Genomic DNA, 57,671 nt, shown 5'->3' with positions numbered 1-57,671 from the left:
AACTAGCTGGGTGGAAGCCGATCCTGCCATTTCGCTCGACGAACTGTTCGAACTGCTGCTGAAAGCGGAAATCGCCCAGGCCTTCGACCTTGCCGCGTCCCTGAAGGCGGCGCGCAAGGCGGAGCAATTGGACGCCTTGCGCGAGCAGCATGGGGAAAGTCAACCGTTCTCCGCGTGGCATCCGGCTAGCACCGACATACTGTACCGCATCGGCCTGCAAGCGCTGTGCGACCGCCTGCGCCTGATTTATTTTGGCAACTATCACCAGGACTGGTCGGAATTCGTGCTGTCCGACCTCGGCGTGTACCAATACGAAAAGGTGGAATTCTCGCCGCAGTCGCGCGGTTTTCGCACGCGCCAGGATATCGAGCACTATGAAGTGCTGCACCAGTGCCGCGAACGCTACAACGACAGCGCGCCGGCCGACGAAGTGCTGCAGGAACTGGCTGCGCTGCCATTGCCCGAGGACAATACCTGGCTGGCCAGCCGGCGCGACAAGCTGCGCTTCCAGATCGCCCAACACCTGGAGAAATGCCAGGACTGGCCGGCCGCCTACCGCGCCTACGCCGATTGCCGCTATCCGGGCGCGCGTGGCCGCGCCATCCGCGTGCTGGAGAAGGATGAACAGCCGCAGGCGGCCTACGAGCGCCTGACGATCGCCCTCGCGGCGCCGGAAAGCGAAGCGGAACAGCAATTGCTGCTGCGCATGGCGCCCCGTTTGCGGCGCAAGCTGGGCCATGCGAAGCAGGCGGCCAATGCAGCCGCCGCCGTGGAGCGCATCGACCTGCTGCTGCCCTGCCCGGAACAGGCGTGCTACGTGGAAGCGGTGGTGCAGCAACACCTGATGCAGGACGACGCACCCGTGTATTACGTGGAAAACACCCTGATCAACTCGCTGTTCGGCCTGCTGTGCTGGCCCGCCATCTTCAAGGCCATGCCCGGCGCCTTCTTCCACCCGTTCCACCGTGGCCCGGCCGACTTGCACAGCGCCGATTTTTACCAGCGCCGCAGCGGCGACTTCGCCGCTTGCCTGGCGCAACTGGACGACGGCCGCTACCACGCCGCCATCCGCGCCACGCTTGCCGCCAAACACGGTATCGTCTCGCCCTTCGTCAGTTGGGACGTACTGGACGACGGCTTGCTGGACCTGGCGCTGGCCTGCATCCCGGCCGCGCACCTGAAGAAGGCGTTCGAGCGCATCTTGCTCGACATCAAAAGCAACCGCAGCGGCTTTCCCGACCTGATCCAGTTCTGGCCTGCGGATCGGCGCTACCGCATGATCGAAGTCAAGGGTCCGGGCGACCGCCTGCAAGACAACCAGCTGCGCTGGATCGCGTATTGCGCCGAGCACGCCATGCCCGTCAGCGTGTGCTACCTGCAATGGCAGGCGGCAGCATGAGCCGCAACACTTACACCATCGCCGTGCGCGCCCTGTGCGAATTCACGGCCAAGGTGGGCGACCTGGACTTGCGTTTCACACCGTCCCCCACGGCGCAGGAAGGCATGGCCGGGCACGCCACCGTGACGAGCCGGCGCGATGACGACTACGAGCGCGAAATCAGCCTGTGCGGCGACTTCGGCCCCCTGCACGTGCGGGGCCGTGCCGATGGCTACGACCCGGCGCGGCGCCAGCTGGAAGAGATCAAGACCTACCGGGGCGAGCTGGACACCATGCCCGCCAACCACCGCCAGCTGCACTGGGCGCAGGCGCGCATCTATGGCCATTTGCTGTGTCAGCAGCTGAACTTGCCCATGCTGCGCGTAGCGCTCGTGTATTTCGATATCGTGAGCCAGAAGGAAACCGTCATGCACGAGGAATGCACGGCCGAGGCGCTGCGTCTGTTCTTCGAACAGCATTGCGCCCTCTTCCTCGACTGGGCCGAGCAGGAAATGGCGCACCGCGCCAGCCGCGACGCGCAGCTCACGGCCATGGCCTTTCCCCACGCGGACTTTCGTCCGGGCCAGCGCCAGCTGGCCGAAGCCATGTACAAGGCCAGCAGCCGTGGCTGCGGCTTGCTGGCGCAGGCGCCAACGGGGATCGGCAAGACGGTGGGCAGCCTGTTTCCCATGTTGAAAGCCACGGCCGCGCATGGTCTCGATAAACTGTTTTTCCTGGCCGCCAAGGTGCCGGGGCGGCAAATGGCGCTCGACGCCTGCGCCATCCTCAAGGACAGTGCCCCGCTGCTGCCGTTGCGCGTGCTGGAACTGAGCGCCAAGAGCAGCGCCTGCGAACATCCTGACAAAGCCTGTCACGGCGAATCGTGTCCGCTGGCCAAGGGTTTTTACGACCGCTTGCCGCTGGCGCGCGAGGTGGCGCTGGCCAGCGGTTTGATTTTGGACAAGGAAGCCGTGCGCGCCATCGCCTTGCAGCAGGGTATTTGCCCGTATTACCTGGGCATGGAGCTGGCGCGCTGGAGCGACGTCGTCATCGGCGACTACAATTATTATTTCGACCTCAGCGCCATGCTGTACGGCATGACCCTGGCACACGACTGGAAAGTCAATGTGCTGGTCGACGAAGCGCACAATATGGTGTCGCGCGCGCGCAGCATGTATTCGGCCGAGCTGGCACAGATCGACCTGAAAATGCTGCGCAAGTTCGCGCCCGACGCCTTGAAAAAGCCGCTCGACCGCCTCTCGCGCCAGTGGACGGCTTTGCTGAAAGAACAGGATGGCGATTACCACGTGCATCCCGCCTTGCCCGACAAATTCTTTGGCGCCCTGCAAGGGGTGGCCACGGCCATCGGCGACTACATGGCCGAACACGCGACCACGCTCGATGACGACTTGCAGCGCTTCTATTTCGATGTGCTGCTGATCAACCGCCTGGCGGAAAGCTTCGGCGCGCATTCGCTGTTCGACGTCAGCAAAACGGAGACGGGTTCCACCGTCTGCATCCGCAACATCGTCCCGGCACCGTTTCTCAAGGAACGCTTCGCGGCCAGCCACAGCACGGCCCTGTTTTCCGCCACCCTGAGCCCGTGGAATTACTACAGCGACACCCTGGGCATGCCAGCCGACACGGCCTGGGTCGATGTGGAATCGCCGTTCCAGGCGGAACAATTGTCCGTGCGCGTGGCCGACACCATTTCCACGCGCTACCAGCACCGCGCGGCCTCGCTGCTGCCCATCGCCCAGCTGATGGCGAAGCAATACGCGGAAACGCCGGGCAACTATCTGGCCTTCTTCAGCAGCTTCGATTACATGGAAAAGACGGCCCACTTATTTGCCCAGCATTACCCTGACGTGCCCATCTGGCAGCAGCCGCGCCGCATGGACGACACTTCCCGCGCGCAATTTTTGGGCCGCTTCGGCCTGGACACGCGCGGCATCGGCTTTGCCGTGCTCGGTGGCGCCTTCGGCGAAGGCATCGACTTGCCCGGCGCGCGCCTGATCGGCGCCTTCATCGCCACCCTCGGTTTGCCACAGATCAACCCCGTCAACGAGCAGATCCGCCAGCGCATGGGCGATATCTTCGGCGCCGGCTACGACTACACCTATTTATATCCGGGCATGCAAAAGGTGGTGCAGGCGGCCGGCAGGGTCATCCGCACGCAGTCGGACAAGGGTGTCGTCTACCTGATCGACGACCGCTTTTCGCGCCCTGAAATCCGTCAGCTGCTACCCACGTGGTGGGATGTGCAGCTAGCCAACTAATATCTTAAGCTTCTGGTAGCCCGCCTTGCTGACGGGTATCCTCGTGTCATCGCGCAGGATGGCCACGTGGCTGTCTTTCGTCGCCGCCTCGATGCGGCGGATACCGTCGATATTGAGCAGATACGACCTGTGCACGCGCAGGAACTTGGCGGGGTCGAGCTGGGTCTCCAGTTCCGCCAAGGTCTGGCTTTTCAGGTAGGACTTGCCCTCGGAACGGATGCTGATGTAGTCATCTTGCGCCTCGATGTAGTCGATGCGCGCGCTGGCGATCACGTGGACCTTGGCGCCGTCGCGTATCAGCACGCGGTCCAGCGGCGCGCTGCGCGTGGCCGCCTCGCGTGCCAGCGTCAGCACAGTCTCGGGCGTGCTGCGGCTGGCGCGCGCATGGGCCAGCGCCTGGTCGAAGCGCTGTTCGCTGAACGGTTTCAGCAGATAGTCCAGGGCATGGCATTCGAACGCCTTCAAGGCGTACTGGTCGTAGGCCGTGACAAAGATCAAACGCGTCTTGGCGCCGATCAGCTCCGCCACTTCAAAACCATCGAGGCGCGGCATCTGGATGTCGAGAAACACCAGTTCCGGTTCCAGATCCGCGATGGCCTTGACGGCTTCGAAGCCGTTGGCGCACTCGGCCACGATGTCGATATCGTCATGGCGCGCCAGGTATTCACGCAACACGCTGCGCGCCAGCAATTCGTCATCGACGATGGCGACCCGCATTCTTGCCTGCATCATGCATCCTCCGTGTCGCCGGTCTGCGCCGGCATGGAAATCATCACTTCGAAATGGCCGTCGCGCCGGCCCCAGTGCACGCTGGCCTCGTGGCCATACGCGCCGGCCAGGCGCTGGCGCACGTTCTCCAGACCGACGCCATTGCCGCGCTGTGGCCCTTGATCCGCATCAACCGGGTTGCGCACGGAGATCTGCAGCAGGCTGCCCACGCGCCGGGCCTCGATGGCGATCAGGCCGCCCTCCGTCAAGCCGCAAATACCATGCTTGACGGCATTTTCCACCAGCGGCTGTATCAGCATGGGTGGCAGCAGACACGCCAGCGCGGCGGCGTCGATGGTTTCCGCCACTTGCAGGCGTTCGCCGAAACGCACTTGCTCGATGGCGAGAAAGTGGCGGATCAGCACCAGTTCCTGCTCCACGGTAATGTGCTTGTGCGCCTCCAGGCTCAGGCTCTGACGAAAGAAGCTGGCCAGCTGCACCGTCATCTGGCGCGCACCCGCCGCATTGATAGACGTCAAGGCGCTGATGGAGTTCAGGCTGTTGAACAGGAAATGCGGATCAATTTGCGTGCGCAGCATGCGCAATTGCGCTTCCTGCGCCGCCAGCTGCGCTTCCAGCCCCCGCTGCTCGGCCATCCTGGCGCGCACGAATTCCAGCAACAGATAATGCACGGCGGCAGCCAGGCAATACAGCAGCGCACCCAGGCCGAAGAACAGGGCCAGCAGCGATTGCGTCAGGTTCACGCCCAGCCAGCGCAGCTCCAGCAACAGGCTGACGCTGTTCAAAAATTGCAGCAGGGTGGCCCACAGCAAGCCCGCGAACAGGGCCGCCACGCCCATCACGCCGGCGATGGCGAGCGGATGGCGGACGTGCAAGGGGTAGGCGCGGCACAGGTAAAACGCGGAAAAGCCGGAACCGATCGCATACACGAGCGTGGCGGGCACCACCAGCACGACGGCATTGAGCCAGGGTGCGTGCGCCACCCTGGCCAGGATAAAGGCCAGGGCCAGGCCCAGCGCGATGCAGACCAGGAACACCACCACGGCGCTGCGCCGCTTCGACAAGGGCCCCGACATGCGCGCCTAGTTGCGGATTTCCAGGCCGCCCATGATGGCGTAGCCCGTCACGTACAGGCGCTTGGCCTGGTTCGGCGGCACGATGGTCTTTTCCTCGAAGCCGCCGAGGATGGGCGTGCCCTGCAGCACGACGCTCCAGTCGGGCGGAATCTTGATGGTGACGCCGCCGCACAGGGCAAATACGTTGAGCACGGCTTCGCCTTCGATCGACGCCTGGCGCAAGTCGATTTCGCAGCCGGCCATGATGACATTGATATCGCCGCCCTTGAAGCGCTGCGACGACACGCGCCGCACGTAACCGCCGAGGATGGCCGTCACTTCGATGATGCTGTCATCGTCCGCCCGCCCGCTGGCGCCGGGCGCTGCCGTGGCAGCGGCGGCATCCTTGTCGAGCGACACGGCGCCATTCCTGGCCTGGCCGAACGAGTCAGGCGCTGCCGTGCCATCCTGCTGTGCGCCAAAGCGACGGCGACGCTGGCGCTGCTGCGCGCCGGGCAGGGATTTCGACACCACGGCCACGCCCAGGCCGATGATCAGCAAGGGCCACAGCAAGTCCCAGTTCATGTAGAAGATGCCCATGTGCTTGAGGGTCCAGGCCACGCCCAGCAGCACCAGCATGCCGCCCAATAAATAACCGTTCGCGCTGCGGCTTTGCGACAGTTTCAGCAGACCGAACACGATCAGCGCCGTGGGCCAGAAGCGGAAGGTATAGCGCACATCGATGAAACCGAGGTTATCGAGCAGGAACAGCAGTCCCAGGCCGATGACGATGACGCCCAGCACGATCTGCGATGGCGAGTGCAGCGGCGGTTTATTTTTCATGCTCGGACTCCCGGTAGGCAATAAAATGTTTGTTCAGCAGCGGTTCCAGCACCAAACCCACGCCCCAGGCGATCAGCAAGGCGGGCCAGCTATTGTAGAAATGCAAGTTCCACAGTTCTTCATACGATGCATACCACCAGGCGGCGAAAAAGATCAGCCACAGGCCGCTCAGTACCTGCTTGGCGGACACGGGCGTGAGCAGCTTGTTCAGGCCGAAAACGACCAGTATCACCGGCCAATAATGCCATAGTGAATAGTAATCGTGGAGATAGATCACATCGAGCCGGTCCAGCAGGACGATGGCGCCGATGGCGATCAGCAGCACGCCCCACAGCAGCTGGGTACGGCGGCAATAGGCTGGTTCAGGTTTCACGGTCACCCCTTGAAGTTGGTTGATCGTAAAGATACGCGGATTTCGGGAAGGAGAAAACAACGCTTCGGCGAATGGCGGAAAGACAGCGGTGAATGGCGCAACGGCGGAAATGAAGGGCAAAAAACAGGCAAAAAAAAAGACCGGCTAGGCCGGCCTTGAAGGGGTTCGCAGTCCACACCGCGACCTGGAGTTGCAGTGCACAGCCGCGTGGCGCAGGGCGCAAACGCGAACAGAAATCTGGTGCCGATCCTTGAGGCGACCGGCTGACCTGCTGGAAGATCGAACATGCCGCCAACTTCACGGCAGTGCGTCTCAACCAAGCAAAGCCATCATACTCCCGATCGCCATACAGCACCGTTCGCTAGCGCACACTGATGGGGTTTTGCTGAGCTGCATCAAACGGCGACGGCATGCGGCGGGTTGAGCATGTCATTCTTGATCCATGTCAGCACGGACGGCCCCTGCGGCTGCCAGCCCAGCAGCTTGCGCGCCCGTTCGCCGCGCACGCGGCTGTTGGAGCCAAGGCCATACGACGCCATCTCATAACCCCATTCGGCAATCGCCTCGGGCAGCGGCCAGTCCTGCGCGGGGCCCAGGTCCAGTGCGGTGGCGATGGCGGCCGTCATGTCGCGGAAAGCCGCTTCGCCCGACTCGACAAAGTAAAAGGTGCCGGCCGGCGACTTTTCCAGCGCCAGCAAATACAGGCTGACGACGTCGTCGATATGCACGTTGGACCAGATATTGCGGCCCGGCCCCACGTGGCGCACGATGCCGCTCTTGCGCGCCTGTTTCAGCAGGCGTGGCAACTGCACGCTGTCGCGCGGCAAGGCGCCATGACCGTAGATCAGCGTATTGCACAACACGCTCGCGCGCACGCCCTGGCTTGCGCTGGCCAGGACCAGGTCGTCGATGGCCACGCGGGCCGCCTTGTCGGCCGTAGGCGCCGGCAACTTGTCTTCGTAATAGATCTGTTCCGTGCCCTCGCCGCCCGAGGCGTCGCCCACGATGGACGAGCCGCTCGTATGCAGGAACGGCTTGTTCGTGCCGGCCAGCGCTTCGATGATGGCTTCGACGGCGCCCCGGTGGTCGCTGCTGGCCGCATTGATGACGGCATCGGCCGCCTTCGCCTGCTCGATGAGCAATTCGCGGTCGTTCAAGGTGCCGACGATACCATGTACGCCGATGGTGGCCAGCTCGGCCACCTGTTCCGGTTTGCGCACGAGGCCCGTCACCTGGTGGCCGGCACGCACGAGGCCCGCCGCGATGGAACTGCCGATGAAACCTGCCGCGCCTGTCAAGAAAATCTTCATGCTTCACTCCTGTCTGGTTAGATTGCTGTCAATCACACCAGTCCAGTATGCCCGCTTTCGTCTTTCGCAAAAAGCAGCCACACAGCAAAAGATCTATGACTTGGACGCAACAGTCTTCTGTTTGAGCTGCAGGGCGGCGATGTAGCGGCTCCGGTAGGCGGGGTCTTGCGGCGTCAGCAAGGTGAGCCTGTCGCGCGCGCGGGTGGCGGCCACATAGAAACGGTTTTCTTCTTCCAGCGGGTCCGTCTTACTGCGAGGGAATTCATCGACGGACAGGTAGGGCAAGATGACGTGGTTGTATTCAAGGCCCTTGATCTGGTCGATGCAGGCGATGACCAGCCTGGCCTTGCCGGTCGAGACCGTCACAGCTTCCTCCATCTCGCCCAGCCAGCCGGCAAAGCCGCCCAGCGCCACGCCCGCCTCGCGGCACACGGCGATAAAACCATGCAGGGAACGGGCGACAACCCGCGCCTGGGCCGGGTCGACATAGATGCGGCGCGCCGTCTGTTCCAGCTGCATCAGGCCAAAGATGTGCTGCAGCGCGTCGCCCGCCGGGGCGTCAGGAGGCAGCGCGCGCAGGTAATCGACGGCGGCCAGGGTCAGCGCCGCCTTGTCCTGGTTGTGCGACTTGGCCAGCTGGTTCGTCAAGAAGCCTTCCAGCAAGTCGGGATAGTTGGCCACGTCGGCCTTGGCTTGCTGCAACTCCGTGCGCGTAAAAGGGATTTCCGCGAACGCCACCAGCGCTTCGAGGATTTCGCCGCGGCGCGGGCCGCTCTTGATCGCATGTAAATCCTTGCGGGCGATGGCGACCATGCCGCGCAGCATCAGCACTTCCAGGCTCAGCAGATAACTGTTCATGTCCACCAGGCCATACGCGATGCCGCTCTGGAACAGTGCCGTTTCCACGCGGATGGCCTGGTCGCGGTCGCGCAGCAAGATTGCCGTCGTGCCCGCATGCGCATGTTCGAGCGCCGCGATCAGCTGGGCGCTGCATGCCTGCGGTTGCGCATGGTCATACTCCAGCAGCTCGATGTGGGTGGCGCGCGACAGGGCCGACACGCTGGCCTTGTTTTTCAGCACGCCGACAGCCTGCGCCAGCTGCGGACCGTAGCGGTAGGAAGCCGTCAGCGGCAAGCGCTGCAAGGCGGGGAATTCCTGCTCGAAGCGCTGGCGCAGGAAGCGGTGGTCGGCGCCCGACCACGTGTAGATGACTTGATCCTTGTCGCCGGCGCCGCAGAAAAACGCGTTGCCGCGGCGTATCAGCATGGTCAGCAGGCGGAACGACGCTTCGTTCAAATCGTGCAATTCATCGGCGACGATGATCTGGAAGGCTGGCAATTGCTGGCGCAGCGGCTCGTCGCCGTCGAGCATGCGCACGAGGTCGTAGGTGGCGTCGAACGGTGCGCGGAACTGGATGTCGCCCGTGTCGGAGCCGCGCAAGCCTTCGTATTCGCGCAGCCACAGATAATGCGTGCGCGACATGCCCAGCAGCTCCAGGTTATCGTCCAGGGAATTGCTCTCGAAGTCAGGATTTTGAAAGTCCAGGCGCGCCTTGGTGCGCAACTGCAATTTCAAGAATTCGGCAATCGCCCCGTTGGTCGTATTAATTTCCAGCGGGTAACGGTGCGCGTATTTCTCCGATACGACTTCCAGCGCTTCCCAGGCTACCGGGCGCAGCTCTTCATCGCTGCGCATGGATGCCACCTGCATATTTTCCAGCTGCAACAGCACCTTGGCGGCAAAGGCGTCGAAGGTATCGACCGTGAGGCGCTTGACGACACCGAGCGGCACGCCCACTTCCAGCAGGCGCTGGCGCAGGGCCACGCGCGCCGCTTCCGTGAAGACCAGGGCCAGCATGCGCTCGGGCGCGCGGCCCCGGTGCAGCGCCTCGGCCAGGCGCAGGGCCAGGGTCGTCGTCTTGGCGGCGCCGGCATTGGCGTCGATCAAGACCACTTTCTTTTGCGCCGTCTGGATGGCGACCTGCTCCGGCGTGGGCGTGATGCGTTTGGGAATGAACTGCGGGGCGTTATCTGTACTCAAGGGTATCCTGAAATAATGTCTGTTCTCGGCGCGCTACCAGGCGCAAGTGCGCAGGCCGGCAAAGATGTCACCCCGTTCGGGCGCATGGAAGGCGCGCATGCGGGCCGAATGCAGGCGCGGCGGCGTGGCGAAGGCGGCGCCGCGCAGCACCTGGTGCTGCATGAAATATGGCGCGGAATATTCGCGCCAGGCATCCACCGCAAAGCCCGGATACGGTTCGAACGGCGTCGCCGTCCACTCCCACACCTGGCCCCAGTGAAAGCGCGGATGGCCGGACAGCGCAGCATACTCCCATTCCGCCTCGGTCGCCAGGCGGCGCCCCACCCAGGCGCAGTACGCCTGCGCTTCATACAGGTTGATGTGACGCACGGCTTCGTTCGGCGGCAAGGTCGTGCGCTGGCCGAAACGCATGGTGCGCCACTGTGTTGCTTCGCGCAGCCAGTACAGGGGCGACGAGCGCTCCTGCTGCATCAGCCAGGCGCTGCCTGCCGCGCTCCAGAACTGGCGGTTCTGGTAGCCGCCGTCGGCGACAAAATCGGCAAACTGGGCGTTTGATACGGCGCAAGCATCGATGGAAAACGGCGGCACATAAACGGCATGGGGCTGTGATTCATTGTCGAAGGCAAACCCGGCCCCGCGCGGCGAGCCCAGTTCGATGCTGCCCCCAGGAAAAGCGATCTCGCCCGCGCCTGGCGGCAGGGCCGGGCTGGCTGCCAGGGATTCCGGCGCTTCCAGGCCCAGCCATTGCAAGCCTGCCAGCATTTCTTCGCCACACAAGTCTTCATGTGCCAAGGCCAGCCGGTATGGCGCCAGGGCGCTGTCGACATTGGCTTCGCGCGAGAGTTTATCGAGCACCCGGTCGAGTACTTCGCGGCAATACGTTTTCACGGCGCCCGGACTGGGCAGTTCCAGCTTCCAGCGCGCGCGGTGCTCGACCATGTTGGCGTCGAACAAGTCGTCGCCGCGCGTCAGCAGGGAGTTATAAATGGCGTCGGCCGGATGGCTGGTAGCGGCTTCGCGCAGGATGAACCACTCGGCAAACCAGGCGATCTGCGCGAGTTGCCACAAGGGCGGAACGAGGCGCGGATGGCGGGGCAAGCCGGCCACCACGTCCAGGCCGGCGCTGACATAACAGTCGAACAGGGAAAGCGTATCCTGGCGCGCGGCCTGCAGCGACTGGGCCAGTTGCTGCGCGCCGGCGTGGCGAAAAGAGGCGTTGATTAAAGTCATGGCCTGATTGTAACGACTTATGCCAACCTTGCACTAGTCGCACAGGAAACATTGGGGGGCCATGCCCCCCAGCCTACTTGACCAGCAGCTCGCCCTGTAGCGGCGTGACGACGGATTTTGGCATGCTGACAATAAAGCTGCTGCCCTTGTCGGCCACGGACTGGATGGCTAGGGTGCCGCCGTGGCGCAGCAGCACGTGCTTGACGATGGCCAGGCCCAGGCCCGTGCCCTGGGTTTCACGCGAACGGCTCTTGTCGACGCGGTAAAAACGTTCCGTCAGGCGCGAAATATGTTCCTGGCTGATGCCGATGCCCGTATCTTGCGCGATGAATTGCGGTCCGGCCGGGCCATCCTGCCAGCGCAAAGTGATGGTGCCGCCGGCCGGCGTGTAGCGCACGGCGTTCGATGCCAGGTTGCCAAACGCGCTATACAGCTCGTCGTAGCTGCCCAATACGTCGGGACCGTTGCATTCCATGGTCACTTCATGCTTGCCGGCCGACAGCCCCTTGGCATCGCGCAAGACTTGCTGCATGAGCTTTTTGGTATCCACGGGCTCGGGACGCAGCGGATAGTCGACCGATTCCAGGCGCGACAGGGTCAGCATGTCCTCGATCAGATGCTGCATGCGGTGGCCCTGCTCCGTCATCAGCTTGAGGTGGGCGGCGCGCGTGGCGGCGTCCAGGTCCAGCTCGGCGGAAGCGATTTCCAGGAAGCCGACGATGACGGTCAGCGGCGTGCGCAGTTCGTGCGAGGCGTTGGCGATGAAGTCGCGGCGCATCATTTCGATGCGTTCCGTCTCCGTCACATCGTGCGTGACGAGGATCTGGCGGCGGTTCTCGAACGGGATGATCTGCACGATCAGCTTGCGGTTGCGGAAAGTGATCGTCAGCGGCTGGTCGTAGCGGCCCAGGATGATGTAATCCATGAACTCGGGGCTGCGGATCAGGTTGGTCACGCGCATGCCCTTGTCGCGCTCGTGCGTGAGGCCCAGGTGTTTCTCGGCGGCCGGGTTGCACCATTCGAGGAACAGCACATCGTCCATGATGACGACGCCGTCCGGCAACAGGTGCATGGCCTGGCGGAAACGCGCCAGCCATTCAGTCAGCTCGGCCTGGTTTTTCTCGTCATCGCGGCGCATGCGGTACAGGCGCGCGAAAATGCTGGTCCAGGCGCCCCAGCCGTCGGGCAGCTTGGCGCTTTGCGGGTTGTCCAGCCAATTACTCAGCTGGAACAGATACGACAGCTGCACGAACACCATCATGGCCATCAGCACGAAAGCGATGCCCAGCGCATACGTAGCGCCAAACAGATACCAGACGACGGCCACGCCCAGCAGCGCCAGCACCATGCGCAAGGCGGCCGGTACCCAGAACAGCAATTTCGGATTCATAGAGTCAAACTTTACTTTTCAGACAACATGTAGCCGACGCTGCGCACCGTCTTGATCAGGCTTTCCGCCTCTTTCAAGGCTTTGCGCAAGCGCAATACGTGGACATCGACCGTGCGTTCTTCGATCACCACATGGTCGCCCCACACCTTGTCGAGCAGCTGGCTGCGGGAAAATACGCGTTCCGGATGGGCCAGCAGGAATTTCAGCAGCTTGTATTCGGCGTGGCCGATATCGATCTTCTGTTCATCCATCATCACCGTGCAGCTGACGGGATCCAGGGCCACGTTGCCGGCGCGCATGGGTGCCTGCGCGTGTTCCGGGCTCTTGCGTCGCAGCAAGGCTTTGGCGCGGGCCAGCAGCTCGCGCGGCGAGAACGGCTTGGTGACGTAATCGTCGGCTCCGCTGTTCAGGCCGGCCAGCTTGTCTTCTTCCATGCTCTTGGCGGTGAGCATGATGACGGGGATGGCGGCGAAATTGCGGTCGGCGCGGATGCGCGACAGCAGGCGCAGGCCCGTCTGGTCCGGCAGCATCCAGTCCAGCAGGATCAGATGCGGCGTGCGGTGCTGGATGAACTCCCAGGCATCGGCAACGTTTTGTACGGAACAGCAATTCCAGCCGGATTCGCGCAGCGAATAGGTGACCAGTTCAACGATGGCCGGCTCATCTTCAACAATCAATACCGTGGTTTTATCAGATGCCATAAAGCTTACTCAGGGAGCTCCTCGGAAATGGCGGGAGCAGCCACCTTGGTGTGGCGGATGTCCTTGCCTTCAACCACGTAAATCACGTATTCGGCGATGTTCTTCGCATGGTCGCCGATCCGTTCGATGGCCTTGGCCACCCACAGGGTATCGAGCGCCGCCGAAATCGTGCGCGGGTCTTCCATCATAAAGGTGATCAAGTTGCGCATGATAGACCGAAACTCATGGTCGATGATGGCATCTTGTGCAATTAATTGTAAGGCCTGCTTGCCATCGTTGCGCGCGAATGCGTCAAGCGCGTCGTGCAGCATGTCGGTGGCCGTGTTGGCAATGCCGCGCACCATCTCGTAATGGTTGACCACGCCGTTGCCGCGCTTGTGCAGATTCTTCGCCACGCGGGCGATTTTCGTCGCCTCGTCGCCTACGCGCTCGAGGTCGGTAATCACCTTGATGGTGGCCATGATGGTGCGCAAGTCGTTGGCGGCCGGCTGGCGGCGCACGATCAGATGGCTGCACGCGTCGTCCAGCGACACTTCGAGCTGGTTGACGACGTCGTCTTCGCGCATCACGCGGTCGGCGCGTTCCGGGTTGCCGATGCGAAAGCACGTCATCGCATCGAGGAACTGGGTTTCAACGATGCCGCCCATCAGGAGCACTTTCGAGCGGATCGCTTCGAGTTCGTTGTCGTATTGCTTGGATGAATGTTCGCCTATCATGCTGTCTCTCCGTATTCAGTTGTCTTGTAGTCGCTATGCGGGATGGATCAGCCGAAGCGGCCCGTGATGTAATCCTGCGTTTCCTTGCGGGCCGGATTCATGAAGATCTGGTCCGTTTCGCCGAATTCCACCAGCTCGCCCAGGTACATATAGGCCGTGTAGTCGGAGCAGCGCGCCGCCTGTTGCATATTGTGCGTCACGATGGCGATCGTGTAATCCTGTTTCAGTTCGCTGATCAGCTCTTCCACTTTCGAGGTCGAGATCGGGTCCAGCGCCGAGGTCGGTTCATCCAGCAGCAAGACATCCGGTTTCACGGCCACGCCGCGCGCGATGCACAAACGCTGCTGCTGGCCGCCCGACAGCGACAGGCCGCTCTTGGTCAGCTTGTCCTTGACCTCGCCCCACAGCGCAGCCTTTTTCAAGGCCCACTCGACGCGCTCGTCCATCTCGCCTTTCGACAGGTCTTCATACAGGCGCACGCCGAAGGCGATATTGTCGTAGACGGACATGGGGAACGGCGTCGGCTTCTGGAACACCATGCCGACCTTGGCGCGCAGCATGTTGACGTCCTGGTCCGCGTCAAGCACGTTGCGGCCGCGGTACAGGATCGAGCCTTCCGCGCGCTGGCCCGGATACAGGTCATACATGCGGTTCAGGGTGCGCAGCAGGGTTGATTTGCCGCAACCGGACGGGCCGATGAAGGCGGTAACCTTCTTCTCGTGGATGTCCAGGTTGACGTTATGCAAGCTTTGCGTTTTGCCGTAAAAAAAGTTCAGGCCCGAAATCTCGATGGTTTTTTTCTTTGGTGCCAGGTCTTGGGCTGGATTCATTTGCGTATTCATATGGGTTCGCTTCGCTCGGTATCTGTTTAATTAGGGACTTTTTGGCTGAACACGGTGCGCGACAGGATATTCAAGGCCAGCACGCTGAAGGTGATCAGCAGTGCGCCGCCCCAGGCCAGCGAGCGCCAGTTGTCGTACGGGCTCATCGCGAACGATGCGATGACGGACGGCAAGTTGGCCATCGGCGCATTCATGTTGAAGCTTTGGAACTGGTTATTCAGGGCCGTGAACAGCAGCGGCGCCGTTTCGCCGGCGATGCGGGCCAGGGCCAGCAGGACACCCGTGATGACGCCAGCCTTGACGGCACGCAAGCGCACCAGGGTGGCGACCTTCCAGCGTGGCGCGCCGAGAGCAAATGCGGCTTCCAGCAGGCTGTTCGGTACCAAACGCAGCATATTGTCCGTCGTGCGCACCACTACCGGCACGGCGATCAGCGACAGGGCGATGGCGCCCGCATAACCGGAAAAGTGTTTGACGTGCGCCACATACAGCGCATACACGAACAGGCCGATGACGATCGATGGCGCCGACAGCATGATGTCGGTCACAAAACGCGTCACTTGCGCCAGCTTGTTTTCTTCGCCGTATTCGGCCAGGTAGATGCCGGCCAGGATACCGATCGGGGTGCTGACGACAGTCGCCAGGCCCACCATCAGGGCGCTGCCGACGATCGCATTGATCAAGCCGCCGCCTTCGCTGCCGGGAGCCGGCGTCGTTTGCGTGAACAGGTCGACGGACAAGGCGCCGAAACCCTTGATCACCAGGGTGAACAGTATCCACACGAGCACGGCCAGGCCCAGGGCCATGGCGGCCACCGACAGGGCGATGCCGATGCGGTGCATCAGCAGGCGCTTGCGGTAGACGGGGTTCATGGCCGGCTTGGCCGGAACGTCGAGAGTGCTTACTTGGCTCATTTCGTGCCTTCCTTGCGGGACATGCCAGCCAGCATCAGCTTGGCGGCGGATAAGACGATAAAGGTGATGACAAACAGGATCAGTGCCAGCGAGAACAGCGATGCCACGTGCAACTCGGATTGCGCTTCGCCAAACTCGTTCGCCAGCAGGGAGGTGATGCTGTTACCGGCGGCGAACAGCGACCACGACAGTTTATTCGCGTTACCGATGACGAAGGTGACGGCCATGGTTTCGCCCAGCGCGCGGCCCAGGCCCAGCATGACGCCGCCGACGACGCCAGTCTTGGTGTATGGCAAGACGATCTTGCGCACGACTTCCCAGCGCGTACAGCCCAGGCCGTAGGCCGATTCCTTCAGCACGGCAGGGACGATTTCAAACACGTCGCGCATCACGGAAGCGATGAAAGGGATGATCATGATGGCCAGCACCAGGCCGGCCGTCAGCAGGCCGATGCCCATCATGGGGCCGCTGAACAGCTGGCCGATGACGGGTACGTTGCCGAGGGTGGCTTTCAGGATAGGCTGGACGTGGTCGGCAAACAGGGGCGCAAACACGAACAGGCCCCAGATGCCGTAGATGATCGATGGTACGCCGGCCAGCAGCTCGACAGCCGTGCCCAGCGGGCGGCGCAGCCAGGCCGGGCAGATTTCCGTGAGGAACAGGGCGATGCCGAAGCTGACGGGAAAGGCGATCAGCAAGGCGATAACGGAGGTCACCAGGGTGCCGATGATGGGGATCAGGGCGCCGTACTGGTCATTGACGGGATCCCATTCCGCAGACACGATGAAATGCAGGCCGAAGGTCTTGAAGGCCGGTATCGATTCCATGATCAGTGAAATGATGATGCCGACCAGGACGATCAGCACCGACAGGGCGAACAGCATCGTCACCTTGTGGAACATGAAATCCTGGAAGCGCTGCTTGCGCATGGTGGAAAGCATTTGCGCGTGACTGATGGAATCGGTCATGGTGCCGCCTGGCATGGGGATCGTGGAGGAGGTAGATTGTGCGCTCATAGTGTGCCATATGGGTGGTACTGCAGGTACTGCTATTTTTATCGTGCTCTTTTAGCCGGGAACGCCTGCAAGGGCTTGCGGGCGGTCCTGGCTAACTCCCTGCCCCGCCGTGCTGCTGGCGGGGACAAGGACATTCTTGCTTGAATAAACCGTAGCGAGCGGCAACTAGTTGTGGCTGAGAAGCGGAGCTGTGCTTTAGCACAGTGAGCATCGCAGGCCGCAAATAGCGCCGCGCAGTAGGTTTATTAGTAGATCGACTTGCCCGATGCATCTTTCAGGTTAGCTTTCCACGATTCCTGCACCAGTTTGATGACCGATGCCGGCATCGGCACGTAGTCCAGTTCAACGGCAGCGGCGCCACCGTTCTTGTAGGCCCAGTCGAAGAATTTCAGGACTTCTTTGGCCTTGGCTGCGTCAGCCTGGACTTTGTGCATCAGGATGAACGACACGCCGGTGATCGGCCAGCTGTTCTTGCCAGCCTGGTCGGTCAGGACCACGCCGAAGCCTGGGGTTTGCGTCCAAGGTGCCGAAGCGGCGGCTGCCTTGAAGTTTTCGTCGTCAGGTTGCAGGAAGTTGCCGTCCTTGTTTTGCAGCTGGGTGTGCGACATCTTGTTTTTCTTGGCGTAAGCCCACTCGACGTAGCCGATCGAACCCTTGATACGCTGAACGTTGGCGGCGACGCCTTCGTTACCCTTGCCACCCACGCCCACGGCCCATTTCACAGCCGAGCCAGCACCGATTTTCGATTTGAATTCCGGGTTGGTTTTCGACAGGAAGTCGGTGAACAGGAACGACGTGCCCGAACCGTCGGCGCGGTGCACCACGGTGATTTCCGTATCCGGCAGCTTGACGCCACTGTTCAGTGCGGCGATTTCAGGCGCGCTCCACTTGGTGATCTTGCCCAGGTAGATGTCGCCAACGACTTTACCCGTCATTTTCAGCTGGCCTGGGGTTACGCCGTCCAGGTTGACGATGGTGACCACGCCGCCCATGATGGCCGGGAACTGCATCAGGCCCGCTTCTTCCAGCTCTTCTGCCTTCAAAGGCATGTCCGAGGCGCCGAATTCAACAGTCTTGGCCTTGATTTGCTTGATGCCAGCGCCGGAACCGACGGACTGGTAGTTCAGGCCGTTGCCGGTGTTGGCTTTGTACGTCTCAGCCCATTTGGCGTAGATCGGGTACGGGAAAGTTGCGCCAGCACCTGTCATATCTGCCGCCATGACGGAAGCGGAAGAAAATGCCATCGCTGCCGAAGCACCCACGACGATAAATTTGAACATTTGCTTCATTTGCATATCAAGTCCTCAGGGTTGTTAGGGCTCAAAGTCCCGGTTGAATGCTGCGCAGTCTAGCAAGCGAATATGACAGCTTTATGACATAGGTAAAAAATCTTGAAATAATTGCCTACGCCCCGAGGATGGCCATTTTCGGCGTGAAAAATGACAGGGCCGGCGACGCTTTATGACAGCTTATGTCACGCTTACGTCATATTTCATGATTACACTCACAACGCGTCATACATGATGAAATACGGCTAGAATTAACTATCTGCAAAGACAAAAGAATATGAAACCTGAACTGCACACGGAAGTGACCAAATCGGGCATCCTGCTTGACCGCGAGCTGTCGCAACTGACTTTCAACCGGCGCGTGATGGCCCAGGCGGAAGACCCGAACATTCCGCTGCTCGAGCGCCTGCGCTACCTGTGCATCGTCAGCAGTAACATGGATGAGTTTTTCGAGGTGCGCGTGGCCAGCCTCCTGGCGGCCGGCAGCATCGGCGGTTCGCTGGCGGGCCACCCTGCCCTGGCGGCCAACCTGGAGCGCATTGGCAAGGAGTGCCATGCGCTGGTGGAACGCCAGTACGAGATATTAAATAACGACGTCTTGCCGGCCCTGCGCGAAGCGGGCGTGCATTTGCTGCGCGACAGCGACCGCAACGAGGCGCAGCGCGCGTGGGTCAAGCAATACTTCGACCGCGAAGTGCGGCCCCTGCTGACGCCGATCGGCCTCGACCCGGCCCACCCGTTCCCGCAAGTGGTGAATAAAAGTCTCAATTTCATCGTCTCGCTGAGCGGCAAGGATGCGTTTGGCCGCGGCACGGCGATCGCCATCGTCAAGGCGCCCCGCGTCTTGCCGCGGGTTATCAAGCTGCCGGACGAGATTTCCGGCGATGGCGTGTCCTTCTGTTTATTGTCGTCCGTCATCCATGCGCACATTTCCGACCTGTTCGCCGGGCGCGAAGTCATCGCCTATTCGCAATTCCGGGTCACGCGCGACAGCGACCTGTGGGTGGACGAGGACGAAGTCAAGAATCTGCGCCAGGCCCTGAAGGGCGAGCTGGTCGGTCGCCAGTTCGGCACCTCCGTGCGCCTGGAAGTGGCGCGCAATTGCCCGCCAGAATTGTCGCAATTCCTGCTCGACCAGTTCAGCCTGGATCAAAGCCGCTTGTACCGCGTCAACGGCCCCGTCAATCTGGTGCGCCTGTCGGAAATGATCGACCACGTCAAGCAGCCTGAGCTGCGCTTCCCGCCCTTCTTCCCCGGCCTCGCGCATAAAGCCATCGGCAACGACATCTTTGCCGCACTGACCAGGCACGACATCCTGCTGCACCACCCGTATCAGTCGTTCCAGACGGTGATCGACTTCATCCGCAGCGCCGCCTACGATCCGTCCGTCGTGGCCATCAAGCAGACGATCTACCGCACGGGCATGAACTCGGACCTGATGGAGTCGCTGATCACGGCGGCGAAAATGGGCAAGGAAGTGACCGTCATCGTGGAATTGATGGCGCGTTTCGACGAAGAAGCCAATATCAACTGGGCCGACAAGCTGGAGCAAGCGGGCGCGCAAGTCGTGTACGGCGTCGTGGGATTGAAAACCCATGCCAAGGTGGCCCTCGTCATCCGCCGCGAAGAAGGCAGCTTGCGCTTCTACGCCCACTTGGGCACCGGCAACTACCACCCCACGACAACCAAGCTGTACACGGATTTTGGCTTGCTGACGGCCAACCAGGACCTGGCCGTGGAAGTCAATGAAGTCTTCATCCACCTGACCAGCCTGACCAAGCCGCACAACCTGAACCATTTGTGGCTGGCGCCGTTCGGCCTGCAAAGCGAAATCATCAAGGCCATCCGCAACGAGGCGAAGATCGCCCGCTCGGGCCGGCGCGGGCGCATCATCGTGAAAGTCAACGCGCTGGTCGACGAATCCGTGATCCGCGCCCTGTATGCGGCCTCGACCGATGGCGTGAAGATCGACTTGATCGTGCGCGGCGCATGCACCCTGAAGCCGGGCGTGCCGGGATTATCGGAAAATATCAAGGTGCGCTCCGTGATCGGCCGTTTCCTCGAACACAGCCGCATCTACTACTTCCGCAACGACCTGGCGCACGATGTCTACCTGGCCAGCGCCGACTGGATGAGCCGCAACCTGTTCCGCCGGGTGGAAGTGGCCTTCCCCGTGCTGGACCGGGCGCTGAAACGGCGCGTGATCGCCGAGGGCCTGAATCCGTATTTGAAGGATAATACCAATGCATGGGAACTGGAGCCGACGGGCCACTACGCGCGCCGCAAGCCGCGCGGCAAGCAAACGCCGTTCAGCGCCCAGCAATATTTGATGCATACACTGGGCACGCCGGGCGCGGAGGTCGGCGAATAGGCAATTCTACACAGAGGAGTACAGCATGGATCTCATCTTGTGGCGACACGCAGAAGCGGAGCCGGGCGTTCCCGACCTCGAACGCGCCCTGACCGTCAAAGGCCAGAAACAGGCGCGCCGCATGGGCGAATGGCTGGCCTCGCAACTACCGGAAAATTGCCGTATCCTCGTCAGCCCCGCCCTGCGCACCCTGCAAACGGCGGAAGCGCTGGGGCGCAAGTTCAAGCTGATGCCGGAACTGGCGCCCGGCGCCGAGGCGGAAGACATCCTCAAGGCGGCCAACTGGCCCGGCGGCAAGGAAACCGTGCTCATCGTCGGCCACCAGCCCACGCTGGGCCAGGCGGCCGCCCTGCTATTGACGGGCGAGGAGCAGGAATGGGAAATGCGCAAGGCCAGCGCATGGTGGTTTTCCCAACGTGAGCCAGGCGACCCGATCAGCGTTTATTTAAAAGCCGTGATGGCGCATGATTTGGTTGTGAAATAAGGGTGGCGAAATAAGGCAGCGCAGCAGGAAATGCGCAAAAAGTGCGCTGGGACAAATACTAGCAGGAATTACAACACGGCAGCCTTGTAAAGCGCTGCCGATCTGCTAGAGTTTAATTGCATCAACTACGTGCTGGAGCGCCGCTCTGGCACATTGAGCAACCCAGCGGACAGCCGTCCAACGGCGGCTGAATGATCATGTTAACCTTCCTCGTTTTTCTCTTCATCGCCATCTTCGCCGCCATCATCGGCTTCGTCGCCTTTGAACTGATCGAAGAAATGCGCGGCAGTCACCACAAGCTGATGGACCGCTACCACGAGTAGTGTTCACCTCGGCAATATCGAATGGCGCCAGCGACGGCCTACAGGCCCGTCCCTCGCGCCATCCTTGTTCTTACACTCCCGTTTTGAACTTCGTATAGATGCGCGTCATCAAGCGGCGAATATCGGCTGTGGTCGCTTCCGGCGCCGCCATGCGCTGCTTGTCCGCGTCCGACAGGAAGATGGCCTTGTTCTCGCCGATATCCTTGCGCACATATTTGATGCTGGCCGGATTCGGATTCGCATAGAACACCTTGTTGCTCAGGCTGGCATGCACTTGCGGGCGCAAAATGTAGTTGATGAACAGGTGTGCATTGGTCGGGTGCGGCGCGTCGGCCGGGATGGCCATGGTATCGAACATCAGGGCGGCCGTCTTCGGCACCAGCACCTGGATCACATTGCCGTTCTTCGCATCGATGGCGCGCTGGCGCGCGATATTGATGTCGCCCGACCAGCCCAGCGCTACGCAGACGGAACCGTTGGCCATGTCATTGATGTAGCCGGACGAGCTGAACAGGGTCACGTAGGGGCGGATCGCCTGCAGCACCTTGCCTGCTTCCTGATAGTCGGCGGCCGCTTTCGAGTAGGCGGGCTTGCCCAGGTATTGCAGGGCGGCCGGCAGCACTTCCGACGGCGAGTCGAGGAAGGACACGCCGCACGATTTCAGCTTCGCCGCGTATTTCGGGTCGAAGATCAGGTCCCACGCATTGTCGGGCATGGCCATGCCGCCCAGCGCGGCCTTGACCTTGTTGACGTTGATGCCCACCGTCGTGTAGCCCCACAGCCAGTCGACCAGGTAATCGTTGTTCGGGTCGATCTTCGACAGCTTGGCCTGCAGGTTCTGGTCCAGGTTGCCCAAATTCGTCAGCTTGCTCTTGTCGAGTTTGCGCAGCAAGCCCGCATCGATCTGCAGGCGCGCCCACTGGGCCGTCGGCACGACGATGTCGTAGCCGGACTTGCCCGCCACCAGTTTCGCATTGAGGATTTCGTTATTGTCGAAAACGTCGTAGCGTACCTTGATGCCCGTTTCCTTTTCAAAATTCTTGATCGTATCGTCGCCGATATAGTCGGACCAGTTATAGATGTTCAGGACTTTCTCTTCCTGAGCCTGAGCTTGCGCAGACAAGGCCAGTGCGGCCGCCGCCAAGGCCAGTCCCACTCCAATGCGCCGCCCTGCTTGCCATGTGTTTGCCATCGTACCGCCTCCGGAATTAGTCAGAAAATAGTGACGATGATAGCAAGAAGGGCGCGATCAGGTCTACCCTGATCGCGCCCTTGCCTATCGCGCAGTATTACCGTGGCAGCTTACACCTTATCCAGCCCCACCTGCGCCCCCGTAAACACCAGGTTGCCGTTCTGGGCGTCGATGCGGATCTCGTCTTTCGGGCCAAACTTGCCTTCCAGGATCAGCTTCGACAGCGGATTTTCGATCTGCTGCTGGATCGCCCGTTTCAAAGGACGGGCGCCATACACCGGGTCGTAGCCCGCTTCGGCGATTTGCTGCAGTGCCGCGTCCGTCAAGCGCAGCTGCATGTCCATGCGCCCCAGGCGTTCTTCGAGGATCTTCAGCTGGATCTTCGCGATCGCGCCGATGTTTTTCTCGTCGAGGCCGTGGAACACGACGATTTCGTCGATGCGGTTGACGAACTCGGGACGGAAGTGCGAGCGCACCTCGGCCATCACGGCCAGCTTCACGACACCGGGATCATCGCTTTCCATCGCCTGGATTTTATGCGAACCCAGGTTCGATGTCATGATGATGACGGTATTCTTGAAGTCCACCGTGCGGCCCTGGCCATCCGTCATGCGTCCATCGTCGAGCAATTGCAGCAGCACGTTGAAGACGTCGGCATGCGCCTTTTCCACTTCGTCGAGCAGGATCACGCTGTACGGCTTGCGGCGCACGGCTTCCGTCAGGTAGCCGCCCTCGTCGTAGCCCACGTAGCCGGGCGGCGCGCCGATCAATCGGGCCACGGAATGCTTCTCCATGAACTCGCTCATGTCGATGCGGATCATCGATTCTTCCGTATCGAACAGGAAGGTCGCCAGCGCCTTGCTCAATTCCGTCTTGCCGACGCCCGTTGGCCCCAGGAACATGAAGGAACCATATGGACGGTTCGGATCGCTCAAGCCGGCGCGCGAGCGGCGGATGGCGTCGGCCACGGCCGTGATCGCTTCATCCTGGCCCACGACGCGCTCATGCAGCTTCTCTTCGATGTGCAGCAGTTTGTCGCGCTCGCCCTGCATCATGCGCGACACGGGAATACCCGTCGCGCGCGACACCACTTCGGCGATCTCCTCGGCGCCCACTTCCGTGCGCAGCAGCTTCGGCTGATCCGGGTCGAGTTTCGGGATGCCGCTGTCAGCCTGCTTGAGCTGGGCTTCCAGCTGCGGCAATTTGCCGTACTGCAGCTCCGACACCTTCTGCCAGTTGCTCTCGCGCGTGGCCTGCTCCATCTGCAGCTTGACTTGCTCGATCTCTTCCTTGATGTGCGTACTGCCTTGCACCACGGCTTTTTCCGCCTTCAGGATTTCCTCGAAGTCATTGTATTCGCGCTGCAGCTTGACGATCTCTTCCTCGATCAGGCCCAGGCGGCGCAACGATGCCTCGTCTTTTTCCTTCTTGACGGCTTCGCGCTCGATTTTCAGCTGGATCAGACGGCGTTCCAGCTTGTCCATCACTTCCGGCTTGGAGTCGATCTCGATCTTGATCTTCGCCGCCGCTTCATCGATCAGGTCGATCGCCTTGTCCGGCAAAAAACGGTCCGTGATATAGCGGTGCGACAGCTCGGCGGCGGCGATGATGGCCGCGTCCGTGATTTCCACCTTGTGGTGCAGCGCGTACTTGTCCTGCAAGCCGCGCAGGATGGCGATCGTCGCTTCCACGGTCGGCTCGTCGACGAGCACTTTCTGGAAGCGGCGCTCCAGCGCGGCATCCTTCTCGATGTACTTGCGATACTCGTCGAGCGTGGTGGCGCCCACGCAGTGCAGCTCGCCGCGCGCCAGCGCAGGTTTGAGCATATTGCCCGCGTCCATCGCGCCCTCGGCCTTGCCCGCGCCCACCATGGTGTGCATTTCGTCGATAAAGACGATGGTTTGCCCTTCATCCATGGCCAGTTCCTTCAGCACGGATTTCAGGCGCTCCTCGAATTCGCCGCGGAATTTCGCGCCGGCCAGCAAGGCGGCCATGTCCAGCGAGAGTACGCGCTTGCCTTTCAAGGACTCGGGCACTTCGCCATTGACGATGCGCTGCGCCAGGCCTTCGACGATGGCCGTCTTGCCCACGCCCGGTTCGCCGATCAGCACGGGATTGTTCTTGCTGCGGCGCTGCAGGATCTGGATGGTGCGGCGGATTTCATCGTCGCGGCCGATGACAGGGTCGAGCTTGCCCTTGCGCGCCCGCTCCGTCAGGTCCAAGGTGTATTTTTTCAGGGCTTCGCGCTGGCCTTCGGCTTCTTGCGAGTCGACCTTGTTGCCGCCGCGCACAGCCTCGATGGCCGCTTCCAGGGCCTTGCGGGTCAGGCCGTTTTCGCGCGCCAGCTTGCCGCAATCGGACTTGTCGTCCGTCATGGCCAGCAAGACCATCTCGCTGGACACGAACTGGTCGCCCGCCTTTTGCGATTCCTTGTCGGCCAGGTTCAGCAGGGCCACGAATTCGCGGCTGACCTGCACGTCGCCGCCCGTGCCCGACACTTTCGGCAAGCGTTCGAGGGACGCGCCCAGGGCCTTCGACAGGCCGCCCACATTGACGCCGGCCCGCTGCAAGAGCGAGCGGGCGCCGCCGTCGTCCTGGTTCAACAGGGCCGTCAGCAGGTGGACTGGTTCGATATAGGGGTTGTCGTTGCCCACGGCCAAGCTTTGCGCATCGGCCAGGGCTTCCTGTAATTTGGTAGTGAGTTTGTCTTGTCGCATGAAAAGCGCTCCCGGTTAATTAGTTGTTAACCAAATTGGGGTGAGGCAGTACTTTTCAAGCATACACAAAGCAGAAATCCGCTGCACTTGGGCAAATGCTAGCGTGCGCGGCAACTACACTTCAGACGGGGCCGGCTTTCGACGCCCATTTATCCAGCGCCGTCTCGTCGCTGTCGCGCGCATCGACCCAGCGCGCGCCTTCCGGCGTGTCTTCCTTCTTCCAGAACGGTGCTTCCGTCTTCAGGTAATCGATGATGAACTCGCAGGCGGCAAAGGCCTCGCCCCGGTGGGCGGACGAGACCGCCACCAGCACGATCTGCTCCTGCGGCAGCAAGGGTCCCACGCGGTGGATCACCAGTGCGCCAGACAGGGGCCAGCGGCCCCGCGCCTGCTCGACGATCGCTTCGATGGACTTTTCCGTCATGCCCGGATAGTGCTCGAGCTCCATGGCGGCCACGTCCAGCCCCTCGTTCATGTCGCGCACCGTGCCGACAAAGCCGACGACGGCGCCCACCTTGGGGTTGCCTGCACGCAATTGTGCGATTTCTTGACTCAAGTCAAAATCAGCTTGCTGGACGCGGACGCTGGTACTCATTTGGCATGCCCTCCGATACGGCGCAGCAAGGTTTCGATGCGGCTGGCCGTGCGCGCATCGGTGGCCGCGGCAATCGCGCACAGCTGCATCAGCTGCGACACTTGCGTAAGCGGCTTCTGGCCCGATTTCAGCGACGATTGCAGCACTTCCACCTGCATTTTCAGGCGGTCGCGGGCAAATTCGGCGCCGCTGTCGACACCGGCGACGATTTCCAGGCGCAAGACTTCCTCGAGCAAGCGTGCCTGGTTACCTTGCAATTGCTGCACGTAGGCGGCAGCGCCCTCGCCCAACGCGGCCTGGGCGACGGCAAAGCGCTGCTGCAGGCTGCGTTCGTACTGGACGTCGAGCGGCGGCAAGGCGCTCCAGCGTTCGGACCAGGTGACCGCATCGGCGCTGGCGTCGCCCTCGGCCAGTGCGGCTTCCAGCGATTGCACGAGGCGCAGCTTGTCGCGCAGGGCGTTGGCTTGCGCCGCGCCGGCCCGTTCGGCGATGGCGTCCGCTTGCGCTTGCACGCCGGCCACGGCCGCCTGGTAGCGCTGCTCGATCTTCGCTTCGCTGGCGCGCGGCACGGGACCGGTGGCGTTCCAGGCGGCGCGCATGTCGCGCAGCAAGTGGTTGATGAAGGACGTGCGGGTCTTGTCGTCGCCCTCGGGCACGACGGCCGTTTCCAGCGCGGCGCACAGCGCTTCGCGCGCATGCAGGTGTTCGCGGCGCTCGTGGTCTGCCGCGTGGGCCGTTTCCTTGCGCCTGGCGAAGATATCGTCGCAGGCGGCGCGGAAACGCTGCCACAGCGCCTGTTCCGCGCGGCGCTCCAGCGGCAGGGCTTTCGCCAGTTCCTGCCATTTATCCTGCAAGGCCTTCAGCATGTCGACGGTGTTGCGCTCGGACGGCTTGAGCAAGCCCACTTCGACGATCAATTGTTCGCGGCGCGCCGTCTCGATCTGGCGCTGGGTATCGAGCGGCTTCGACAGGGCGTCCAGCGCGGCGCCGAACTCCGTATCCAGGCGTTTCTTTTCCTTGCGGTCGATGGTGCCCAGGCGCGTCCACGCCTGGCGCAAGCGCTGCGAGCTTGACGCGACGTGTTTCCAGTCGGTGCTCTCTTCGGCCGCCAGGGCCGCCGTTTCCGCGATCAGTTCCTGGGCCTTGGCCGCATTGCCGTGGCGCTCTTCGGCCAGTTGCTTGAAATGCTGGGCCGCTGGCGCATACGCCACGCTGCAGGCCGCATCAAAACGTTCCCACAGGGATTTCGGTGCCGGACCGGACAGGGTGTCGAGCGACTTCCAGCGCTCGCGCAGACTGCCCACTTTCTTGGCCAGCTCGGCCATTGGCAATTCTTGCGCCGGCAATTCCTCGCCCGCCTTGACCAGTTCCTCGCGCGACACGTTGCCGCCCCAGCGCGCCCAGTCGGCCAGGCGCTTGAATTCTCCGCGCACATGGGCCAGGCGATCCGCTTGCGCAGGCGTCAATCGGCCGTGCTTGCTATCACGCAAGGTCTTGTCATGCTCGGAAGCCACGTGCAACAAGCCATCCTGCAGGGCCGCTTCCATGGCGTCAAGCACCTTGAAGAATTGCTCCGTCGCTTCTTTCGACACGGGCGCGTGCTCCTGGCGCGGCTTGCGCAGTACAGGTACAGGCTCGGCATGGGCCGCTGCGGCCTCTGGCGCCGCCGACTGCACGGGCGCCGGCGCGCTGGCCAGCAGGGCCGCAAATTGCTGCTGCAGGCTGTCGGACAACGGCGACTCGGGCAGGCGCGGCAGGGCTTGCCAAGTGCGTTTCAAGGTATCCGCATCGAGGGTAGCGGCGTCCTGCGCCTGCCATTCCGCCAGCGCGGCCTGGCGCGCGTCGAACACGGCCTGGTGTTGCTGCAGCGCTTGCAGGGCGGACTGTGCCTGCTCGCGCGCCTGCGTGAAATCGCTTTCCAGGTGTTTCGGCAAGGAGCCGCGCTCGGGCGATTGCGCATGCTGCGCATGTTCCGCGTCCAGGCGGGCCAGCGCCTGCGCCAGCTCGCCGGCGGACTGGCCATTGCTGGCCAGCGCGCGCGCTGCGCCGACGGCGTCGATCACGGCGCGCTGCAGCACCACTTGCGCTTCCAGGCGGGCGGCCAGCGCAGCGCGTGCGGCGGCAAACGCCGTTGCCAGCTCGGGCGTGGCCTTGATGACTTGCCATTGGCGGTCCAGTTCGGCTACCTGGTTGGGGCTCAGCTTGTCATCGCTCAACAGGCGCTCGGCCGTGGCGATGCTGGACTGGGCGCGTTGCGTCTCGGCAGCCTGGTGGCGGATCAGGTCGATGCGGCCCTGCACCAGCTTGGCAACGCGGCGGTCCGTGTTGCGCATGGCGTGGTGGACTTTTTCCAGCAGGGGCAAGGCATGGACGTGTTCAGCCGCGATCAGGCGGGCATCGGCAAATTCGCTGGACACGATGAATTCAAAGGCGGCGGCTTCGTCACCGGCCACGGCATGGGCACGCGCAACCTGTTCGGCGCGGCGCGATGTGCTCTGCGCCGAGGCGGCGGCCTGTACTGCCACGACAGGATCGGGTACGGCAGTCTTGCTGGCAGAACGCTTGAAGAGAAATTCGAACATGACGGGTTTCGCGTGGATCAAAACCACCATCATAACAAAGCCCGGGGTATTGCATCGGACAGGGCTGAACAAGTTATCAAATGCATAAAGCCAATCTTTTCCCTATATTTTCCCCCTATGACGGCGCGCCAGTCAGCATCACAAAAACACCCCCGGCAGATACTGCCTGGCGGGGTGTGCGCTCGCTACCCGTTCAAGCCTGCGCGCGCAGCGGCTGCAGCGGCACGGGCGGCGCGGACGCGGCGCCATCCGCTGCCGTTTCAGCGCTGCCGTCGGCTGCCTGCAAGGGCGTTGACAAAGGCGCTGGCAAGGGTGCTGGCAAAACAAAGGGTAGCACTTGCGCCCTGCCACGACGCGCTTCCCGCGCGCGCGCATCGTGGGCGAGGAACTGGTAGGCGATGGCAAACCACGCTTCGCCCACGATGACCTTGCGCGCCAGCGCGAACAGCTCGCGCTCTTCTTTTTCCAGGCGCTGCAGCAAGACCGCGCAAAAGGCGTCGATGGCGGCGCACAGCTGTTCGGCCTGCAATTCGGAATGGTCGATGGCGGCACCGGCGCGCTGCTGCACGACATTGATGCTTTCCAGTGCTGCATGGTTCAAGCCATTGATTTCATTCAACAGACCATCGGCATGGGGCGCGGCCTGGCGGATGGCAGGAATCAGGTACATCTCCAGCTTGCGCCAGTAGCCCCCCTGGTACAGCCGGTTCAGCCAGTCGCCTGCGTACTGCAGTTGCGCCAGGCTGAGCTGGCTCTGGTGGCGCAGTTGCACATGCATGTAATTCTGAAAAGCCAGCAGGCTCATGCGAATGCTGGCCTGTTCCACCGACAGGGAAACCAATATATATGTCGCCGTAAGCATGCACTCACTCCCGAAAACGCGCTGGATATGTCATCCTGGAAGTGAAAGTGTAAAGACTACCGACAGGGGGCGGTTTGATCCTGCACAAACCCGCGGCGGGACCCCTGCGCTTTTTTCAGGACTCGCGCAGGCCGATATGCAGGTTGACGACGCCAGGCTCTTCCGACGGCGTGACTTCGCCGCCAAAGCTTTTCACCAGCCGCTGCATGCCCTTGTTGCGCGCCATCGCCTCGCCCACCAGCGCTTCCGTGCCGCGGCTGCGGAAGTAATCGACCAGCTTCTCGAACAGGATGTGGCCCAGTCCCTTGCCCTTCAGGGCCGAGCGCACGGCGATGGCGAAATCGGCGTGGATATTGTCCGGATCGGCCACGGCGCGCACCACGCCCAGGGTTTCCGGCTTGCCGTCCGGCCCCGTGTGCGTGGCGATGAAGGCCATGGCGCGGTCGTAATCGATCTGCGTCAGGCGCGCCAGCTGCGACACGGGCAACTCGCGCATGGACGTGAAGAAGCGCAGGCGCACGTCGTCCGGGTCCAGCGCGTGAAACAGGTCCATGTGCTGCGGCGCGTCCTCGGGGCGGATGGGGCGCAGCAGGATCGACTGGTCCATCCACGTCACCTGCTCTTCCAGCTCCTGCGGGTACGGGCGGATGGCCAGGCGGTCGCGCTGCTGGCCCGGCTGCAGGCGGATGCGCGCGTCGAGGGCGATCACGCCGTCTGCGTCGGCCACCAGCGGGTTGATGTCGAGTTCGGCCAGCTCGCCGATATCAGCCACCAGTTCGGCCACCTGGATCAGGGTGTAGCAGATGGCGTCGATGTCGGCCGGCGGCTGGTTGCGGTAGCCGGCCAGCAGTTTCGACACGCGCGTGCGCGCCAGCATGTCGCGCGCCAGCACCATGTTCAGCGGCGGCAGGCCGATGGCGTGATCGGCCGTCACTTCCACGGCGATGCCGCCCTGCCCCACCAGGATGACGGGGCCGAAGGCGGCGTCCGTGGTGACGCCGACGATCAATTCATGCGATTGCGGCCGGCGCGCCATCTGCTGCACGGTAAAACCGTCGATCAGCGCGTCGGGACGCATGCGGCGCACGCGCTTGAGCATGGCGGCGGCGGCCGTGCGCAGGATGTCGGGCGTGTCGAGGTCGAGCGCGACGCCGCCCACGTCGGATTTGTGGGCGATGTCGGGCGAATGGATTTTCAGCGCCACCGGGTAGCCGATGTCCGCCGCCACGGCCAGCGCCTCTTCCACGTCGGCCGCCATGCGCGTGGTGGCGACGGGAATGCCGTAGGCGGCCAAAATCTCTTTCGAGCGACATTCGCCGAGCACCGTCTGGCCAGCGGCCAGTGCGGCGGCAACGATTTCGCGCACCCTGGCGCGGCGCGGCGTGGCCGACATGGGCAGCTGCGCCGGCACCTGCATCAGGGTTTCCTGGTTGCGCCGGTATTGCACGATCTGCATGAAGCCATGCACGGCCTTTTCCGGCGTGTCGTAGGTGGGAATCCCGGCCCGGTTGAAGACCTGGCGCGCGGGCGCCACGGTGGTCCCGCCCAAGAGGCACGACAGCACCGTGCGCGAGGTGGCCTTGATCAGCGGCGTGACGGCTTCGGCGATGTCGATCGACGAGACCATGGCCGTGGGCGCGTGCAGCAGCAGCAAGGCGTCCGCCTGCGGCTCGTCGAGCAGCGGCTTGATGGCATCGGCATAGCGCTGCACGGCCGCGTCGCCGGGCAAGCCCACGGGGTTGTCGTGCGACCAGCCCCGTGGCAGCGCCTTTTCCAGCGCAATGACGGTATCGGGCGAGAGTTCGGCCAGTTTGCCGCCGCTGCTCACCAGCGCATCGGTGGCCATCACGCCCAGGCCGCCGCCGTTGCACAGGATCGCCAGGCGCTCGCCGCGCTGCGAACGGATATGCGTGAGGGTTTCCACGGCATCGAACAGCTCCTCGGCCGAATACACGCGCAGCATGCCGGCGCGGCGGATGGCCGCGTCGTACACGGCGTCGGAACCTGCCAGCGCGCCCGTATGCCAGGCCGCCATGGCCGCGCCTTCCGCCTCGCGCCCCGCTTTCAGCACGATGACGGGTTTGCTGCGCGCGGCCGCCCGCGCCGCCGACATGAATTTGCGCGCCGCCTGGATGTCCTCCATGTACAGCAGGATGGCGGCCGTGTCGATGTCGCCGGCCAGGTAATCGAGCAAGTCGCCGAAATCGATATCGTAGCTGGCACCGAGCGAAATGAACTTGGAAAAGCCCACGCCATGCGCGTTGGCCCAATCGAGCACGCCCGACACCAGCGCCCCCGATTGCGAGACGAAGGCGATCTTTCCGCTGGTCGCGCCGACATGGGCAAAGCTGGCGTTCAAGCCCAGTTTAGGCACCAGCAACCCCATGCTGTTGGGGCCGAGGATACGCAGCAAATGCGGTTTTGCCGCCTTCAGCATGGCCAGGCGCAGCGACTGCTCGCGCACGGGGTCGAGGCCCGACGTCATGACGATGGCCGCGCGCGTGCCCAGCGCGCCCAGTTCGCGGATCATGGCCGTGATGGTGGCGGGCGGCGTGCAGATGATGGCCAGGTCCGGCGCCTTCGGCAAGTGCGCCAGCTTGCGGTAGCATTTCAGGCCCATCAGCTCGTCGTACTTGGGATTGACGGGCCAAATCTCTCCTTGGTAACCGCCGCCCAGCAGGTTGTACAGGGCGATGGCGCCCAGCTTGCGTTCGCGCGCCGTGGCGCCGATCAGGGCCACCGAGGCCGGCTTGAACAGCTTGTCGAGATTACGGATACTCATGTTCTGGCCTCATGGATTGCCGGAGCGGCTACGCGCCAGTGTAAAGGATGCATTGCCAAAAAAACTTGACCTTGTCACGCGTTTCGCAAAAAACAATGCGCCTACCAGCGCGAGCGGTGGCTTTCCGTCACCCCGGCCAGCTGCGCCACGATGCGCTTGGGCGACTCCGCGCTGGTGCGCACCCAGCCGCTGAAAGTGCCGATGGGCTGGATGTAGCGGCTGGCGGCGATCCACAGGTTCTTATCCTCGCGGCGCGCGCCTTCCGGCTTGAAGTGCAGGTCCAGCAGATCGTCGTCCGTCCACACATGCCACGGCGCCAGCGGGTTGTCGGGATTGAAGTCGAAATGCGCGCGGCCCAGCGGATACAGCTGGCCATCGAGCCACAGCGCGTTTTCATGCGCGCCGAAATAGCCGGCCTGCAGGTTGAAACCCAGGTCCAGGCTGTGCGCCGAGGCCCAGCGCCATTCCGTTTCGCGCGCCAGCAAGCCGTTCGAATAATCGAAGCTGGCCACGCCGTCGTCCAGGCTGTAGCCCATGGCGCCGCAGCGCACAGTGCCCCACAAGGGCAAGCCGCCCGACTTTTGCGTCGCATGCACGCTGCCGCCCTCGCCCACAGGACCCACGGCCAGCAAGGTGGGTGCCACGGGCGGGCCGAATTCCGCATCGATGCCGAAATGGCCGCAATCGAGCAGCAAACGGTAGCGCTGCTGGGGCTGGGCTTCGATGCTGATTTTTTGCGAGAAAAACCGGAAATGGCTGCAGCCAGCAGCATGCGGCGCCACGGTAGCGCTCAAGCCCGGCACGCCATCCTGCGAAAAACTGGCCACGATCTTGCCCTTGTGGCGGTCGAAGGCATACGCGAACGCCGTGCTGGTCCAGCCCAGGTCGACGATGGCCACGCCGCAAAACAGGGTGGGCGTGGACAGGGCCACGTACTGCCAGCGCTTGTGGTGAAACAGCCGCCAGAGGGCGCCGCGCGCGTAGGGCGGCGCCAGCGCGGCATAGTCGAAGGCGTCCAGTTGGCCCGTGTAGCGGCCAAAACGGGGCTGACCATCGGCGTCGAGCAGCGCGGGCGGAGCCGGTGGCAGCATCATGCGGCCCGCCTTGCGGCAGCATCGCCGTCGTGCAGGGCCTCGGCCAGCTGCTGGCCAAATAGCGCCGGCTGCGCCTGCGCAATATCAATATCGGGACAGGCATGCCAGAGCGCCAGCCGCTGCACGGCGCCTGCCACGTCCTGCACCAGGCGGGCACTGACGCGCACGCCCACTTCCAGCACCAGCGACTTGATCTCGAAACGCCCCTGCGCGCGGTGCGCCTTGGCGTCCAGCCGCCCCACGAGCGCGCCGCGCCGCAGGATCGGCAAGGTGAAATAGCCATACCGGCGTTTTTCAGCGGGCGTGTAGCATTCGAGCCGGTAGTCAAAGCCGAACAATTCCAGCGCGCGGCGCCGGTCCCACACGACGGGATCGAACGGCGACAAAATCGTCGTCAGGGTGGGCGCCAGCTTGCCTGCGGCCGCGTCGCGCGCCAATTGCGCATGGTCCGCATGCACGTACACGGCGTCAATCCAGCCATCGACCGTGCAGCGCAGCAGCGCGCCCTCGTCCACCAGCGCCTGCAAGTCGTGCGCCAGGCTGGCGCGCGACTGTTTCGTGCGAAAGTAGTCGCTGATCCAGCTGGCGCGCGCCAGTCCCAGCGCCTTCACGCTGGCCAGCAGCAGGCGGCGGCGCACCTGTTCTTCCGGCGGCAGCAAGCCGTCGTGCCAGCCTGGCAGCACCCTTTCGGCCAGGTCGTAATAGCGCTGGAACTGATGGCGCTTGGCGATCATCAGCACGCCCGAGGTAAACAGCACTTCGAGCGAGCGCTTTTCCGGCTTCCAGCTCCACCAGCCGCCCGCCTGGCCATCCGTGCGTTCGAAGTCGGCCGAGCGCGCGGCGCCATTGACGCGGATATGTTCCAGCACCGACGCGACGGCGTCGCCCTGCTCGGCCATCCATTTGACCGAGTATTTCCAGCCCATGGCGGCCGGGTCCAGCATGCGGTGGCGGTACAAGCCATAGTCTTCGATCGGCACGAAGCACGCTTCATGCGCCCAGTACTCGAACAGCGCGCCCTCGGCCAGCAGTTGCTCCAGCCACGGCTGCGGATAGTCGCCCAGGCGGCTCCACAGCACCAGGTACGGGCTGCGCGCCACCACGTGGATGGTGTCGATCTGCAGCACGCCCATCTGCCGCACGGCGGCCAGCACGTCAGCCTTGACGGCCTTCTTGCGGCGCGCCTGCAGCAAGCCCTGCGCGGCCAGGTGCAAGGCGCGCGCGGCGGGCAGCGAGAGCGGCGGGAGTGTCGGTGTGGCGGGCGAAATCGGCAAGGTCAGTTCTTCCTCAAAAAAGGGGACGCGCAGTCGGCAGGCATTTCAGGAAGATACCGCATTCCCGTCGCGCGCCACGCATTTCTTCCTGAATTTTATTCATGCTATCACCCATTCTTATTCATCTTGCGCACCAGCATAGTGCAAAAAACCCGGACTACATGAACAGTTGACGACAAGTCCACGAGACCTCTTGACATGCCTCATGCGCTTCTATAACTTAAGAAAATTATTGCCATACGGCAATTAAAACTGCTCCCCCATCTTTGCCCGCCATGCCCCTCCTTGCCGCCCCTGGCCGCAAGGCGCTGCCGTGACGCTGCGGTGACGCTGCAGCATGCGCAACACCATTGACGGGGATGCGGAGACGGCCACTCTGACCAATCTTGCATAATCAATAAAAACAAGGAAGATAGCATGCACACATCCCTGCTTCGGCCCCGGCGGCACCAAGCCGGCTTTATCCACTTTTCCATGCGACGCTTGCCGCTGGCCCTGGCCCTGCTGCTGGCCGCATGCGGCGGTGGCGGTGGCGGCGGTGGCAGCGACAACCCGGCCACGCCCGCCATGGCGCAGCGCCTGCTGGCGCAAACGTCGGCGGAAACGGCGCTGACGCCCGTCGCCGCCACGGCCAGTTCGGCGGAACGGGGCGATCTGTCAGCCAGCGCCGCGATCGACCGCAAGGACAGCACGCGCTGGGGCAGCGGCTTTAGCGACAACGAATATCTGACCCTCGATTTCGGCACTTCGCAGCGCATCACCCGCGTGCATATCGCCTGGGAAAACGCGCACGCCAGCGCCTACCTGCTGCAGGTATCGGACGACAATACGCACTGGAGCACCATCCAGAACGTCAGCGACAGCAAGGGCGGCATCGAGGACATCACGGGGTTCGACGCGCAAGGCCGCTACCTGCGCATGCAGGGCGTCAAGCGCGCGGGCCAGTACGGTTACTCCATCTTTGAAATCCAGGCATTTTCGGGTACGCCCGTCCTGCCGCCTGTGACGCCGCCCGTCACCGAACCGCCTCCGGTCACCATCGATCCGGGCCAGCCCGGCGTGGATATCCGCCCCGTGGCCGCCACTTCCTCGCCCGTGGAAAACAACGGCATGTCGGCCGCCATGGCGATCGACGGCAAGACGGGCACGCGCTGGGCCAGCAAGTTCGAGGACGGCGCCTGGATCCAGTTCGACTTCGGCGCGAAGACGCCCGTCGGCTACATGAAACTGCTGTGGGAAAACGCATACGGCAAGCAGTACGCGCTGCAGGTGTCAGACGACGGCCAGACATGGTCGCAAGTGCGCTATGTCAGCAATGGCCACGGCGGCACCGAGGAATTCTTCAACCTGGGCGTGAACGCCCGCTACATCCGCCTGCAGGGCGTGGCGCGCGCCACGCAGTATGGCTACTCGCTGCTGGAAGTGAGCTTCAAGACGCCGGGCAGCGACAACAGCCTGCCGTCGACTGCGACGTCGGCCTTGAAATTCCCCGCCAACGGCACCGGCTGGACACCGCTGCCGGCCGCCGCCCAGCCGCTGGAAAGCCTGCAATTCATCCTGGCCGACGGCACCCTGGTGACGCGCTTCGGCGCGCGCGGCCTGGCGCGCCACGGCCGCGAACGGGGCGAGGAGTGGAATGAAATCGGCTACGGCCCGAATGAAACGGTCGATCCCGTCACGGGCCTGCCGCAAGACAAGGGGCCGGGCAACTACCTGACTTTCGTGCCGCAGTACTTCAAGAACCGCACCTGGGGTGTGGAAATCATCGACAACAGCCGTGTACGCGGCGTCACCAAGCCCACCTTGATCGTCAACCAGTACACCACCGTCGACTTCCTTTCCGGCGGCGTGGCCTTCTTCCGCGGCTTCGACCGCCCTGGCGTAACGGGCTACGGCTGGATGTCGCCCGGCGAACTGGTGGACCGCAATGTCCCCGTCTGCAAGCCGATGGCCTACCCGGCCAATGATCGCCTGACGAACGCCAACGGCATCAACGGCGCCTGCACCCTGCTGATCAAGGAATACCCGGGCCATGGCGGCCTCGATGTGGGCGGCATGCCGAATGGCACGGACGTCAAGGCGCGCGCGCTGACGGCGGGCGACATCATCGAAGTGTCGCCATCGATGTTTTCCACCACCGCCTCGATGGCATCGAAAGGCGATGATGGCGGCATCCGCTACTACTCGTACGAATGGACGTATGTGGTGGGCGCAGGATTGCGGCCGTGGTATGGCGTGCAGCCGCGCCTCAATTCCGTGCCGCTGCCGGAAGAAACGCTGTCGGGCGGCCTCGGTTCCGTGTCATATAACTACTCGGACAACGCCCTGTTCATGTTCCAGCAGCCGCACAACAATATCGGCATGCAGAACATGCAGCGCTTCGTCGAAGGCCGCCGCCTGGTGCACACGAACTTCACCACCGGCGAGCATAATGAAGGCGGCAACGACCGCTACGCGCCCGCCGTCGGCCTGCAGGGACAGCGCTACGGGCAGTCGGCGTGCATCGCCTGCCACGTCAACAATGGCCGCAGCCCCGCGCCGATGGCCCTGAACCAGCGCCTCGACACGATGGCCGTGCGCGTCGCCAGCATCAATGCGGCGGGCCAGCAGGTGCCGCACCCGCAATACGGCACGGCGATCCAGATGAATGCCGTCGCGCCATCCGGCGTGCCGCAAAACTGGGGCAACAGCGTCAGCGTGGGCGGCTTTACGGTACGCAAGACGGCCCTGGCCGATGGCACGCAGGTCGAACTGCGCAAACCAACCTTGGCCTTCGAAGGCCCCGTGCCGCAAGTCGTCTCGCTGCGCGCGGCGCCGCCGATGATCGGCACGGGCTTGCTGGAAGCCGTGCCGGAAGCCGATATCCTGGCGCGCGCCCGCAGCACGCCGGATGCAGACGGCGTCAAGGGCGTGCCCAACTATGTGTATGAACCAGAGACGGGCGCCGTGCGCCTGGGCCGCTTCGGCTGGAAGGCATCGAAAGCCACCTTACGCCACCAGGCCGCCGACGCGCTGCTGCTGGACATGGCCGTCACTTCTCCCGTGTACCGCAACCGCGCCTGCATGGCCGGACCGGTGGCTTGCGCGGCGGGCGGCGCCCAGCCCGGCATCTCGGAAGCGGACCTGCAGTCGATCACGCAATACCTGGCCCTGGTGGCCGTACCGGCCCAGCGCAGCATCGCCAGCGGTTTCCCGAAAGGCGTGGCACCGATCGAGGAACTCAAGGTCGACCCGCAGCAGGTTGCCGCCGGTTCGAAACTGTTCCAGGGCATGCGCTGCGCTGCCTGCCACACGGTGGAAATGAAGACGGGCGCGGGCCACCTGTTTGCAGAGTTACGCAACCAGACCATCCGTCCCTACACCGACCTGCTGCTGCACGACATGGGCCCCGAACTGGCCGACACCTTCACGGAAGGCCAGGCGCAAGGCAGCATGTGGCGCACGGCGCCACTGTGGGGTATCGGCTACACGGAAAAAGTCATGGGCAATGGCGGCAAGGCTGGCTACCTGCACGACGGCCGCGCGCGCAGCCTGACGGAAGCGATCCTGTGGCACGGCGGCGAAGGAACAAAAGCGCGCCAGCGTTTCGAGAACCTGTCGAAGACGGACCGCGACGCGCTGCTGGCTTTCCTGCAGTCGCTGTAAAGCCGGTCTACACGCCTTGCGCTGGCGGGGCCGTCATGGAAACACGACCGTCACCGCCAGCCCCCGGTTTTGCACGCCGGCGCCGAGGATGATGTCGGCGCCATGCCGCTCGGCGATGCGGCGCACGATGGACAGGCCCAGGCCGCTGCCAGGCAGCTGCCCGCCGCCCAGGCGCACAAAACGCTCGAACGCGCGCGCGTGCAGTTCCTCGGCGATGCCCGGACCGGAATCGGCCACGCGCAGGTAGCTGCGCCCCGCTTCCACGCCGCAGCTGATCACGACACAGCCTGGCGCCGGCGTATAGCGCAGCGCATTGTCGACCAGGTTACGCAGCAGCATCTGCAGGCTGTCTGCATGCAGCGCGCACGGCGCCGGCGCCATGATCACGCTCAGCGACAGCTGATACTGCCGGCTCGATTGCTGCCACTGCGCAGCCTGCCCGGCCAGCAGGTCGGCCAGGTCCCCCGCGCACAAGTCGGCCGCCGCGCCCGACTGCGGATCGAGCTGCGCCAGCGCCAGCAACTGGTTGACGAGGCGCGTGGCGCGCTCCACGCTGGCGCCCAGGGCGGCAATGAATTCCTCGCGTTCAGCCTCGCTGCGGGCCCGCTGCAGCACTTGCAGATTGGTCTTGATGGCGGCCAGCGGCGTGCGCAGCTCGTGCGCCGCATCGGCCGTGAAGCGCTGCTCATTGTCGCGGCTTTGCCGCACCCTGCCGAACAGGCGGTTTATTTCCAGCAGCAGCGGATGCAGCTCGGTGGGCGCGCCAGCCAGCCTGACGTCGGCCAGTTCATCGGGCGTGCGCGCCGACACTTCCCCGGCGGACGCCTGCAGCACGCGAAACACGCGGTGGATGCTCCACCAGATGGCGATGGTGGCCAGCGCCACCAGCAGCAGGCCGAACAGCGCGATGCGGTAAAAGAAGCCGCGGCTGATGTCGTCGCGGTGGCTGGTCGGCTCGGCCACCAGCAGTTGCAGGGTACGCTGCGGGTCCCACAGCGAAAACAATCGCCAGCGCTGGCCGCCGATGCTGGTCCACGACAGGCCGTCCGGCGCGCTGCGCGACAGGGCGATGTCGGTCGCCGCGTCATTGCGGTACAGCACGCGCTGCTGCGCGTCGCGCACCTTGAACAGCAAATACTGGTGGGGATTCGGGTGGCCGCGCAGCGGCAGGTCGATGGGCCCCGTCAAGCCGTGTTGGCGCGCATCCTTTTCCACCAGCGACAGCAGCAAATGGCCCGTCTCGATCAGCGACTGGTCGAACAATTCCTGGCTTTCACGGCGCGCTTCCACGTACACGATGGCGGCGCTGCCCACCCACAGGGCCAGGGTCAGTCCCAGCAGCACGGCCAGCAGGGTGCGCCGCAGCGACCAGGTTTTCACGCCGCCGCCAGCCGTTAAGAATCTCTTAAGAACTTCTGCGCAAGATCCGGAGCGAAATATTTTTTGGGTAGCCATGGCCGCAATTGTAAATGATTCTTATTGCGTCAATGATTCCCATTAGCTTGCGCCAGCAACATCAACCAATAACTCATCCACCATCAGGAGTTTGCATGTCCAACAGCACCCGCCGCGCGCGCCTGCCGCGTCCCACCACCCTGGCCCTGGCCTTGGCCGCCCTGTCCTGCCTGCCAGCGCACGCCCAGACGGGCACGCCGGCCAGCATGCCCGAAGTGGTGGTGTCCGCCTCCGGTTTCGAGCAGGATATCAAGCAGGCGCCGGCTTCTATTACCGTGCTGACGCGTGAAGAGCTGTCGAAGGAGCGCTTCGGCAACCTGACGCAGGCCCTGGAAAGCGTGGAAGGCATCGACGTGGGTGCGGCGGGCGACAAGACGGGCGGCATGAACATCAGCATCCGCGGCATGCCCAGCGACTACACCCTGGTGCTGATCGACGGACGCCGTCAGAACGCGGCCGGCAATGTCACGCCGAACGGCTTCGGCGGCACGCAGACGAGCTTCATGCCGCCGCTGGCCGCCATCGAGCGCATCGAAATCATCCGCGGCCCCATGTCGACCCTGTACGGCTCGGACGCCATGGGCGGCGTGATCAACATCATCACGCGCAAGGTGGGCAAGCAGTGGATGGGCTCTATCTCGGCTGACTACACCGTGCAGGAAGAATCCGATTTCGGCGACGTGAAAAACGGCCGCTTCTACCTGAGCGGTCCCATCGCCACCGACCTGCTGGGCCTGTCCCTGCGCGGCAGCAAGCAGCGCCGCGATGCGGCCAACATCCGCTACAACGACGCGGCCGGTGGGGAAAATGTGCCGAACATGGGCGCCAACCCCGTGCGCGCGGACATTGAAAACTTTGGCGCGCGCCTGGCCTTCACGCCAAACCGCTACCACACCGTCATCCTCGACGCGGACGCAGGCCGCCAGACCTACGACAATTCGAAGAAACAGCTGGGCACCCTGGGCTTGCAGGGCGGCTACGGTCCCGAGCAGAAATACAACCGCGACCAGTGGACCCTGTCGCACACGGGCCGCTTCGGCTTCGGCACCCTGGACAGCAGCTACATGGTGAACAAGACGGAAACCCTGGGCCGCACGATTCCGCCAGGCACGCCGGGCGCCGTGGCCGGCAGTGCGCGCACCCTGGAAGTGGAAAGCCAGGTGTTCGACACCAAATTGGTCATGCCATTAGGTAAGCACATGGCGACCGTCGGCGCGCAATGGTGGAAAGCGGAAATGACGGATGGCGTGGCGCCGAAGAAATTCGAATTCACGCAAAAAGCCCTGTTCGTGGAAGACGAATGGCAGGTGCTGGAGAACGTCGCCCTGACCTTCGGCGCCCGTTATGACGATCACAGCATCTTCGGCGGCCAGACCAGCCCCCGCGCCTATGCCGTGTGGAACGCGACGCCACGCTGGACCGTCAAGGGCGGCGTCAGCAAGGGCTACAAGACGCCGCGCGTGGAACAACTGTCGCCAGGCATCAACGGTTTCGGCGGCCAGGGCACGATTCCCCTCGTCGGCAGCCCGAACCTGAAGCCGGAAACGAGCACGACCACGGAAATCGGCGCCTACTTCGACAACCTTGCCGGCTGGACGGCCAGCGGTTCCCTGTTCAACAATGAGTTCAAGGACAAGATCACGACGGGCACCGGCCTCGTCAATTGCGATTATCGCCCTTCGCCGAACCGTCCCGGCTGCGTCAGCTTCGGCAACTGGCCCAACGTCGATGCGTTTGGCCAATCCGTCAACGTGGATGAGGCCGTCACACGCGGCGTCGAGCTGAACACGCGCTTCCCACTGGGCAAGACCTTGTCGGCCAGCGCCAACTATACGTACACGGAAAGCGAACAGAAGAGCGGCAGCAACGCCGGCAAGCCGCTGAGCGACACGCCCAAGCACGCCGTCAACGCGCGCCTGAGCTGGGATATTTCGCGCGAATGGAACGGCTGGCTGCGCGCCGAGTACCGCAGCGAGCGCTTCCGCGATCCGGGCACCTCGGCTTCCACGCGCGCCGCCAAGGCCGCGCTGGGCGACTACAAGGGCTACACCATGCTGCACCTGGGCAGCAGCTACCAGTTGAACAAGCGCGTCACCCTGAACGCGGCCGTGTACAACCTGCTCAACAAGGACTTCATCGACTACCAGCCATACCGTGGTTCATCGGCGCCGACCTTGACCTACGCCAACCGCTATGTCAACAGCCTGGACGGCCGCCGCCTGTGGCTGTCGGCGACTGTCGATTTCTGATGATATGACGCATCATTAGCGTTAACATCGAACGGGCTGCCTCAGGGCGGCCCGTTTTTTTATCCAGCCACTTTAGGCTTGTCGATGCAATAACCGATCGCGTGCACGGTGCGTATCAAGTCCCGCCCCAGCTTCTTGCGCAGGTGATGGATGTGCACTTGCACGGCATTGCTTTCCACTTCGTCACCCCAGCTGTACAGGTTTTTCTCCAGCTGTTCCCGGCTCAGCACCCGGCCGCCGTGTTCCAGCAGCAGTTGCAGGATGCGAAATTCCTTCACCGTCAACAGCACGGGCAATCCCCTTTGCGTCACCTGCCGGTCCGCGATATCGAGCATCAGGTCGCCGTGCACGAGGTTTTCGCGCAGGCGGCCCGCGGCGCGGCGGCAGGCGCTGCGGATGCGCGCGGCCAGTTCGTCGAGGTCGAACGGTTTCACGATGAAGTCGTCGGCGCCCGCGTCGAGCCCGGCGATGCGCTCGCCCACCTGGTCGCGCGCCGTGACAACCAGCACGGCGCCGCTGTAGCCATTGTCGCGCAGCACGCCCAGCGCCTGCATGCCATCCTGTCCCGGCAAGCCCAGGTCGAGCAAAATGCAGCCATAGTCGTGCAGGCGCACGGCCGTGTGCGCGTGTTCGGCGCTCGTAACCCAGTCGACGGCATAGCCGCCCTGTTCCAGGCCGATCTGCGTGGCGCGGCCCAGCTGCGGGTCGTCTTCAGTCAGCAAGATGCGCATGGGGTGAGAAGCGGACGGACCGCTCAGTCCTTTTTCTTGATCAGGCCAGCCAGCGCGGCGAACGGATTGTGCGTGGCGGGCGCCACCTCGGCCGACAGCAGGCCGGCGCCACGGTCCGCTTCCAGGTAGCGCGAGTGCTCATTGTCGTGGCAATACAGGCACAGCAGTTCCCAGTTGCTGCCATCGGGCGGATTGTTGTCGTGGTTGTGGTCGCGGTGATGCACGGTCAGCTGCTGCACGTTGGCGCGCGTAAATTCGCGCATGCAACGGCCGCAGATCCACGGGTACATCTTCAGCGAACGCTCGCGGTAGCCGCTCTCGCGCTGGTCGGCCGCGCGGCGTGCTTCGGCCACGATCTTGTCCAGTCTTGCCGCGTCGGGCTTTTTACTCTGCATGACAACTTTCGATATGGGAGGTAGAAGTGCTCATTTTAATGAGGATGGGGGCGCAATTGTACTTTTTCTGCCACGGCGCCAGCCCGTGTCGCCGCCGGCGTGCTTTTTTTAGCGTGCGCGGCACCACAATTACTTGATTTAACGCAGAATAAGCCCAGCGACAGACCGCGAACAGATGATGGGCGTGGCGGCGACGGGCTTATGCGCAAGGCAGCCGATTTCGGCTATCATGCGCGCCACGCCGCCCCTCCCCTTTTCCATGACCCTAGCCTGCAAGCGCCCGTGATAGCGATAACAAGACCTCTGCAACGCTTTGCCCGCCGCCTGTACCGTCTCAGCCTGGTGCCCCTGTTCGCGCTCATTCTGCTGCTGGCGCTGTGGGCGGCCGTCTTTTACCAGGTGGGCCAGGAGCGGGCCAGCGCCGTGCGCGACGCCGTGGCCGTCAGCCAGTCGCTGGCGCGGACCCTGGCCGACCATACCAGTTTCACCCTGCGCCAGACGGACCACGCCACGCAATTGTTCAAGCTCAAATACGAGGAAACGGACGGCGGCCTGCGCCTGAATGAATTCACGCGCCGGCAGGGCCTGCTCGACAGCGTGCTGCCGTCGAAGCTGGCGTTGCCGATCGCCCTCGTCGACGCGCACGGCAATGTGCTCGACAGCGCCAACGCCTACCTGCCGGAAAACCTGGCAGGCCAGGCGTTTTTCAGGGCGCTGGCCGCGAATGCGTCCGACACGGCCCTGGTCGACACGCCCATGCTCGACGCGGGCAGCAAGCACTGGACCATCCGCCTGGCGCGCCGCCTGAACGACGCGCAAGGCCGTTTTGCCGGCGCCATCGTCATCCTCGTTGACCCCACGTATTTTGTCGACGACTACGACCGCCTGAACCTCGATGAACAGGGCGCGCTGATGCTGGTGGCGCGCGACAGCGGCCTGACGGCGGGACGCATCGGCGAGCAGCTGATCGTCAGCGACCGCATCGACTTCCGCATGCCGGGAGCGCCGCAGCACGCCGCCGAAGAATTGCTGATCGAGCCGCCCGTCGATGCGACCTCGCGCATCTATAGCTACCACGAGCTGCCGCGCTATCCGCTGCTGGCCGTGGTGGGTGTGAGCCGCGCCGTCGCCCTGGCGCGCTTCGAGCACCGCCGTCTGGTGTATGTCGGCGCGCTGCTCGCCGCCAGCGTGCTCATTGCCGGCTTTACGGCCCTGCTGATGCGCCAGAGCGCGCGCCTGCGCCGCAGCATCCGCCAGGCCACGGAAACGCAAGCCTTGCTGCGCGCGGCGCACCAGGGCAGCCTCGATGCCGTGCTGCTGCTGAAAGCCTGGCGCCCCGCGCCGGGCAAGCCGGTGGAAGACTTCACCTTTGCCGACATCAACGAGCGGGCCGCCGACATGCTGGGCAAGCCACGCTCCGAGCTGCTGGGCCAGCGCGTGCTGCCGCTGATGCCGCTGCTGCGCGGCGAGCGTTTCTTCAAGCGCTTCGTGCTGGTGATGGAAACGGGCCAGCCGCTGGAAGATGAATTCGAGCTGCCGCTGGCCTCGGGCGGCACGCGCTGGCTGCGCCACCAGGTGGTGCCGATCGCCGACGGCGTGGCCGTCACCTCGCGCGACATCAGCGCGCGCAAGCACGACGAACTGGCGCTGCAGGATAACCGCAGCTTCCTGCAGTCGCTGATCGACCATTTGCCCGTGCTGGTCTACGTGAAAAGCGCGCGCCCGGAAAATTTCGGCCAGATGGAAGTGTGGAACAAGGCGGCCGAGGACATCACAGGCCACCTGGCCGCCGACGTCATCGGCAAGACCGATTGCCTGGCATTCCCGCCCGACTTCGGCCTGCACGATGCCGAGGACGACCGCGCCATCCTGGCCGAGCGCGGCGTCATCGACCATACGGAAAAGCCGCTGCGCCTGTTCGATGGCAGCCTGCGCTACCTGCGCGCCGTCTCCGTGCCCGTATTCGACGAGCGCCAGCAGATCGAACATATCCTGTGCATCGCCGAAGACATCTCGCAGCGCCGCCAGCAGGAGCTGGAACTGCGCCAGAAACAGGCCGAGCTGGCCGCCGTCAACGACGCCTCGCCGCTCGGGCTGGTGCGCCTGGACCGCCAGCGCCGCTGCACCTATGTCAACCGCACCTTTGAATCGATCACGGGCTTGCCGCGCGCGGCCGCCTTGGGCGCCGGTTGGACCAGCGCCCTGCACCCGGACGACTATCCGCTGATGCACGTGGCGCTGGAACAGCTCACGCGCAGCCATGCGCCGTTCCAGTCCACCCTGCGCTGCCTGCAGCGCGACGGCAGGCTGGTGTGGGTTTCCGTCAAAATCGCCCCCATCCTCATCGACGGCCAGATCGAAGGCTACGTGGGAACGCTGGACGACATCACCACCTTGCGCGAATCGGAAGTGGCGCTGCTGGAAAGCGAAGCGCGCCTGCGCACCATCGCCGACACCTTGCCGGCCATGATCGCGTACATCGACGCCGACCAGGTCTACCGCTTCCTGAACATCGCCTACGAACGCGAATTCGGCCTGACGGGCCGGCTGGTGCTGGGCAAGAGCGTGCGCGACACGGTGGGCGAGGCGCGCTACGGCACCGTGGCGCCGTATATCGAGCGCGTGCTGGCCGGCGAAACGTTGAGCTTCGAGGAAGAAGACGACAAGGAAGGCATCGAGCGCTGCATGGAAGTGATCTACATTCCGCAGATCGGCGAAGACAAGCTGCAGGTGGTGGGTTTTCACGTGATGCGCCAGGATATCACCGTGCAAAAGCGCGAAAAACAGCGCCTGCTGAAGCTGGCCCAGGTCGATGCGCTGACAGGCTTATCGAACCGCGCCGGCTTCCAGCAAAAACTCAGCGACGCCATGCACGCGAGCCGCCAGCAGCAGCACCTGATGGCCGTCATGTACATGGATATCGACCGCTTCAAGCCCGTCAACGACACGCACGGCCACGGCACCGGCGACGCGCTGCTGCGCGCCTTCGCCCAGCGCCTGACGCAGACCATGCGCGCCACCGACATCGTCGCCCGCCTGGGCGGCGACGAATTCACCATCATCATGGAACAGATCACCCGGCCCGACGACGCGGCAGTGCTGGCGGAAAAAATCGTCGCCGCCATGCAGCAGCCGTTCGAACTCGACGGCATCACCGTGCGCATTTCCGCCAGCATCGGCCTGGCCTTCTACCGCGACGAAGACATTTCCCCCGCCGTGCTGCTGCAGCGGGCCGACGTGCTGCTGTACAAGGCCAAGCAGGATGGCAGGAATACCTATCGCGCCGGCGCGTTGACGGCTTAACATAGCCACTGGCGCAAGCCGCCATTCCTGCTATATTGGCGCCTGTCTTCCCTACCCTTGGCCCACCATGCGCCTGCTGCACACTTCCGACTGGCATCTGGGCCAGACCCTGCACAATTTTGAAAGGGGCTACGAACACCAGCGCTTCCTCGACTGGCTGCTCGACACGCTCGTCGCCGAACAGGTCGACGTGCTGCTCGTGGCCGGCGACGTGTTCGACAATGCCAATCCTTCCGCCGCCTCGCAAAAGCAGTTGTATGTATTCCTGCAGCAGGCGCGCGCGCGCCTGCCCGCGCTGCAGCTGGTCGTCGTCGCCGGCAACCACGATTCGGCCGGCAGGCTGGAAGCGCCCGGCCCCCTGCTGGCCGCGCATGGCACGCACGTCATCGGCCATGTGCTGCGCAACGACGATGGCCAGATCGACCTGGAGCGCCTGCTGCTTCCGCTTACCGGCAGCGATGGGCAAGTGCAAGCCTGGTGCCTGGCCGTGCCCTTTTTGCGCCCCGGCGACGTGCCGAAACTGCCGGCCGGCGATACGCAGGATGCCTACCTGGGCGGCATCGCCCTGCTGTACCGGCAATTGACGGACCTGGCGCTGGCGCGCCGCCAGCCCGGACAAGCCATCATCGCCATGGGCCACTGCCACATGGTGGGCGGCGAAATGTCGAACGATTCGGAGCGCCGCATCGTCATCGGCGGCACGGAGATGCTGCCCTCGGGGATTTTCGATACCGCCATCGCGTATGCGGCGCTGGGCCATTTGCACAAGGCGCAGGCCGTGGGCGGCCAGGAGCACATCCGCTACTGCGGCAGCCCGATTCCCCTGTCCTTCGCGGAAGTACACTACCGCCACCAGGTGCTGTACCTCGATATCGACGGCGACACCTTGCAGTCCGTGCGCGCCATCGAAGTGCCGCGCGCCGTGCCCCTCTTGCGCGTGCCCGCCACGCCGGCGCCGATAGACGAAGTGCTGGCGCAGCTGGTCGCCCTCGACGTCGCCGATTCCCCCGCCGAAGCGCAACCCTTCCTGGAAGTGCGCGTGCGCCTCGATGCGCCGGAACCGGGCCTGCGCACGCGCATCGAAACGGCGCTCGACGGCAAGCCGGTGCGCCTGGCGAAGATCGAAACGTCGAGCGCCGCGCGCAGCAGCGCACCCGAGAACATGACGCTCGACCAATTGGGCCAGCTGCAGCCCGACGATATCTTCCGCCGCCTGTACCTGCAAAAATACGGCAAGGAAGCACCACCCGAACAACTGTCGGCCCTGGCCGAACTGCTGCTGCCCGGCGCGTGAGCGCAACTGAAGAACCATGAAAATCCTGAAAATCAGCGGTAAGAACCTGGCCTCGCTGGCCGGCGAATTTGAAGTCGACTTCCAGCAGGAGCCGCTGGCGTCAAGCGGCCTGTTCGCCATCAGCGGTCCCACGGGCGCGGGCAAGAGCACCTTGCTCGACGCCCTGTGCCTGGCCCTGTACGACGCCACGCCGCGTTTGCTGAAAGTGCTGGGACGGGGCAGTGCGCTGCCCGACGTGGGCAAGGAAACCGTCAACGCCCAGGATACGCGCACCCTGCTGCGGCGCGGCACGCCGGACGGCTACGCGCAAGTCGATTTCGTCGGCAACGACGGCGCAAGCTACCGCGCGCGCTGGAGCGTGCGCCGTTCGCGCACCAAGGCGGAAGGCGCGCTGCAGGCGACCGCCATGAGCTTGCACCAACTGCCCGCGCTGCAGCCCATCGGCGGCACCAAGACGGAAGTCAAGGAAGAAATCGAAAAGCGCATCGGCCTGTCGTTCGACCAGTTTACGCGCGCCGTGCTGCTGGCGCAGAACGAATTCTCAACATTCCTCAAGACGGAAGACAATGAGCGGGGAGAATTGCTGGAAACCCTGACGGGCAGCAGCATCTATACCGACATTTCCATGCGCGCCTTCGAGCGGGCGAAAAAGGAAAAACAGGTCCTCGAACGCCTGGGCGAAAAGCTGGCCGACCAGCGCCCCCTGTCGCCGGAAGAACGGGCAGAAACGGCAACCTTGGGCGAGGCGGCCGAAGCGGCCCTGCAACACATCGACTTGCGCAAGGCCATACTGGAACTGCAGCAGCGCTGGCACCAGGAGACGCACAAGCTGCAAAGCCAGGCAGCGGCGGCGCAAGCGACGCTCGATGGCGCGGATGCCGACCGCGCCGCTGCCGAAGAGCGCCGCGCGGCGCTGGCGCAGTGGGAATTGCTGCAGCCGGCGCAGCCCCTGATCGACGGCGTGGCGCGCCTGGCCGGCGAGATCGCCAGCACCGGCGCGGCGCTGGAAGCGTCGCGCCTGCAGGCCGCGCAAGCCGTGGCCAGCGAGACGCAACTGGCGCAGGCCGTGCAGCTGGCGGCAGCGGACTTGCTGGCCAGGGAAACGGCGCAGCGCGACGCGGCGCCCCTGCTCGACCAGGCCAAGGCGCTTGACGCCGGCATTGCAGCCCACTTGCCGGCGCACCGCCAGGCCAGGGAAGCGGCCCTGACGGCCGACCAGGCCAACGAGGCTGCGCGCGCCACCTTGCACGATCTGCAGCAGGGCCAGCAGGCCATGCAGGCGGAGCAGGAAACGGGCCGCCTGTGGCTGGTGTCGCACCAGCACTGGCAAGCGCTGGCCACGTCGTGGCAATTGTCGGACCAGTTGTTCGCCCAGGCCGGGCAAACGGCCGCGCAAGCAGATGCGGCCGACGCCAGCATGGCAGCATCGGCGCGCCAGGTGCGCCTGGCCCTTGACGCCACCCAGGCGGCGCAGGCGGCGCAGGCCAGCGCCGCGGCCGTCCTGACGCTGCGCGATACCGAGCGGCGCGAGGCGCTGGCGGCCATGCAAGCCATCGACGGCCAGGGGCTGCAGGAACAGCGCGGCCAGCTGGAGACGCACGCGCGCATGTTGAGCAGCGCGGAAAAAACCTGGAGCGAACTGGCGCGCCAGCAGCAGGCGCTGGCGCACTGGCAAGCGAGGGCAGCCCAGCTGACGCAGGCCGCGCAAACGGAAAGCACGGCACTGGCGGCGGAAGCGGCGCAAACGGCGCTGCTGGAAGCGCGCCTGGCGCAGGCGGAAAAATCCTTGAAGGGCGCCGAAGCGGCATGCGCAGTCAGCGTCGAGCAGCTGCGGGCCAATTTGCAGGACGAGCAGCCCTGCCCTGTCTGCGGTGCGCTGGAACACCCGTACAGCCACGCCGATCACGCCTTGCAGGCGATGCTGGCCAGCTTGCAGGATGAGGTGCTGGATTGCCGCACGCAGGCGCGCGGCAATCTGGAACGGCTGGCCACGCACAAGGCGGCACTGGCCGCCCATATGCACGAACAGGCGCAGACGGCGGAAGAACTATCTGCACTGCCGTCCATCATCGACAGCCTGAATGCACAGTGGCAGCCGCATGCCGACACCCTGCAACTGCCGCAGGAAGAGCAGCGCGCGGACTGGTTCACACAGCAGCTGGCGGCCAATGCGGCAGGCTTGCAGGCGCTGGTGCAGCAGGAAACGGCGCTGCGCCAGGCCAGTACACTGCGCGAGCAGGCGCAGGCCGCGCATGAACTGGCGTCCAGCGACCACGCGCGCTGCACAAGCACCGTCGCCGAGGCGCAAGCGCGGCTGGCCCAGCTTCAGGCGCAGCAAGCGGGCAACGCCGACAAGGGCGAGACGGCGCGCGCCGCGCTCGATGCCTTGCTGGCGCAGCTCGATGCCGCGTTTGCCGACGTGGAAGGCGCCGAAGGGTGGAAAGACAACTGGCGCGCCGGTCCCGCCGCCTTCCGCGCGGCGCGCGAAACGGAAAGCCGGCAATGGCTGAAACAGCAGGCGGACCAGGACCAGCGCAGCCACGCGCTGGCGACCCTGGCCGCGCAGCTGGAAGCGGTGCTGCTGGCCGCCGGCAAAGCGCAACACACGGCGCAGGAGACCCACGCCGCCTTTGCCGCCGCCGACAAGCAGCGCACGGCACTGCAAGCGCAGCGCAACGCGCTATGGCAGGGTCAGGCCGTGGCCGAGGTGGAACGCAGCCTGGCAACGGCCGTCGCGCAGGCCAAAGAACAGCTGGCGCAGCAGCAAACGGCGGCGCAGTCGGCCAGCCAGCAACGCACGCGCCTCGACGAAGCGTGCGCGCAGCTGTCGCAGCGCCTTGCCACCCTGCGTGAACAGGAACACGGCGCCACCGGCGCCCTGCACGACTGGCTGCAGCAGTTCCGGCAGCTTCACTCCGGCCATGCGCCCGCCACGCTCGACGAGCTGCGCGCGCGCCTGGCCATCGCGCCGGAAGCCATGCGCGCCGAGCGCGACGCCCTGCAAGTGATCGCCGACCGCCACACGACGGCGCTGTCCGTGCTGGCCGAACGCCGGCAGCGGCATGCGGACCATCTGGAGCGGCCACCGGAAGCGCTGGAAACGGACGAGGCCGTGCTGCAGGCAGCGCTCGACGCGCTTGGCGCCGAACGCCAGACAGCCAACCAGGAAGCGACGCGCTTGCGCCTGGCCATCGCGCAGGACGATGCGCGGCGCCACAGCGCGCAAGCGATGCTGGCGCAGATCGAGGCGCAAGCCGTCATCGAGCGGCGCTGGGCCAGCCTGAATGAATTGATCGGCTCGGCCGACGGCAAGAAATTCCGCAACTACGCGCAGCAATTCACCCTGGAAGTACTGCTGGGCTACGCCAACGCGCACCTGAACCACCTGGCGCGCCGCTATCAACTGGAACGCATCGACAACCCGAACAATCCGTCGCTTGGCCTGATGGTGCGGGACCAGGACATGGGCGGCGAACTGCGCTCCGTGCATTCGCTGTCGGGCGGCGAATCGTTCCTCGTCTCGCTGGCCCTGGCGCTGGGCCTGGCCTCGCTGTCCTCGAACCGGGTGCGCGTGGAATCGCTGTTCATCGACGAGGGTTTCGGCAGCCTGGATACGGAAACCCTGCGCGTGGCCATGGATGCGCTCGACGGCCTGCAAGCGATGGGCCGCAAGGTGGGCGTCATCTCGCACGTACAGGAAATGACGGAGCGCATCGCCACCCGCATCCTCGTGCAGCCGGGCTCCGGCGGCAAGAGCGTAGTGACGGTGCGCTGAGTCGCTAGCGGCTGGCCGGCTCCCGGCACAACTTGAGCATATCCCAGCCCAGTTCACGGCGGATCTGCTCGGGGTCGGGCGGGGGCCGGCGTTGTGCCAGCTCCGCTTTCAGCCACTTCCTGACCAGCTCTTTGGCGGGCTGTACAGGCTTTTCCTTGTCATGCTTGTCCATGGTGCTACCTCTTCAATGGCGGTCAGACGACCTCCTATATACGCTCAACGTCACGGCGCGGATTCAGTTGACGCGCGCGTGGCGCAGATGCAACAACGTGTAACGATGGCCGGAGTGCGTTAAAATCGCCGCCTTCGCGTAGATGCCCTCTACGCCCCGCAACAGTTCAAGGAATCCCATGAAAGTCGCCCGCAGCCTCACCTTCAAGTGCGTAAAATGTCACAAATCCATGCAGGTCTACCTGCAAAAAGTCTCCGCCTGCTCGCATATTCAGCCGTACCAGGGCATTTGCGCATGCGGCGAACTCAAGCGCCACGCCACGGGCCAGGCAGATGCCGTCAAATCCTACCTGGAGTCGGCAGACGGTAGCTGGTCGCACCACCACTAATGGTTAAAGAATGGGCGTAGAACGCCGTTAATAACGGTACTTCGCTCATTGAGAAACCGCCATGTCCCAGCTTCCCGCACTTGCCAGCCGTCAACCCGCCTCGAATACGCTGGCTGGCCAGCAGCCGTCCCGCACGGGCAGCAGCGCCACGGGTCTCACCGCTTCGCCCCTGATGCAGCGCACGGCGCAAGACGTGGTGGCGCTGTCGAAGAATGGCCTGGACCTGTCGGCCAGGGGACTGTCGCAACGGACCGATGCGCTGGGCAACGCCACTGTCGACGTGGCGCAGGATTTTCTGAGCAACATGACGCGCCAGCTGTTCGGCGACGGCGCCAGCGTCGCCTTCGATTCGGTCGACCTGCAAGCCGGCTCCAGCTTCAGCAGCGGCAGCGCCAGCGTCTCGGGCGCGGGCGGCAGCAGCCGCGCGGCCGCCTTCAGCCTCGATGAAAACGCGCACTTCATCGGCAAGGGCAAGATCACGACGGCCGATGGCCAGACCTTCAACTTCGAAGTGGAAGTGCAATATCAATCGAACATCAGCGCGGGCATGCTTGAGCAAAACCAGGACGTAACGCCGGAAGCCACAGCATCCGATGACGGCGCCCTGCCCGCCAAAGAATTGCCCGACACGCATTTCGCCGGCAATCTGCACGACCTGTTCAAGCTGCTGGGCCAGCAATTGCAAAGCAATCTCTATCAGGGCACGTCCGATGGCGCCAGCGCCAAGGATGGCGACCTGGCGGGAAGCTTGAGCTTGCGTTTGCTCAAGCTGGTGCAGCCGGACGCAGCGGTCGAAGCCCACAAGGAAGAGCAGGCGCGCGCCCGTGCGCTGGCACTCGCCTATGGCACCGACACCGCTAGCAGCACGGCCAGCAACGTATAATGGAAGACGGCCTGCGCAGGCGACCATGCCGCGCGCCCACCTTCTATCGATTGAATCCCATGTCCGACACTTCTTCACCTACCGTTCATCCGCAGATCCACTGGAGCGAAAACGGCGCCGAGCATTCGGCCCGCTGGCGCTCGGAAAGCGGCATGCCGCCGCCCAAGCGCGTCGTCATCGCCGATGACCGCACGACGGCCGACCAGGCTTACCGCCTGGCCTGCGAAGGCACGGCCATGCTGTGGCGCGGCGACTTCCAGAATGCGCGCCAGCTGCTGCAGGCGCTGGCGCGGCGCGCCGACCACAAGAACGACAAACCGAGCAAGAAGGCCAAGGCCGCCAAGCTCGTAAAACCGGAACCGTCCGCCACGGAAGCCTTCCATTTGCACCGCCAGGCGCAGTCGCAGCGCGCCCGTACCCTGGCCATGCTGCTGCTGCCTTTCGATGCCGATTACATGATCCCGTTGCGCCGCGCGCCGGACGTGAAACTGGCGTGCAATGAAGCGTATGGCCGCGGTGAAGAGCCGTTTATCGCATCGCTGCGCGAACTGCTGGGCCTGATCGGCGCGCACGAATGGCGCCGCACGGGCGTGGAACTGCCAGCCCTGGGCCAGCGCATCCACCCGCATTACGGCGTCTTCGCGCCCATCCGCGGCGAATACGTGGGCTTGGTAGCCGATGCGCCGCTGCCTGCGCGCGCCAAGCTGGCCTTCGATATCGGTACGGGCACGGGCGTGCTGGCCGCCGTGCTGGCGCAGCGCGGCATCCAACGCATCGTCGCCACCGACCAGGACCCGCGCGCCCTGTCCTGCGCACGCGAAAACCTGGCGCGCCTCGATTTGATCGACAAGGTCGACGTGGTGCAGGCCGACCTGTTCCCCGCCGGCCGCGCGCCGCTCGTCGTGTGCAATCCGCCATGGCTGCCGGCCCGCCCCAGTTCGCCGATCGAATACGCCGTCTACGATCCGGACAGCCGCATGCTGCGCGGCTTCCTCGCCGGCCTGGCCGACCACCTGGAGCCAGGCGGCGAAGGCTGGCTGATTTTGTCGGACCTGGCCGAGCACCTGGGCCTGCGCCCGCGCGCGCAATTGCTCGAATGGATACAACAGGCGGGCTTGAAGGTCATCGACCGCCTGGACGTGAAACCCACGCACCCGCGCGCGCAGGATGCGACGGACAGCCTGCACGCGGCCCGCTCGCAGGAAATCACGTCGCTGTGGCGCCTGGCGGCAGCGTAATCCAGCCAGCCATTGCGCATTGCAGCAAACCCCGCTATAATTCGCCTGCGGGGTGGAGCAGTCTGGCAGCTCGTCGGGCTCATAACCCGAAGGTCACAGGTTCAAATCCTGTCCCCGCAACCAATATATGAAAGCCGCTGATTCTTGCAAAGGGATCGGCGGCTTTTTCCATTGCGGCGCAGTATGTCCATGCCCCACATGCACACCAAATGCATTGCGCTCTTTCGCAATGCAACAAACTCGGTTATAATTCGCCTGCGGGGTGGAGCAGTCTGGCAGCTCGTCGGGCTCATAACCCGAAGGTCACAGGTTCAAATCCTGTCCCCGCAACCAATACATAAAAACCGCTGACTCCTGCAAAGGAATCAGCGGTTTTTTCATTCCAGGCCTGGTCCGCTCACGCGGTGATGGTAACGCTGGCCCTGATCTGCCTGGCCGCCGCATGCAGGCTGGCCGCCACCCGTTCCAGCTTGTCGGCGCCCGCCGTTTCGGCCAGCGCGGCAAAGGCGCTGATATGAAACGTGGCCACCATCGCCGGCGACACTTCCAGCTCCAGCGCCGTCTTGCTCAATTCCGTCGACGCCTCGAGGTAAGGCTCGCTGCCCGCCTCGAACGCCTGCTTCGTTTCCAGCAATTCCTGGCCGCCCTCCGCCTTGGCCAGGCAAGCGTCGACCTTTTGCTGGAAGGCCGGCAAGGTGTCGCGCACGGGGCCGGGTTCAGGCGCCGCTTCGGGTTCCGCTGGCGCAGGAGCGGCTGCGGCCGGCTTGTCCGCCACCGGCATCTCGCGCAAGGTCAGCCAGCGCTCGACGGCGAGGAAATCGGCAAACGGCTCGGCCACCTTGGGATTCATCAGCCAGACCTCGCCCGTGCGCCAGTCGATCCGGGCACCGCGCTCATTTCGCGCCAACAGGATATCCTTGCCGCCATCGGCATTCGACACGCGGCCGATGTCGAGCCAGTTCATCAGTTCCGCCTGGCGCGACATCGCGTTGACCCGGTGAAAAAAGGCCAACCATAAGAATCTGGCGACCAGGAGAACCAGGGCACCGCCAACCATCCACATCATTTTTCGCTCCGCACCACATCGACAAGCCGCATTTTCTCACATGAAAGCTTGCGCCAAGGAAACTTTTACATCTGCCGTGCGCGGACGCAAATCCGGCGCCGTGCGCAGCCTGGACACGCAGTCGCATTTCAGCAACGCCGCGTTTTCCTGATTGCCGGGTGCGCGCCGCTAGGCTATTATGAGAACAATTCTCATTTAGATTAAACCAGACTGTACGCATGCTGTCCGCCCCTTCCCCGCCATCCGATTTCCAGGCCCTGTATGCCGAGCACCACTCCTGGCTGCTGCACTGGCTGAAACGCCGCCTGCACGATGCGGGGCTGGCGGGCGACCTGGCGCAGGATACCTTCATCAAGATCTTCGTTGCGCGCAGCAGTGCCGGGATCGCGCAGCCGCGCCCCTTCCTCGCCACCATCGCCAAGCGCCTGCTGGCCAATCACTGCCGGCGCGAAGCGCTCGAACGGGCCTACCTCGACGCCCTGCTGCATCAGCCGCAAGCGTGCACGCCGTCGCCGGAAGCGATGTCCATCCTGCTCGAATCGCTGCAGCTGGTCGACCGCGCGCTGGACCAGCTGTCCGCCAAGGCCAGGGCCGCTTTCCTGCTGGCCCACCTGGACGGCATGACCTACGCCGAGATCGCCGCCGAACTGGGCACCACCACGCATTCCGTCAAAAAATACCTGAGCAAGGCCAACCTGCTGTGCTTTTTTGCCGTGCCCGATTTTGCCGCATCCTGACATGCGCGGCGCCACCGTCTACGCACAGGGCCAGCCCATCGACCTGGCCATCGCCATGCAGGCGGCCGAATGGCTGGCCACCCTGATGAGCGGCGCAACGACGCCGGCGGAAAAAGCGGCCTGGCACGAGTGGCGCCAGGCGCACCCCGACCATGAGCGGGCGTGGCAACACATCGAAAGCGCCAGCGGCGGCTTGCGCGAACTCGATGCGCAGGCCAGCCGCAAGGCGTTGACACAGCGCTCCCGTCCTGCCTCGACCATCTCGCGCCGCCGCAGCCTGCAATTGCTGGCGTGGACAGCCACCATCGGCCTCACGGGCTGGTTCGGCGCGCGCTCGGACTCTGCGCCCGTCCTTGCCCGCGCCGCGCTGGCCGACCTGTCCACGGGCGTGGGCGAACGCCGCGAGCTGGCCCTGCCCGACGGCAGCCGTCTGCACCTGAACAGCGGCAGCGCCGTCAACATCCGCTACACGGGCACGCAGCGCCTGCTGCAACTGGTGCAGGGCGAAGTGTTCATCGCCACGGCTCGCGAAACGGGCCGCCCTTACCGCCCCTTCCTCGTCGACACCGCGCAAGGCCAGGCGCAGGCGCTGGGCACGCGCTACTCGGTGCGCCAGGCCGATGGCAGCACCCTGGTCGCCGTCGAGGAAGGCGCCGTCCGGCTGATGCCGCGCCATGGCAACGCCAGCCCCGTGCTCCGCGCGGGCCAGGGCGGCGGCATGACGGCGCACGATGCCCTGCCCGCGCACGCCGTCTCGCCCGACATCTGGGCCTGGCGCCAGGGCCTGCTGCTGGCCGACGCCATGCCGCTGCGCGACTTCCTGCATGAACTGAGCCGCTACCGCCACGGCTTGCTGGGCTGCGACGACGCCGTCGCCGGCCTGCGCATCTCCGGCGTCTTCCCGCTGGACGACCTGGACGCCGTGCTGCTGTCGCTGCCCGATTCGTTGCCGGTGGACGTGCGCCTGCGCACGCGCTACTGGGTGCAGGTGGAAGCGCGCCCGCAGCGCTGAAAATATATTTTGACGCCGGCGCAAAAAAAAGTACCCGCTTTCGTTTCTCGCGTGACCTGTGTAGGCAACGTTCTTTTTGACGACTACACCACAAGGTAACCATGTCTCTTGCCATTCATTCCAAGCCGCGCATCAAGCGCATGGCGCATGCCATTCAACTCGTCTTCATCGGTTCGGCCCTGCTGCTGAACGCCCAGGCGCCGGCCCTGGCGCAGGAAAGCGCGGCCGCCGCTGCGGCCAGCCTCGACTTCCAGGTGCCGGCCGGCGACCTGGCCACGGCGCTGCGCCAGGTCGCCAGCCAGTCACGTGTCATCCTCAGCTTCACGCCGGAGCAGACGCGCGGCAAGACGTCGGCCGGCTTGAGCGGCCGCCACGACGTGCTGGCCGCTCTGAACGGCGTGCTGCGCGGCACGGGCCTGAAGGCCGAGCGCAGCGCCAATGGCAGCTATGTGCTGCGCCCGGCCGATGCTGCGGCGGGCGGCGAAGCGATGGCGATGATGCCGGAAGTGTCGGTCAAAGCGCAGCAGGATGCGACGGAAGGCTCGGGCGCGTATGTCTCCACCCTGCCGATCACCACGGCCACGCCGCTGGGCCTGTCGATCAGGGAAACGCCGCAGTCGGTCAGCGTCATCACGCAGCAACGCATGCAGGACCAGGGTTTGAACACGATCGCGCAAGTGATGGCGCAGACGCCGGGCATCACCCTGTTCTCGCTGGGCAGCGAACGCACGGGCTTTACTTCGCGCGGCTATTCGATCACCAATTACCAGCTCGATGGCGTCAGCACGCATTCGGAAAACCTGGGCCTCAATGCGATACCGTCGCAAAGCCTGGCCGACATGGCGCTGTACGACCGCATCGAAGTGCTGCGCGGCGCCTCGGGCCTGATGACGGGCGCTGGCGACGCCTCGGGCGCCATCAACATGGTGCGCAAGAAGCCGACGGCG

General features: G+C 64.1%; 43 protein-coding genes and 2 tRNA genes (2 of these 45 cut by a window edge). 18 read left to right on the top strand and 27 right to left on the bottom strand.

The window, feature by feature from the left end; all coding sequences use genetic code 11:
- Both SJI03_RS18425 and SJI03_RS18420 read left to right on the top strand, forming a co-directional pair.
- Nucleotides 1-1,399 carry the 3' portion of a VRR-NUC domain-containing protein gene (locus tag SJI03_RS18425; RefSeq protein WP_322428145.1) on the top strand. It extends 254 nt beyond the left edge of the window, so 1,399 of the gene's 1,653 nt are visible here — the last part of the coding sequence; its start codon lies beyond the left edge, outside the window; it ends in the stop codon at nucleotides 1,397-1,399.
- Nucleotides 1,396-3,657, top strand: a complete 2,262-nt coding sequence (locus SJI03_RS18420; protein WP_322428144.1) for an ATP-dependent DNA helicase — start codon at nucleotides 1,396-1,398, stop codon at nucleotides 3,655-3,657. The genes SJI03_RS18425 and SJI03_RS18420 overlap by 4 nt, the downstream gene beginning before the upstream one ends.
- Here the strand turns inward: SJI03_RS18420 and SJI03_RS18415 are convergent.
- The 14 genes from SJI03_RS18415 to pstS all read right to left on the bottom strand — a co-directional run bounded on the left by SJI03_RS18415 (nucleotide 3,646) and on the right by pstS (nucleotide 18,096).
- On the bottom strand, nucleotides 3,646-4,374 hold the full coding sequence (locus tag SJI03_RS18415) for a LytR/AlgR family response regulator transcription factor (RefSeq protein WP_322428160.1): 729 nt from the start codon (nucleotides 4,372-4,374) through the stop codon (nucleotides 3,646-3,648). The genes SJI03_RS18420 and SJI03_RS18415 overlap by 12 nt on opposite strands.
- An 11-nt stretch (nucleotides 4,375-4,385) precedes the next feature.
- A complete protein-coding gene (locus SJI03_RS18410; RefSeq protein ID WP_322428143.1) occupies nucleotides 4,386-5,462 on the bottom strand; it encodes a sensor histidine kinase in 1,077 nt (358 codons plus the stop codon).
- A 6-nt stretch (nucleotides 5,463-5,468) separates the two neighbouring features.
- Nucleotides 5,469-6,284: a LiaI-LiaF-like domain-containing protein gene (locus SJI03_RS18405; RefSeq protein WP_322428142.1), complete on the bottom strand. Its 816-nt coding sequence runs from the start codon at nucleotides 6,282-6,284 to the stop codon at nucleotides 5,469-5,471.
- A complete protein-coding gene (locus tag SJI03_RS18400; protein WP_322428141.1) occupies nucleotides 6,274-6,657 on the bottom strand; it encodes a LiaI-LiaF-like domain-containing protein in 384 nt (127 codons plus the stop codon). The genes SJI03_RS18405 and SJI03_RS18400 overlap by 11 nt, the downstream gene beginning before the upstream one ends.
- Before the next feature lie 395 nt (nucleotides 6,658-7,052).
- On the bottom strand, nucleotides 7,053-7,967 hold the full coding sequence (locus SJI03_RS18395) for an NAD-dependent epimerase/dehydratase family protein (protein WP_322428140.1): 915 nt from the start codon (nucleotides 7,965-7,967) through the stop codon (nucleotides 7,053-7,055).
- A gap of 93 nt (nucleotides 7,968-8,060) precedes the next feature.
- A complete protein-coding gene (locus SJI03_RS18390; protein ID WP_322428139.1) occupies nucleotides 8,061-10,007 on the bottom strand; it encodes an ATP-dependent helicase in 1,947 nt (648 codons plus the stop codon).
- Nucleotides 10,008-10,040: 33 nt separating this feature from the next.
- Nucleotides 10,041-11,237 (bottom strand): selenoneine synthase SenA, encoded by a 1,197-nt coding sequence (senA, locus tag SJI03_RS18385; protein ID WP_322428138.1) that lies wholly within the window; start codon nucleotides 11,235-11,237, stop codon nucleotides 10,041-10,043.
- Between the two features lie 73 nt (nucleotides 11,238-11,310).
- A complete protein-coding gene (gene phoR / locus SJI03_RS18380; protein WP_035817357.1) occupies nucleotides 11,311-12,627 on the bottom strand; it encodes a phosphate regulon sensor histidine kinase PhoR in 1,317 nt (438 codons plus the stop codon).
- 11 nt (nucleotides 12,628-12,638) lie between these two features.
- Nucleotides 12,639-13,328, bottom strand: a complete 690-nt coding sequence (locus tag SJI03_RS18375) for a response regulator (RefSeq protein WP_034755074.1) — start codon at nucleotides 13,326-13,328, stop codon at nucleotides 12,639-12,641.
- 5 nt (nucleotides 13,329-13,333) lie between these two features.
- Entirely contained in the window at nucleotides 13,334-14,044 is a 711-nt protein-coding gene (gene phoU / locus SJI03_RS18370) for a phosphate signaling complex protein PhoU (protein ID WP_034778131.1), read from the bottom strand.
- Between the two features lie 47 nt (nucleotides 14,045-14,091).
- Nucleotides 14,092-14,874, bottom strand: coding sequence for a phosphate ABC transporter ATP-binding protein PstB (gene pstB / locus SJI03_RS18365; protein WP_373631409.1), 783 nt, complete (start codon nucleotides 14,872-14,874; stop codon nucleotides 14,092-14,094).
- Between the two features lie 38 nt (nucleotides 14,875-14,912).
- The gene (pstA, locus tag SJI03_RS18360; RefSeq protein ID WP_099393111.1) at nucleotides 14,913-15,800 is read right to left on the bottom strand and encodes a phosphate ABC transporter permease PstA; all 888 of its coding nucleotides are present in this window, start codon (nucleotides 15,798-15,800) and stop codon (nucleotides 14,913-14,915) included.
- Nucleotides 15,797-16,768 (bottom strand): phosphate ABC transporter permease subunit PstC, encoded by a 972-nt coding sequence (gene pstC, locus SJI03_RS18355; RefSeq protein WP_225240714.1) that lies wholly within the window; start codon nucleotides 16,766-16,768, stop codon nucleotides 15,797-15,799. The genes pstA and pstC overlap by 4 nt, the downstream gene beginning before the upstream one ends.
- Before the next feature lie 293 nt (nucleotides 16,769-17,061).
- Entirely contained in the window at nucleotides 17,062-18,096 is a 1,035-nt protein-coding gene (gene pstS / locus SJI03_RS18350) for a phosphate ABC transporter substrate-binding protein PstS (protein WP_416208765.1), read from the bottom strand.
- A 286-nt stretch (nucleotides 18,097-18,382) separates the two neighbouring features.
- On the opposite strand from pstS, the gene ppk1 reads away from it, so the two are divergent.
- The 3 genes from ppk1 (at nucleotide 18,383) to SJI03_RS18335 (ending at nucleotide 21,283) form a co-directional block, all read left to right on the top strand.
- Nucleotides 18,383-20,476 (top strand): polyphosphate kinase 1, encoded by a 2,094-nt coding sequence (ppk1, locus tag SJI03_RS18345; protein WP_099380134.1) that lies wholly within the window; start codon nucleotides 18,383-18,385, stop codon nucleotides 20,474-20,476.
- Nucleotides 20,477-20,501: 25 nt separating this feature from the next.
- Nucleotides 20,502-20,960, top strand: coding sequence for a phosphohistidine phosphatase SixA (gene sixA / locus SJI03_RS18340; RefSeq protein WP_035817346.1), 459 nt, complete (start codon nucleotides 20,502-20,504; stop codon nucleotides 20,958-20,960).
- A 191-nt stretch (nucleotides 20,961-21,151) separates the two neighbouring features.
- Nucleotides 21,152-21,283: a hypothetical protein gene (locus SJI03_RS18335; RefSeq protein WP_322428137.1), complete on the top strand. Its 132-nt coding sequence runs from the start codon at nucleotides 21,152-21,154 to the stop codon at nucleotides 21,281-21,283.
- 70 nt (nucleotides 21,284-21,353) lie between these two features.
- Here the strand turns inward: SJI03_RS18335 and SJI03_RS18330 are convergent, their stop codons facing one another.
- The 8 genes from SJI03_RS18330 to SJI03_RS18295 form a co-directional block, all read right to left on the bottom strand.
- A complete protein-coding gene (locus SJI03_RS18330) occupies nucleotides 21,354-22,475 on the bottom strand; it encodes a polyamine ABC transporter substrate-binding protein (protein ID WP_322428136.1) in 1,122 nt (373 codons plus the stop codon).
- 110 nt (nucleotides 22,476-22,585) lie between these two features.
- The gene (gene clpB, locus SJI03_RS18325; protein WP_322428135.1) at nucleotides 22,586-25,192 is read right to left on the bottom strand and encodes an ATP-dependent chaperone ClpB; all 2,607 of its coding nucleotides are present in this window, start codon (nucleotides 25,190-25,192) and stop codon (nucleotides 22,586-22,588) included.
- Between the two features lie 121 nt (nucleotides 25,193-25,313).
- Nucleotides 25,314-25,787, bottom strand: coding sequence for a molybdopterin synthase catalytic subunit MoaE (gene moaE, locus SJI03_RS18320; protein ID WP_322428134.1), 474 nt, complete (start codon nucleotides 25,785-25,787; stop codon nucleotides 25,314-25,316).
- Nucleotides 25,784-28,369, bottom strand: a complete 2,586-nt coding sequence (locus SJI03_RS18315) for a DUF349 domain-containing protein (RefSeq protein WP_322428133.1) — start codon at nucleotides 28,367-28,369, stop codon at nucleotides 25,784-25,786. The genes moaE and SJI03_RS18315 overlap by 4 nt, the downstream gene beginning before the upstream one ends.
- 193 nt (nucleotides 28,370-28,562) lie before the next feature.
- Nucleotides 28,563-29,231: a hypothetical protein gene (locus SJI03_RS18310; RefSeq protein ID WP_322428132.1), complete on the bottom strand. Its 669-nt coding sequence runs from the start codon at nucleotides 29,229-29,231 to the stop codon at nucleotides 28,563-28,565.
- Between the two features lie 115 nt (nucleotides 29,232-29,346).
- A complete protein-coding gene (locus tag SJI03_RS18305) occupies nucleotides 29,347-32,013 on the bottom strand; it encodes a bifunctional acetate--CoA ligase family protein/GNAT family N-acetyltransferase (RefSeq protein WP_322428131.1) in 2,667 nt (888 codons plus the stop codon).
- Between the two features lie 101 nt (nucleotides 32,014-32,114).
- Entirely contained in the window at nucleotides 32,115-33,107 is a 993-nt protein-coding gene (locus SJI03_RS18300; RefSeq protein WP_322428130.1) for a DUF2804 domain-containing protein, read from the bottom strand.
- Nucleotides 33,104-34,381 carry a winged helix-turn-helix domain-containing protein gene (locus SJI03_RS18295; RefSeq protein ID WP_322428129.1) on the bottom strand — a complete coding sequence of 426 codons (1,278 nt, stop codon included), beginning with the start codon at nucleotides 34,379-34,381 and terminating at the stop codon, nucleotides 33,104-33,106. Before SJI03_RS18295 ends, SJI03_RS18300 begins: the two co-directional genes overlap by 4 nt.
- 417 nt (nucleotides 34,382-34,798) lie before the next feature.
- Here SJI03_RS18295 and SJI03_RS18290 point away from each other — a divergent pair, with 417 nt between their 5' ends.
- Nucleotides 34,799-38,026, top strand: a complete 3,228-nt coding sequence (locus tag SJI03_RS18290) for a di-heme oxidoredictase family protein (RefSeq protein WP_322428128.1) — start codon at nucleotides 34,799-34,801, stop codon at nucleotides 38,024-38,026.
- A 33-nt stretch (nucleotides 38,027-38,059) separates the two neighbouring features.
- Here SJI03_RS18290 and SJI03_RS18285 read toward each other — a convergent pair whose 3' ends face one another.
- Entirely contained in the window at nucleotides 38,060-39,406 is a 1,347-nt protein-coding gene (locus SJI03_RS18285) for an ATP-binding protein (RefSeq protein ID WP_322428127.1), read from the bottom strand.
- Nucleotides 39,407-39,576: 170 nt separating this feature from the next.
- On the opposite strand from SJI03_RS18285, the gene SJI03_RS18280 reads away from it, so the two are divergent.
- Nucleotides 39,577-41,730, top strand: coding sequence for a TonB-dependent receptor domain-containing protein (locus SJI03_RS18280; RefSeq protein ID WP_322428126.1), 2,154 nt, complete (start codon nucleotides 39,577-39,579; stop codon nucleotides 41,728-41,730).
- Nucleotides 41,731-41,789: 59 nt separating this feature from the next.
- Here the strand turns inward: SJI03_RS18280 and SJI03_RS18275 are convergent, their stop codons facing one another.
- Entirely contained in the window at nucleotides 41,790-42,461 is a 672-nt protein-coding gene (locus SJI03_RS18275; protein ID WP_322428125.1) for a response regulator, read from the bottom strand.
- A 23-nt stretch (nucleotides 42,462-42,484) separates the two neighbouring features.
- Entirely contained in the window at nucleotides 42,485-42,856 is a 372-nt protein-coding gene (locus SJI03_RS18270; RefSeq protein WP_099380144.1) for a YajD family HNH nuclease, read from the bottom strand.
- A gap of 282 nt (nucleotides 42,857-43,138) precedes the next feature.
- Here SJI03_RS18270 and SJI03_RS18265 point away from each other — a divergent pair, with 282 nt between their 5' ends.
- From SJI03_RS18265 to SJI03_RS18255, 3 genes are all read left to right on the top strand, one after another.
- Nucleotides 43,139-46,159: a PAS domain-containing protein gene (locus SJI03_RS18265; RefSeq protein WP_322428124.1), complete on the top strand. Its 3,021-nt coding sequence runs from the start codon at nucleotides 43,139-43,141 to the stop codon at nucleotides 46,157-46,159.
- Nucleotides 46,160-46,226: 67 nt separating this feature from the next.
- Nucleotides 46,227-47,453, top strand: a complete 1,227-nt coding sequence (locus SJI03_RS18260) for an exonuclease SbcCD subunit D C-terminal domain-containing protein (protein WP_322428123.1) — start codon at nucleotides 46,227-46,229, stop codon at nucleotides 47,451-47,453.
- A gap of 16 nt (nucleotides 47,454-47,469) precedes the next feature.
- Entirely contained in the window at nucleotides 47,470-51,228 is a 3,759-nt protein-coding gene (locus SJI03_RS18255; protein ID WP_322428122.1) for an AAA family ATPase, read from the top strand.
- A gap of 4 nt (nucleotides 51,229-51,232) precedes the next feature.
- Here SJI03_RS18255 and SJI03_RS18250 read toward each other — a convergent pair whose 3' ends face one another.
- Nucleotides 51,233-51,400, bottom strand: coding sequence for a hypothetical protein (locus SJI03_RS18250; RefSeq protein ID WP_168208539.1), 168 nt, complete (start codon nucleotides 51,398-51,400; stop codon nucleotides 51,233-51,235).
- Nucleotides 51,401-51,578: 178 nt separating this feature from the next.
- On the opposite strand from SJI03_RS18250, the gene SJI03_RS18245 reads away from it, so the two are divergent.
- The 5 genes from SJI03_RS18245 (at nucleotide 51,579) to SJI03_RS18225 (ending at nucleotide 54,242) form a co-directional block, all read left to right on the top strand.
- Complete coding sequence (locus SJI03_RS18245) at nucleotides 51,579-51,788, top strand: hypothetical protein (RefSeq protein ID WP_322428121.1); 210 nt, start codon at nucleotides 51,579-51,581, stop codon at nucleotides 51,786-51,788.
- Nucleotides 51,789-51,849: 61 nt separating this feature from the next.
- Entirely contained in the window at nucleotides 51,850-52,671 is an 822-nt protein-coding gene (locus SJI03_RS18240; protein ID WP_322428120.1) for a hypothetical protein, read from the top strand.
- A gap of 59 nt (nucleotides 52,672-52,730) precedes the next feature.
- On the top strand, nucleotides 52,731-53,909 hold the full coding sequence (locus SJI03_RS18235; RefSeq protein ID WP_322428119.1) for a class I SAM-dependent methyltransferase: 1,179 nt from the start codon (nucleotides 52,731-52,733) through the stop codon (nucleotides 53,907-53,909).
- 46 nt (nucleotides 53,910-53,955) lie between these two features.
- A tRNA-Met gene (locus SJI03_RS18230) sits at nucleotides 53,956-54,032 on the top strand.
- A gap of 133 nt (nucleotides 54,033-54,165) precedes the next feature.
- Nucleotides 54,166-54,242: transfer RNA gene (locus SJI03_RS18225), tRNA-Met, on the top strand.
- A gap of 64 nt (nucleotides 54,243-54,306) precedes the next feature.
- Here the strand turns inward: SJI03_RS18225 and SJI03_RS18220 are convergent.
- The gene (locus SJI03_RS18220) at nucleotides 54,307-54,873 is read right to left on the bottom strand and encodes a hypothetical protein (RefSeq protein WP_322428118.1); all 567 of its coding nucleotides are present in this window, start codon (nucleotides 54,871-54,873) and stop codon (nucleotides 54,307-54,309) included.
- A 320-nt stretch (nucleotides 54,874-55,193) separates the two neighbouring features.
- On the opposite strand from SJI03_RS18220, the gene SJI03_RS18215 reads away from it, so the two are divergent.
- The 3 genes from SJI03_RS18215 to SJI03_RS18205 form a co-directional block, all read left to right on the top strand.
- Nucleotides 55,194-55,712 carry a sigma-70 family RNA polymerase sigma factor gene (locus SJI03_RS18215; RefSeq protein ID WP_322428117.1) on the top strand — a complete coding sequence of 173 codons (519 nt, stop codon included), beginning with the start codon at nucleotides 55,194-55,196 and terminating at the stop codon, nucleotides 55,710-55,712.
- 1 nt (nucleotide 55,713) lies between these two features.
- Nucleotides 55,714-56,724: a FecR domain-containing protein gene (locus tag SJI03_RS18210; protein WP_322428116.1), complete on the top strand. Its 1,011-nt coding sequence runs from the start codon at nucleotides 55,714-55,716 to the stop codon at nucleotides 56,722-56,724.
- Between the two features lie 101 nt (nucleotides 56,725-56,825).
- A protein-coding gene (locus SJI03_RS18205) for a TonB-dependent siderophore receptor (protein WP_322428115.1) crosses the window boundary here: on the top strand, nucleotides 56,826-57,671 show its beginning. It continues 1,650 nt past the right edge of the window; the window shows 846 of its 2,496 coding nt (coding positions 1-846); its start codon is at nucleotides 56,826-56,828; its stop codon lies beyond the right edge, outside the window.

The sequence above is a fragment of the Janthinobacterium sp. GMG1 genome (assembly GCF_034427795.1).
Taxonomy (GTDB): domain Bacteria; phylum Pseudomonadota; class Gammaproteobacteria; order Burkholderiales; family Burkholderiaceae_D; genus Janthinobacterium.
This window is presented reverse-complemented; position numbering and strand designations above follow the sequence as displayed.

Excerpts from the sequence above, each read along its gene's own strand:
- SJI03_RS18420 (WP_322428144.1), top strand. The coding sequence starts at position 1,396 with ATGAGCCGCAACACTTACACCATCGCCGTGCGCGCCCTGTGCGAATTC.
- SJI03_RS18415 (WP_322428160.1), bottom strand. The coding sequence starts at position 4,374 with ATGCGGGTCGCCATCGTCGATGACGAATTGCTGGCGCGCAGCGTGTTG.
- SJI03_RS18410 (WP_322428143.1), bottom strand. The coding sequence starts at position 5,462 with ATGTCGGGGCCCTTGTCGAAGCGGCGCAGCGCCGTGGTGGTGTTCCTG.
- SJI03_RS18405 (WP_322428142.1), bottom strand. The coding sequence starts at position 6,284 with ATGAAAAATAAACCGCCGCTGCACTCGCCATCGCAGATCGTGCTGGGC.
- SJI03_RS18395 (WP_322428140.1), bottom strand. The coding sequence starts at position 7,967 with ATGAAGATTTTCTTGACAGGCGCGGCAGGTTTCATCGGCAGTTCCATC.
- senA (WP_322428138.1), bottom strand. The coding sequence starts at position 11,237 with ATGACTTTAATCAACGCCTCTTTTCGCCACGCCGGCGCGCAGCAACTG.
- phoR (WP_035817357.1), bottom strand. The coding sequence starts at position 12,627 with ATGAATCCGAAATTGCTGTTCTGGGTACCGGCCGCCTTGCGCATGGTG.
- SJI03_RS18375 (WP_034755074.1), bottom strand. The coding sequence starts at position 13,328 with ATGGCATCTGATAAAACCACGGTATTGATTGTTGAAGATGAGCCGGCC.
- phoU (WP_034778131.1), bottom strand. The coding sequence starts at position 14,044 with ATGATAGGCGAACATTCATCCAAGCAATACGACAACGAACTCGAAGCG.
- pstB (WP_373631409.1), bottom strand. The coding sequence starts at position 14,874 with ATGAATCCAGCCCAAGACCTGGCACCAAAGAAAAAAACCATCGAGATT.
- pstA (WP_099393111.1), bottom strand. The coding sequence starts at position 15,800 with ATGAGCCAAGTAAGCACTCTCGACGTTCCGGCCAAGCCGGCCATGAAC.
- pstC (WP_225240714.1), bottom strand. The coding sequence starts at position 16,768 with ATGACCGATTCCATCAGTCACGCGCAAATGCTTTCCACCATGCGCAAG.
- pstS (WP_416208765.1), bottom strand. The coding sequence starts at position 18,096 with ATGTTCAAATTTATCGTCGTGGGTGCTTCGGCAGCGATGGCATTTTCT.
- ppk1 (WP_099380134.1), top strand. The coding sequence starts at position 18,383 with ATGAAACCTGAACTGCACACGGAAGTGACCAAATCGGGCATCCTGCTT.
- sixA (WP_035817346.1), top strand. The coding sequence starts at position 20,502 with ATGGATCTCATCTTGTGGCGACACGCAGAAGCGGAGCCGGGCGTTCCC.
- SJI03_RS18335 (WP_322428137.1), top strand. The coding sequence starts at position 21,152 with ATGATCATGTTAACCTTCCTCGTTTTTCTCTTCATCGCCATCTTCGCC.
- SJI03_RS18330 (WP_322428136.1), bottom strand. The coding sequence starts at position 22,475 with ATGGCAAACACATGGCAAGCAGGGCGGCGCATTGGAGTGGGACTGGCC.
- clpB (WP_322428135.1), bottom strand. The coding sequence starts at position 25,192 with ATGCGACAAGACAAACTCACTACCAAATTACAGGAAGCCCTGGCCGAT.
- moaE (WP_322428134.1), bottom strand. The coding sequence starts at position 25,787 with ATGAGTACCAGCGTCCGCGTCCAGCAAGCTGATTTTGACTTGAGTCAA.
- SJI03_RS18315 (WP_322428133.1), bottom strand. The coding sequence starts at position 28,369 with ATGTTCGAATTTCTCTTCAAGCGTTCTGCCAGCAAGACTGCCGTACCC.
- SJI03_RS18310 (WP_322428132.1), bottom strand. The coding sequence starts at position 29,231 with ATGCTTACGGCGACATATATATTGGTTTCCCTGTCGGTGGAACAGGCC.
- SJI03_RS18305 (WP_322428131.1), bottom strand. The coding sequence starts at position 32,013 with ATGAGTATCCGTAATCTCGACAAGCTGTTCAAGCCGGCCTCGGTGGCC.
- SJI03_RS18300 (WP_322428130.1), bottom strand. The coding sequence starts at position 33,107 with ATGATGCTGCCACCGGCTCCGCCCGCGCTGCTCGACGCCGATGGTCAG.
- SJI03_RS18290 (WP_322428128.1), top strand. The coding sequence starts at position 34,799 with ATGCACACATCCCTGCTTCGGCCCCGGCGGCACCAAGCCGGCTTTATC.
- SJI03_RS18280 (WP_322428126.1), top strand. The coding sequence starts at position 39,577 with ATGTCCAACAGCACCCGCCGCGCGCGCCTGCCGCGTCCCACCACCCTG.
- SJI03_RS18275 (WP_322428125.1), bottom strand. The coding sequence starts at position 42,461 with ATGCGCATCTTGCTGACTGAAGACGACCCGCAGCTGGGCCGCGCCACG.
- SJI03_RS18270 (WP_099380144.1), bottom strand. The coding sequence starts at position 42,856 with ATGCAGAGTAAAAAGCCCGACGCGGCAAGACTGGACAAGATCGTGGCC.
- SJI03_RS18260 (WP_322428123.1), top strand. The coding sequence starts at position 46,227 with ATGCGCCTGCTGCACACTTCCGACTGGCATCTGGGCCAGACCCTGCAC.
- SJI03_RS18255 (WP_322428122.1), top strand. The coding sequence starts at position 47,470 with ATGAAAATCCTGAAAATCAGCGGTAAGAACCTGGCCTCGCTGGCCGGC.
- SJI03_RS18250 (WP_168208539.1), bottom strand. The coding sequence starts at position 51,400 with ATGGACAAGCATGACAAGGAAAAGCCTGTACAGCCCGCCAAAGAGCTG.
- SJI03_RS18245 (WP_322428121.1), top strand. The coding sequence starts at position 51,579 with ATGAAAGTCGCCCGCAGCCTCACCTTCAAGTGCGTAAAATGTCACAAA.
- SJI03_RS18240 (WP_322428120.1), top strand. The coding sequence starts at position 51,850 with ATGTCCCAGCTTCCCGCACTTGCCAGCCGTCAACCCGCCTCGAATACG.
- SJI03_RS18235 (WP_322428119.1), top strand. The coding sequence starts at position 52,731 with ATGTCCGACACTTCTTCACCTACCGTTCATCCGCAGATCCACTGGAGC.
- SJI03_RS18220 (WP_322428118.1), bottom strand. The coding sequence starts at position 54,873 with ATGAACTGGCTCGACATCGGCCGCGTGTCGAATGCCGATGGCGGCAAG.
- SJI03_RS18215 (WP_322428117.1), top strand. The coding sequence starts at position 55,194 with ATGCTGTCCGCCCCTTCCCCGCCATCCGATTTCCAGGCCCTGTATGCC.
- SJI03_RS18210 (WP_322428116.1), top strand. The coding sequence starts at position 55,714 with ATGCGCGGCGCCACCGTCTACGCACAGGGCCAGCCCATCGACCTGGCC.